Here is a 57,671-nt window from a genome sequence, read left to right as displayed (position 1 = left end):
CGAGCAGGTGGGCGAAGAACATCCACACCGGGTCGCGAGCGGCCCTGGGTCGAAAGAGACTGTCGATAGCGCCGATGACCACCAGATGATCGCGTGCCCGGCTGGCGGCCACATTGAGCAGGCGCGCTCCCTCGCTGCCGGTGTCGCCTTCGGTGAACCAGGGATGTAACGGTGACACGCCGCACCCGGTGTCCACCGTGTCGTACACGATGATGTCCCGTTCACCGCCCTGGAACCGGTGCACGGTCGAGGCCGCCCACTCCTCCAGATGCACCTCGGGCAGGAGTGCCTCCAGCAGCCGTGCCTGAGGTGCGAACGGGCTGATCATGGCGAGATCCTGCGTCTGACTGGTCGCGCCGCCGACCAGGGCGGCCGCCAGCTGGGCGTGCATCAGGTTGTACCGCGAGAAGATGCCCTGCCTGCGCGCGGTGCGGGCTCTCATCGTCGAGGTGTCGATGACCACGAGCTGGGTGCTCGCCCACGGTGCCCGGCTTCTGACCGCCCTGTTCGCCACGCTTTTCGCTGTGCTGAGCGGGCTCTCCGGGTAGAAGGCTCCGCTGACGACGTAGCCGATGCGCTGCCGCATGCGGTACTGCTCGGTGAGGGCGGCCAGGCGGACGGGCGGGCGCCCCTCGGTCACCGCGCTCGCGACGCCCGCCTTCTCGAACGGGCTGCGCTTGAGCCACTCATGGACGGCGGGGGTCTCCGCCACGGCGACCGGCGGAAGCTGGCGGAAGTCCCCGGCTATGACGGTGTGCCCGCACCCGGCGCCGGCGACTAGCATCGCCAGGGCGGCACTGGTCATGCTCGCCTCGTCGAGGACGACCACGTCGAAGGTGATCTCCTTGAGTGTTTCGAGGACGACCTGGTGGGCGGTGGCGGCCACGACCGTGGCCTCCCGGCAGATCTGCCGCCGGACCGCGCGCAGTTGCCTGTCCAGCTCGTGCATGACGGCCTGCAGTTCGGCGATCTCGGTCTCGGTGCGGAGCCGCGTGGTCTCCTCCGCTGTCGTCAGCTGCCCATTGCGTCGTTTCAGCGCGTCCAGCGTCTTGCGAAGTTCCCGCAGTCGCCCGCCCACCTCCACACGGTGCCTCGCGAGCGGGGCACCGCGATCGGCCGCGATCTCGTCGACGAGGATGTGGCCGTCCGGCCGATCGGCCAGCGACGGGTCGGCGGGCTGGCCGACCCGCACCAGGTCGCCTTGCGCGAGATCCGGCATGCGCCTCAACAGCGACGTGATGGCGACATCGAGCGCCGCGTTCGTCGGTGCGGCGAGCAGCACGCGGTTCCCGCGTTCACACATCTTCGCGACCAGGGCGGAGACAGTCGTCGTTTTACCGGTTCCCGGCGGCCCCCACAACCAGGTGACAGCCGGCGCCAGTGCGAGCGCGACGGCGTTTCGCTGTCCGGCATTCAGCCCTTTCAGCTCGCGTGCGGGGAGCTTCACACGGGCGGCGGACACGGGGGGCCGTTCCGGGGTCACGACCGCCATGGCGGCGACGGCATCGAAACCCGGCCCGCCGTGGGCCAGTTCGTCAAGCCGTTCGGTCTGGGCGGCCAGCAGCCAGGACAAGTCCAGGCGCAACGTCGCCTCCCGTGCGGCGAGGGCGTCCGGAGGCATCGAGAGGGTGACGACATTGCTGAACACCGAGACCACCTCGACCTGGAACGACACGTCCTTGACGATCAAAGTGGCCTGTGTTCCCTCAGCCACGCCCAGCTCGCCTTGGGCCTCGAATCGCATCAGCTTCCGGCGGCTCGTCGCCTTCCCCGCCTCGGCCCCTGCGGTCAGCGGCACGTCGGTCTGAGTCCGGCGGCTTGTCACCGCCTTGAGCTCGTCACGGAGCGCGCGGGCCGCGCCCGCCGCGACCTCCGGCCAGCCCGCAGGTACGGGTCCTACCGGAGGCGTCGCTTCGACGGTGGCGAGCCCGAGCGGCGCCGCGATTCGCCGGACCTCCGCAGCTGCGCGTTCCTCCACGGGCGTCTGCGCGCTGCTCGGCTTCCTCCCCTCCGACACGTGCCGGTGCGGCACGTGTCTGTGCGGCTCGTCATCGACAGCGCCGTCAGCGGTGGGCGGAGCCCAGCCCCGGGGCACCCACATGTCCTCCCGCAAATCCGCCAGCCCGTGCGTGGCGCACGTCTCCCAGAGATGTCCCGGTTCGACCCAGCGCAGCCCGGCCTGGTGCACCGCCTCCAGCAGCGCGTCCTGTGGAACCGGCCCGGCCGACAGCGCCCTCTGAACGAGCGGGACGAGCCGCGACTTGTGACGCCCTGCCATCGGGCTCCCATCAATCGGAGGATCGGCCATCGCCGATCGGGGCGGACTGGATCTGGGCCGAGGGCCGTACGCGGCGGTCCTGGTCAGCGGGCATCGGCCCGATATGGCCCACTCTGTGCGAGTGCCCGTCATTAGATCAACTGTGTATCGAGAACACAAGAGCTTTGAGGGATGGACAATGTTCGTTGGTGTGGCGTAGATTCCACCGGGTGATCGGTGGGGAGGTCCTGGATCGTTCCCGGGTACCCGCCGGCACGCGTGGTTGCGCGCTTCACCGTGTCCGGTCTAGCGCAACGTGATCGATACCGGCAAGGGTCAGCGGCGAGGGACGTATGGCGACGAGTGTGACGTCGGAGAGACCGGCCATCGGAGAGCTGGTCGCGGTGCGCGGCCAGCGCTGGGTGGTCGGCGAGGTCGAGTCCGGCGAGAGCAGCACCCTGGTGACCCTGCAGAGCGTCGAGGACGGCCGGTACGGCGACACGCTGGAGGTCGTCTGGGAGATCGAGCCCGGCCGCCGCGTGCTGCCGAGCGGCTCGCTGCCCGACGTCACCCCGGACGGGTTCGACTCGCCCGAGCGGCTGGCCGCGTTCCTCGACGCCATCCGCTGGTCGGCCGTCACCAGCGCCGACGTCAAGACGCTGCAGGCGCCGTACCGCTCCGGGGTGGCCATCGAGGACTACCAGCTGGAGCCGGTCTCCCGCGCCCTCGACGCGCCTCGCGTCAACCTGCTGCTCGCCGACGACGTGGGTCTCGGCAAGACCATCGAGGCCGGGCTCGTCGCCCAGGAGTTGTTGCTGCGCCACCGCGCCCGCACCGTCATGATCGTGTGCCCGGCGGGCCTCACGCTCAAGTGGAAGGACGAGATGGCCGAGAAGTTCGGCCTCGACTTCACGATCATCGACACCGAGCGCTGCGCCCAGGTCCGCCGTACGCACGGCAGCGCGGCCAACCCGTTCACGGTCTATCCCCTGAGCATCGTGAGCCTGCCTTGGCTGCGCGGGCAGAAGGCGCAGCGGCTGCTCGACGAGGTGCTCGACCCGAGCGCGATGGAGCGCCGCTTCGACCTGCTCATCCTCGACGAGGCCCACCACGTGGCGCCCGCCGCGCCCAAGCAGGTGTACGCGGTGGACTCCCAGCAGACCAAGCTCATCCGCCGCCTCGCCCCGCACTTCACGCACCGGCTGTTCCTGTCGGCGACGCCGCACAACGGCTATCAGGCGTCGTTCACCGCGCTGCTGGAGATCCTCGACGACCAGCGGTTCGCCCGCGGCGTCGACCCCGACCAGGCCGCCGTCAAGGAGACGGTGATCCGCCGGCTCAAGCGTCACATTGTCAACGCCGACGGCACCAAGCGGTTCGTCGATCGGGAGGCGAGCGCGATCCCGGTCGTCTACCCGCCGGACGAGCGCGAGGTGCACGACCTGCTCAAGCAGTTCGCGCAGGTGCGCCGGGCCAGGCTCAACAAGAACGTCAAGGGCCGCAAGGCCGCCGACCTGGTCACGCTGCTGCTCAAGAAGCGCCTGTTCTCCAGCCCCGCCGCCTTCGCCCACACCCTCGACGTCTACCTCGCCGGCGTACGCGAACCCGTCGAGGTCCGGCAGGACGATGACGACTTCGAGGAGTGGATGGACGACTTCTGGGAGGAGACCGCCACCCTCGACGACGAGCCGCTCGCCGAGGCCGAGGACGACGCGCTGTCCCTCGCCGCGCCGATGCAGGGCGTCGCGGGCGACGAGGAGATCGAGCTGCTCAAGCGGATGCGCGCCTGGGCCCGCGACTACGAGTCCTCGCCGGACACAAAGGCACGCGAGCTGATCAATTACCTGCGCGCGGTCTGCCATCCGGGAGACACGTGGGAGAACGAGCGGGTCGTGGTCTTCACCGAATATCGCGACACCCAGAAGTGGCTGGTCGACCTGCTGCGCCAGGAGGACCTCGGCGACGACCACCTCGCCGTGCTGCATGGTGGCATGTCCGCCGACGAGCGTGAGCAGCTGCGGGTGGCGTTCCAGAAGGACCCGAGCGAGCATCCCGTACGCATCCTGGTCGCCACCGACGCCGCCAGCGAGGGCATCGACCTGCAGAACCACTGCCACCGGCTGGTGAACTACGACATCCCGTTCAACCCCAACAAGCTGGAGCAGCGTATCGGCCGCGTCGACCGCTGGGGCCAGAAGCGCACGCCGGACATCCGCCACTTCGTCGGCACCGGCTGGGACAAGGCCGTCGACTCGTACGAGGCCGACCTGGAGTTCCTGTCGCGAGTGGCCAACAAGGTCGCGCAGATGGAGGAGGACCTCGGCTCGGTCAACGCGGTGCTCGCGCGGGCCGTGCAGCGGCGCATGCTGGGCGACATCCCCGACTACGACGTCGAACAGGCGGGTAATTCCGCGGGTGCCGTCCCGGCCGAGACGAACGTCCGCGACCAGGTACGCAAGCTGCGCGCCAACCTGGACGAGACGGTCGCCGAGCTGGGCATCACTCCGGCGAACGTCAAGCGGGTCGTCGACACGGCCCTGGAGCTGGCCCGGCAGCAGCCGCTCACGCCGCATCTCGACGAGAAGCACCTCACCGAGGGCCTGTACGGCGTGCCGCCGCTCACCGGTTCGTGGGAACGCGCGGGCGCCGGGCTGCTGGCCAAGACGACGCGCAAGGACGAGACGCCGCGCCAGCGGCCGGTGACCTTCGACGCCGAGGCCACCTTCGATCCCGAGGGCCGGGTGCGTGACGACGTCGTGCTCGCCCACCTCGGGCATCCGCTGGTCGCCATGTCCACCCGGCTGCTGCGCGCCGCCGTGTCCAACGCCGAGATCGGCCTGCATCGTGTTACGGCCGTGGTCAGTGACGATCCCGTGCTGGAGACCACCCTGGCCGGGGCGTTCTCCCGGTTCGTGCTGGTCGGCGGGGACGGCGTGCGGCTGCACGAGGAGGTCCTGTTCGCGGGCGGCTGGATGCCTTCGGACACCGGCCGGTTCCGCCGGCTGGAGAACCTGACAGTGCTCGGTGGCATCCTCGACCGCGCCCTCACGCAGGGAACCCCCGCCTCCGCCCCCGTACGGCACCGTCTGGCCGAGGCGTGGCCGCGTGTCGCCGGCCCGCTGCTGCAGTCGATCGACTGGCGCACCGAGCAGAAGCAGGACCAGCTCGAACGCAAGCTCGCCCAGCGGATGGAGGCAGAGCAGGCGCGCGTCACCGCCAACCTGGAGCGGTTCGAGGCCACCCTGCGGGCCAAGCTCGCCGAGGGTGACCAGGGCGACGCGCTGTTCAGCCGGGCCGAGGCGGCGGCCACCAAGGAAGAGCGCGACCAATACCGCAGAGACCGCAGATCCTGGGAGGAACGCCTGGCCGGGCTCGGTCGCGAACATGACCGGGAACTGAAGGCGATCGCGGCGCGCTACCGCGACCCCCGGCCGCACCGGTTCCCGGTGGCCGTAGTCTTCGTCGTGCCGAGGCGGGAGGCCGTTCGATGAGCAGGTTGACTAAGGACGTCGACCACCAGGGGTGGCTCGCGCTGGTCGAGGTGAGCGGCCCGTTCCTCAGCCTTCCGGTGCTGCGCGCCACCTGGCCGGCGCTCGACGCGGTCGACAAGCAGCAGCGGGACAAGCTCCGCCTCGCTCACACCGCCTGGCAGCAGGGCGGCGACCGCCGCGCCTGGATCGAGCACGTCCTGCGAGGTCTGCTGCGCTGGGACGACGCCGTCCACATCGGCGGGCTCGACCACCTGGCCGTCGACGTGCCCGAGCACGACACCACGATCACGCCGGCGTTCGCGCTGGCCGTGCCGGGCCACCAGCCCAAGCCCGACACCGTACGGCTGCTCGGCACGATCACCAGCGGGCATCCGACGGCCCGCATGAAGCACGCCAAGTGGGCGGCCACCCCCGCCGACCGGATGGCGCAGCTGTGCCGTCACCACGGCGTGGAGCTGGGCCTGGTTACCGACGGCCGCTGGTGGACGCTGGTCTGGGCGCCGCGCGGCGGCGTGACGACGACGGCGACGTTTGACGCGATCCCGTGGCCGGAGGCGGCCGAACGCGACGTGCTGCGTGCGTTCGTCTCGCTGCTCGGCTTCGGCCGGTTCTTCTCGTTCCCGGATTCGCAGCGCCTGCCCGCGCTGCTCAAGGCCAGCCTGGACAGCCAGGAGGACATCACCGAGGCCCTCGGCGTCCAGGTGCGCCAGGCCGTCGAACTGCTCGTTGCCGCCATCGGCCGGGCCGGCGTGCCCGACGACGTCACTGCCCATGAGGTCTACCGCGGCGCGGTCTCGATCATGATGCGCGTCGTCTTCCTGCTGTTCGCCGAGGAGCGCGGCCTGCTGCCGTCCGACAACAAGGTGTACGCCACGGCGTACTCGGCCGGGCGCCTGTGCGCCGAGCTGGAGCAGCGTGCGATCGAGGGCAGCGAGGAAGAGCTGGAAAACAGCCATGCCGCCTGGCACCGCCTCCTCGCACTGTTCCGCGCCGTGCACAGCGGAGTTGAGCACCCGCGCCTGACCATGCACGCCCACGACGGGTCGCTGTTCGACCCAGACGCGCACGCCTGGATGCCGCTGACGATCGACGACCGCACGGTCATGCACATGCTTCGCGCCGTGCAGTACGTCGAGGTCGGCAGTGGCAAGAACCGCGAGCGGCGCACGCTCAGCTTCCGCATGCTCGACGTCGAGCAGATCGGCTACGTGTACGAGGGCCTGCTGTCCTTCGACGGCTTCCGCGCGGCGGATGTGGTCGTCGGTCTGGTCGGCAAGCCCGGCCGCGAGGAGGAGGTCGAGCTCCACGACCTGGAGGCGCTGGCCCGGAACGCTTCCGGCGACCTCGCTGAGAAGCTGGCGGAGAAGTACAAGGACTCGGGAATCGGCAGCCCGGCCGCGCTACGCAAGCGGCTCGCCCCGCTGGACGAGGCCGGTGAGCTGGAGGCCACCCGGCGACTGTTGGCCGTCACCGCCGGCGACGCCGACCTCGCGCGGCGGCTGCTGCCGTACGCCGGGCTGCTGCGCGACGACCTGCGCGGCCTGCCCGTGGTCATCCTGCCCGGCGCGCTGTACGTCACCGAGTCGGCGCTTCGCAAGAACACCGGCACGCACTACACGCCGAAGTTCCTGGCCGAGGACGTGGTCAAGAACGCCCTGGAGCCGCTGGTCTACTCGCCGGGACCGCTGCAGACGGCCGACCGCTCGCAGTGGAAGCTGCGGAGCTCTGCCGAGATCATCGGTGGCGACGGCCACCGTGGCCTGAAGATCGCCGACATTGCCATGGGCTCGGCCGCGTTCCTCGTCGCCGCCGCGCGCTACCTGGGGGAGCGGCTGGTCGAGGCGTGGTCGCAGGAGGGCCGCGAGGAGGCGGCCGCCTACCTGGAGACCGCCGAGGACCGTACAGCCGACGCCGATGCCGATCCGGTCGTCATCGAGGCCCGGCGACAGGTCATCGAGCACTGCCTGTATGGCGTGGACATCAACCCGATGGCCGTCGAGATGGCCAAGCTGTCGCTGTGGCTGGTGTCGATGGACTCCTCCCGGCCGTTCACCTTCGTGGACGACCGCCTCGTGGCCGGCGACGCGCTGCTCGGCATCACGTCGCTGGAGCAGCTGGAATACATGCACCTCGTGCCGTCGCGCGGGCGCAAGCTGTTCAGTGACTCGGCGCTCGACTTCACGAAGGATGTGCAGCGCATGGTGCGCGGCACCGCCGAGAAGCGCCGGCGCCTCGTCGACATCTCAGTGGAGGAGAACGGGATCGACGCGCTGAACAAGAAGCGCAGCATCCTGTTCGAGATCGACAGCGAGACCCGCCAGCACCGGCTTTTTGCCGACCTGCTGGTCGGGGCGTCGCTGCGGTACGCCGTTGAGCATGGCAAGATCAGCGACCCCACGGCGGCCCCGGAGGTCGGCAAGCTCCGCGGCTTCGACCGTGCGTCGCTGCACGCGGCGCAGCTCGCGAGCAGCGTCGTGAACGGCACGCCCGGCAGCATGCCCAAGGCCGAGGAAGCTCGGAAGGAGTGGCTTGCCACCGACCAGGTCCCCGGCACCTTCAACCGCCGTCCCGTCCACTGGCCGCTCGTCTTCCCCGAGGTCTTCGAAGAGAAGCCCGGCAGCGGTGCCGCCGAGCCCGGCGACCTCCCGATCCGCTCGGGTACGGCCGGCCCGGGTTTCGACGCCATCATCGGCAACCCGCCCTTCTTAGGGGGCCAGAAGATCACCGGTTCTTCCGGTGAGGCATATCGGGAACATTTGATAGGTGCTCTTGGTCGCGGAGCGCGGGGCAGTGCTGACCTTGTTGCCTACTTTGTACTTCGGGCGCACGACCTACTGGGCGAATATGGTCAAACCGGCCTGATCGCGACGAACACCCTCGCTCAAGGCGACACGCGTGAAGTCGGCCTTGACCAGCTCCTGGCCGAGGGAGTGACGATCCGTCTGGCCGTCAAGAGTAAACCCTGGCCATCCAAGTCGGCTGTGCTCGAATACTGCGCTATCTGGACGAGTTGGGCCGCGCCTGCAGAGGAGGGCCAGAGAGTCCTTGATGGCCAAACTGTGCAGGCTATTACAGCCTCCCTGGATTCGGAGTCGCGAGTTGGAGGGAACCCGTACCGGCTCGCTGCAAGCCGTGGTATCGCCTTCAAGGGCACCGAGGTAACCGCTATTGACGGATTCACAATGACGCCCGAGCGGGCACTGGCGCTTATAGAAAAGAATCCGAGGAACGCCCTGATCCTTTTCAAGTTCATTAACGGGGAGGACCTGAATTCTCGACCCGACTGCTCTGGGCGCCGATGGATTATCAACTTTCATGATTGGGAGGAGATTCAGGCTAAGCAATATGAGGAACCCTACGATCAGATCCTGCGGCTGGTGAAGCCTGCTCTTGCGAGCAACAACAATCCGCAGCTTCGTGAGTTCTGGTGGCGCTATAAGCGGCCAGCTCCTGCCTTGCAGGCAGCTATTGCAGGACTGGAGCGAGTAATAGCGATCACGCTGGTGAGCAGGGTCGTGATGCCGGTGATGGTCCCGACTGGGCAGGTCTTCTCTCACAAGTTAGGCGTGTTCGCAACGGATGACAGCGCACTGCTCGCTCTGCTGTCGAGCGCGCCCCACTACTGGTGGACGGTCAGACGAAGCTCCACGATGAAGGCGGATATCAACTACTCACTTTCGGATGTCTTCGAGACGCTGCCGTTGCCGGAGCTGACGCAGGAGATGCGGGAGCTGGGCGATCGGCTCGACACGTACCGGCGGGAGCTCATGCTCGCCCGGCAGGCCGGCCTCACCGCGACGTACAACCTGGTCAACCACCCGGCGTGCCAGGACGAGGACATCGTCGAACTGCGCCGCATCCATCGAGACATCGACGCGGCGGTCTGCCGGGCCTACGGCTGGGACGACATGCTCGACAACCTCGACCACGGCTTCCACGCGGTCGGCGGCCGGGAGACCCGCTACACGGTCGGCCCGACCGCGCAGCGTGAGTTCGTGGACCGCCTGCTCGAACTCAACCACGAGCGCTATGCCGAAGAAGTCGCCAAGGGCCTTCACGACAAGAAGAAGTCCGCCAAGCCCAAGCCTTCCAAGCCCGCTCGTACTCCCAAGCAATCGGATAGCACTCCGCCAGCCTTGTTTTGAAGGAGTGCGTGAGTGCTCCAAACAGCCGAACCATACCTCTAAGGATTCGCCAGGAACGACGATGACCGTATGAGCCTCGTAAGTAGCCGGAGAGATGCGGCATTTTTACGCTGAGGCGCTGTGGGGTTAGCGACCCGTCACTTGTCGACACGCGGTCTTGCGGCGCCGAGCTAGCTGTCCAGCGACCTCGAATTCGGCTGTAAGGTCCGGTTCTATTCCTGCTGAGACTTCACGCTGCTTGCCGCCGAGCGGGCGAGAGATGCAAGAGCGTTAACGATCAGGTCACAAAGCGCCAAGCGGGTAAGCCGATTCTGCGGATGAGCTGTCAAATAGGTCGGAATAAAACAGTAATCCCGGAGTCGAACCATGACCTATCAGCAGGGGCCGTACGGTAACTATCCCTCTCAGCCTGGCTACCCCGTGCAGCCCGGCTACCCCGTCATCCCGCCGCCGCCCAAGACCAATGGATTGGCCGTTGCCAGCCTCGTTCTCGGTCTCACCGGTTTCATCACGTGTGGCTTCACCAGCCTCCTCGCCGTGGTTTTCGGTCATGTCGCGGTGAGGCAGATCCGCCGTGACCACACCGACGGTCGGGGCATGGCGATCGGTGGTCTCGTCCTCGGCTGGATCCTCACCAGTCTGTGGATCATTTATTGGGCGTTGGTCTTCGCCGGCGTCATCGCGGGCATCGCCGGAATCGGCACCCAGTCCGCAGATCAGTCCGCCAGGCGCAGTGACCTCACAATCGGACAACGTGCCGCCGGTGACCACGAGGTGACCTTCGAAGCCGAAGGCGTCGGCGGCGCCAGTTCGGCCGGCAATGTCACCTACAACGTCGGATTCGACATCGAGCAGGAGACCGGGGTGTCCTTGCCGTATTCCAAGACCGTCCAGGCGCCCGAGGACACGTTGACCATGTCGTTGTGGGTGCAGAACGCCGACACCGCAGGTGCCGTGAAATGCCGTATCAAGGTGGACGGGAAGACCGTCCGGGAGGCGAAGTCCAACGGACCGTACGGCGTCTGCCGAGTTGAGACGGGCTCTCTCGGCCAGTGACCGTGTGTGGGGCAGGATCGTTCCTGCCCTGCCTCACCTTGACGCCACAAGAGGAGCGACGGATGACCAGTTCTCCCGAGGTGATGACTACAAGAGGTAGCGACCGTTACCACGCCAGCGAGGAATGCCCCATGTTCTTGGCGGGTCGGCGCGGCAGTGAAAGCCAGGGCAACCACCTGCATGACGTTCTGCGGATGCCCGAAGCGGAAGCCCGGACCCGCGGCTGGACGCCCTGCACTGGCTGCGTCAGCAGTGGACAGGCGTGAATCTCCGGTCTGGATAGCAACGTCCGGTGTCATAAGCGAGCCGCCTTGCCGAATGTCGCGGTGCCGCCCAGCGTGGTGACACAACCTGTGTCGGTTCCTCATGGCACGGTGCGCGAAGCTATCGCCACCGTTGCTCACGGTGGTACGACTGTGTAAACGCTGCGAGAGAGGCGGGATACGACCGAACATGGCCTTCGGTGATGCTGGTGGAGGCAAGTCCGGACGCCGACGATCGAGGCGGTGGAATGAACGATCGAGAGCTGGGCCAGCGGGTCGCGTACTGGCGGCGGCGGCGCGGCCTCACGCAGCAGATCCTCGCCGATCGCATGGGCCGCTCGGTCAGCTGGCTGCGCAAGGTGGAGTCCGGTGTCCGGAGCGCTGACCGGCTTTCCGTCCTGGACTCGCTCTGCGAGGCGCTGAACGTCGACCTCCAGACTTTCATCGGCGAGGAACCCGTTCGAAGCGGGACCCTGTGCATCGACGAGGCCCAGGTCGAGCACATTCGGGATGCGCTGGAGCGCTGTCCCCTCGATGTGGGGCCGGGCGATCTCGTGCGCCTTCGCCGCCAGGTCGCCTACGCGTGGAGCGCCTTCGAGGTGGCGGACTACGACGTCATCAGTCAAGTACTCCCGGAGACGCTGGAGAACGCGCAGAGCACTCATGCCGCCCTCGGGACGGAGGAGACGGCCAAGCTCCTCGCCGAGGTTTACCAGATCACCGCCAGCACCCTGCGGAAGCTCGGGGAGCACTCGCTGTCCTGGCTCGCAGGAGACAGGAGCATGGCGGCGGCCCGTCAGATTGGGAACCTGTCGCTGCTGGCCGCCGCCGGATTCCGGATCGCCAACGCGCTGCTGTCTATGGGGCGAGCGGAGCCGGCATTGGGCATGCTCACGGGCTTGGCCAATCGGCTCAGCGTCGAGTCAGATGCTGAGGAGCGGCGCGCCATGTATGGCCACCTGCTACTACAGGGGGCAATGGCCGCCGCATCACTGGGCAGGCACTCTGTGGTGCGTGACCTGATTGGTGAGGCGCGAGACGCGGCACGGTTTGTGGACACGGGCAGCAACCATCACTGGGTCGCTTTCGGCCCGGCCAACGTCACCGCCCACGAAGTCGCCGCTCTGGTCGTGCTGGGTGAGGGTGGCCTGGCCGTGGAAGCGGCGACGGCGACCGATGCAGGCGCGCTCGTGCGGATGCGCCGTGAGCGCCGCGCTGCGTTCCTCGTGGATGTAGCGCGCGGATATAGCCAGTGGGGTCGCCGAGAGGATGCTGTCCGCACACTCTTGGAAGCTGAGCATGTGGCCTCTCCGGAAGTGCGCTGCCGTCCCCTCGCTCAGATGGCTATCGCCGATCTTCTACGCCGTACCCGAGGACCAGCACCCTCGGACCTCGTACGGCTCGCCGCTCGTGCCGGAGTACGGGCATGAGCCAGGGTGTGCTCTACGTGGTTGCCTGCGGAGCACCTCCGGCACGCGAAGCGAGCAAGCTGATTCTGGCGGCCCAGAGAAGGGGCTGGGAGGCGTGCCTCCTGGCGACCCCTGCGGGGCGACGATTCGTAGACACCGAGGCGCTGGAGCGCCTGACCGGGCATCCGGTGCGCAGCGAGTACAAGAATCCCGGCGAGCCGGATGTGCTCCCTCCGCCCGACGCGATCATCGTGGCGCCGGCCACGGTGAACACCATCAGCAAGTGGGCCCTGGCCGTGTGCGACACGCTCGCGCTCGGCGTTCTGGTCGAAGCCATCGGCAAGCGGCTTCCAATCGTCGCGTTGCCCTTCACGAACCGGGCACACGCCGCTCACCCCGCCTTTCGGGAGCACATCGACAAGCTCCGGTCCTGGGGAGTCGAGGTGCTCTTTGGCCCGGACGTCTACACGCTGCACGAGCCGGGCACGGGTAGTCGCTACCTGCACCTCTTCCCCTGGGAACGAGCCCTGGACCGCCTCGACCGTCGATAGCTGGTCCTGCCCTCTCGGACAAGTTTCCTCGCGGCCGATTCGTCACCCCAATGGCATGATCGCGATGTGCCCACCATGCAGAAAACTCCGGCGGCCAGGAGATACGTCTTCTTCGACGTTGACGGCACTCTGATCGACCCCCGGAGAACCAGCGGCGAGTCTGGGCGGCGTGGGCTATGCGGTTCGGCTTGGATCCCGAGGAGGTCTACCGCGTCGCGCTGCGGACGCGCCCGATGGAGACCTTCGCCACCGTCGCGCCGGACCGGGATGCGCACACCTGCCTGGCCGCGCTGCACGAACTGGAGGACGAGGACCTGCGCTCCGGCGTCTACACGGCTTCGATGGAGCATCGGGGCTGTTGTACGGCCTGCCGTCGGGCTCGTGGGCGCTGGTGACGTCGAACTACGCTCATCGAATTCGTGGGCGCTTCGCCCGCACACGGTTGCCCATACCCGCATTGATCGCGGACGCGGCGGCGGCGGTCGAGCAGGGCAAGCCGTCCCCGCCCCCTATCTGCTGGCCGCAGAGTGGGTCGGCGCCGCACCTGCACAGTGCCTTGTCGTAGAGGACGCCTTCCGGTGACAGGCCGGACTCCGGGCCGGGATGACCGCGTGGAACGTCAACGTGCCGGTCGCGGTCGATGGCGCGCACCGGCTTTTCAGGAACCTAGAGGATGCGGTCGACGACATCCTGGCCTTCGTCTCCGGCGGCTGACGTAAGCCTCGGCGGCCTACGTCCTTAGGAGACCCCGAACTGCGCGGTGACTGTTCTTCAGAGCGTCACACCTGACACACTCTGTGTCACTGTCCGCTCGCACTGTGTACCAGTCTTGGGATCGTCTAAGCCGGTCATGCAGGTAGGAGCGCCAGAACCACTGCCTGTATGAAACGGACCCGTCGGCGGTGCCCTACATCGCCGACGGGTCCTTGATCAGGATGGTGGTCCTGACCCATGACACACGATAGGGCTGTTGCCGCTGCCCGTCCGGTGTTCGCTGGATGGCGGATCTTGCGGAGCGACGCCGGGCGGTTGTGGGCGACGCGCGAGCGGCCGTTCCCCTCGGCCGTGGAGGAGGCGGGCGCGCACCGGACGGTCGACGCCGACGACCTGGTGGAGCTGTGCCAGGCGATCGCGGCGCAGGAGGGTATCGCCGAGGGGACGGTTCGGTGACCGCGCCCGTTGCGATGCTCGACGTCACCACCGAAGAAGAGGACGACGACGAGGACTGTCCGGGCGTGTCGCCTCACCCGGCCGTGCCGCGTCCCGGCCGTACGAAGCTGTGGTGGATCGAGGAGAGCCTCGGGCGCGGCCGGGTCGTCGCCCACACCTGCGCCTGCCAGATGACCTCGTACGAACTGGTCCCCTGCGGCGGCGTCTACCGATTCTGCCGCCGGGCCCTCGCTCGTCATGACGTGCCGTCGGTGTCCTGGACGGCTCGGTGGTGGCGGCGCGAGGAGGCGTACGAGTGGGTGGCGCCGCCTGCTGTCCGGCCAGGCCCGATGAAGCTCCCCGCCGATCACGTGAAGAGCGGGGTCGGCGGGGTCCGGGCGGCCTGCCGTACACCTGAGAGGGGGTTTGGCGGCAGGCCGCCCGCTGCATAGGAACCCGCCCAACACGAGGCGGGGACGGATCGACAAAGGAAGAGGACGAGATGACCGACCTGTACGAGCGCGACCTGGCCGGGGCGCGCTTCCGCCGGCTGTGCGGCGGCAATCAGCAGGAACAGGAGCAGGAGACCTGCGTGGAGATCGCCCCGATCCCGGGCGCGGCGGACGCTTTCGTCCTGCATGACAGCAAGAACCCGAACGCCGGGACGCGTCGCTTCACCGGAGATGAGCTCCGCGCCGCCGGTATGACCGCCATCCTGTAGCCGCCTCGTCGAGGCCGGGTGCGGCCCCTGCCCGGTGATAGCAGGCAGGGACCGCACCCCACTGTAACGACCACGTCCGAGGGGCCTGATGCATCTGCACTGCTACTCCTGGACGGGAGCCGGCGACGACCGGCGCAACGAGGCCGAACGCCGCCCGCCCCCGCCGTCCGGTGACCTCGGCCCGTTCCTGGCTTCCCCGCTGCCGCCCATGCGTACGTGCGACTGGCTGCTCAAGCCCCGCAATCGCATCGACGTCTCGCCTGGATCGGTGGGGGAGGCGTTGGAGTGGCTGACCACGCGCTACCGCGTGGCCGAGCCGCAGTTCCTACGGCCGGACGACGAGGCACGCATCGGACTCGGCCTGCGCCTGGAGAGCGCGGGGGAGTCCCTGGTCACCGGAGTCGACGTGCAGTGGGGGATGTGGCTGCACGGCGGCCGGTTCGTCACCTGTGCCGTCGTCTGCTGCTCCCCGAACCGGGACGCCGATTACCGCTGTCCCGTCAGTTGAGCCGCCCGCCTGCCGGAAGCCCCCGTGACGGCAGGCGGGTCCTACGCCGCTCAATTTGGCACAGGAATAATCGCGGGTTAATTAGGAGAGGAAACCTGTGTATTTCCGCGATCGGAACGTACGATGGGCCGGTTGGTTGACATCATGGAGCGCGACGCGTGGACCGGGCTGTCTGGAGGATTACATGGCGCTTCGCCTGAGGGGCATCATCTCGATTTCCCTGCTCGCCGGACTGTCGCTGTCCGCATGCACCGAACCTGCCCCCAAGCTCCCTACGGCAGCCCAAGTCGAACCGACTCTCAAGAGCCACGTCGACCTGACCATCAAGAATGCCATCGGCAAGAATGTGAAGGTGACCGACCCTGGTGGGAAGGACATTCCCTGCGGAAACGGTAGGTACAAGCGCACCTACGCGGTCAAAGCCAGGAGTCTCTGGAACTCGGACTCCGACATGCTTACGACGGCTCTGATCGGCGCGCTTGATTATGTCGCAAAATATAAACTCACAGGCGCCCGCGAGGATCTGACCAAGCAGGAGGCTGTGAGTCCGGAGTATCACACAAAAATCATTCTTTCTTCCCCGAGCAAGGGACAGATGGTGGTGCGAGGCGAGACGGAATGCCTGCCGACAAACCGATGATCGTGATCATTCGTAGGGCAAGGAGCTTCTTTCCTCCGCCCTGCGCCTGGCGCCATCGAAGTCGATCTTGAGTTGCATCTGGGCCGCGCCGACCTTCGTTCTATCAGTTCCGCCGGAGCCGTTGGCGATGAGCCAGTTGTCGAAGTTCTGTAGGGCTTCCTTGTTCTTCGCTATCTCGTTGAAGGGCAGCAGCTTGCCGTCGCTACCCGTAATGGGCGGATGGGAGAATCGGGGGTCGGTAGGAGGGGCCTAGGCCTTGAAACCGTTCGACATCAACGTGGTCGCCAGCCAACTTTCGCGAGCCAGCGAAGCGGCACGGTCCCTCTCTTCCAGTGCGCCTACCCGGGTCTTGTCGGGAGTGAGCATCGGTTCCAGGCCCATCGGTGTGAAGGTGGAGATGCCCAGCCATAGGATCTGGCCCGAATGAGGAATCTCAATCCCACCCACGCCGAGGGCCAGGCCGGCGAGGAACAGCTCGTTCTTGATCCGCTGCTGGTCTTCCGCGTCGAGTGCGGCCTGGCTTTTCCGCTCCGCCGTGAACTGCATCCCAGAGACATAGCCGAGCGCCTGCATCGCTCGTTCCAAGTTGTCAATGTACCCGCTACCGCGGTCCTTCCGGGCGGCGGCATTGACAAGTCTGTCGGTGAGGTTGCCCATGCCCTCTTCGAAAGGCTTGATGTGCTCGGGGGAGTCGGCGAACGTTTTGACGAAGGCGTACGTGTCCTTCGGGCTCAGCCTGAAGGCGGGCTTCAGGCCGGGGATGATGGTCTTCACCGGCCCGAACGCGCTGGGCTGGGTGCGGTTGGCATCGCCGAGGTTGGCGCCCTCGGTGAGCTCCGTGGCGTACGCCCCGGCGATCTCGGCCAGGTGGACGCGAGTCGGTTCCTGGATGTCGAGCTTGGGCAGCTCGCGCATGAGCTGGAAGGCCACCTGCGCGGCCTCGGCGGAGTGTGCGCCGTCCTTCTCGTCGTACGCTCCGGATGCGGCGGCAAGCATGCGCCCGAAGGCGTCCGCCCGCGAGTCTTCCTTCATCTGCTCGTCCTGCTGCTTCGCGTAGGTTCCCCGCTCGACCCTCTTGTTGAGCGCGCTGAGTGCCTTCGGCAGCGAGCCGTACTCTTTTGTCGCAGTGGAGAGCGCTGTCCTGGCCGCCTTGGGGTTGTTGCCCAGGGCGTTGAGGAATCCCGCCAGGTCTGTCCCGCTGACCGTGCTCTTCTTGCCGAGCGCATGCATGCTCACCACTGCGGCGAGCCAGTCGGTGGGGAACTGGCCGGCCCGCAGCAGGTCGCCCAGTCGCCGTTCGCCGTGCTCCGCAACGGTCGCCTGGCCGTCGCGAAGTTCGGCGAATCCCACGTCCGCAGGCGGGTGCGGCCCGGCGGAGGACTTCGACATGGGCCGCAACCAGGCACCAGTCGCGGGAGGGGGCTTGCCCGTGACGAGTTCGTACCTGACCTCGGCGAAGCCCGGCACGTCGCCGCCCTCCCGGACCGCGGTGCCGAACGCCCGGCTCACCGTGTCGATCGCCTTTTCGGGGTGGTTCATCCCGGCTCTGAGCTTCTTGGCGAGCTCGAGGGTGCCCTTGGCTCCGAGAGCGGCGAAGAAGGCGGCGGCGAAGTCGGCGTCGTTCCGGTGCGCATTCAGTTCGGCGACCAGACGGGCGAGGGCGTCGTCGTTCGTCTTCCCGATCGGGAAGCCGTAGTCGCTCGCGGCCGTGCCGGCGAAGCGCTCGGCCAGCGCCTTGCCCTGACGTTGGGCCTCGGACGCAGTGAGCATGGCGCCCTCGTCCAACGGCACCAGTCCGGAGGTCAGGCCGGGCAGCCACCCCGGCACCTTCTCGGACGCGAGGATCGCGGCCTGGCGCCGCCGCAGCCGAGGCAGCTCCGTCTCAAGCCAGGCCAGGACCTCTCCGACCGGATTCAGGCCGGCAGTCGAGACGTTTACAGAGGTCAACATCCGCCGGATGACGTCCGTTTCCTGTCTGATGACGTCGTGGCCGCGCGCGAGGGAATTGATGAATTCCTTCATGCGACCCGGGTCGATGCCACTGAAATCCGGGGACAACGGCCCCGTTCCCGGGGATGTCGGTTCCGTCATCGATGCCCCCGTTCGCCCGTCATCCGCGCTAGGTCCTGTATTACCAGGTGACACAGGCTTGCTCCGGAGTTGCTCATGGCCTCCCGGCTGCACCTTGCGAACAACTCACAAAACCGAAGGGTAAAGCACTGCCGTTCCACTGGAAAGGGTGAGCACTGGTGGGGACCGACGTGCGACACGTCGGCCTGATCATTCTGCCGTCGAGATCGACCAGGCTCAGCCCCTGCCTCGGCGCCTCCAGGGCCTGGCGCAGATCTGGGCACCTGAGCGGCCAGGACATCCAGTTTTCTCAACCGCGGATGTGTCCATCACCCCATGCATGTGCTAGGGTCTATCCAGTTGCAGTTGCGGTACCCATGAAACTTGTGTGCGCCTGGCGGGATGTGACCTTCAGGCGCATTTTGTTTTTCCGGCCATCTCCGGAGGGGCCTCATCCGGCGACGCGGAATCCGTGCAGTGCGGATTTCGGTTCGGTCCCTGTTAAAGGAGATTCAACATGGCTGTCGGAACCGTGAAGTGGTTCAACGCGGAAAAGGGCTTCGGCTTCATCGAGCAGGAGGGTGGCGGCCCCGACGTCTTCGCCCACTACTCGAACATCGCCGCTCGGGGGTTCCGCGAGCTGCACGAGGGCCAGAAGGTGTCGTTCGACATCACCCAGGGCCAGAAGGGTCCCCAGGCCGAGAACATCGTTCTCGTCTGACCCAGGTCCGCATCGTGAATCGGGGTCCGCGCTCGACGAGCGCGGGCCCCGACTCATGTCCGGGCAGACGCTCCGTCGTGCCGCACCTCGTCGATCCTGCCAGCGCCGCTGCCCGGTCTGGGCAGGTGAGCTTCTGGCGAGGGCGGATGAAGATTCAGATCCTGGCCGCGAGGGAGGGCGCCGGCGCGTGGACCCCCGCCGGCGTGTCGCCGACGGAGCCGTACTCGCGCGACGCGCTTCCCCTGCGGCGTATCAGCCTCAGAGTTTGTGCAGCTTCTTGTATGGGGTCAGGATTCGTTCCTGCTGGGATCGGAAGTCGACGATCACAGCCACCCCATCCTCTACTTCCACGACCACGCCGAGACCGTACCGATCGTGGGTGACCTGGTCGTTCACACTGAACTGCTCGACAGGCGGGGCGGGAGGCGGAGGCTTGAAGGGACTGGTGGGCAGGTGACGGCGGGACGCGCCGCTGGCTGGCTTCATCCCCTCCAGTATGTGCTGCTCGCCGAGCCGCTCACAACCAACCCGTGGCCTTGACGCTGTCTTCGTCCCGTGTAACGGTCTGCTTCGGTGGCCTGTGGTGGCGCGAGGAGACTCACCGCAGGTGCCGGCGAAGCGATCCAAACTTGCCTCCGGCCCCCGGGGAAGCCTCTGAAAACATTCGCCCTTCGCGGACGGCTGTGGTCGGCATGCGCTCGCTGCTCACGCTCGCACGAGCGGCGGGCGGAACGGGAGATCGGCCGCCACTCAGGGCCGCCAGGCGTCCTGGTAGTCGGTGTGCCAGTTGTAGGCGGCGGCCTCCAGCCTTAGCAGGTGCTCCGCCTGGGCGTGCTCTTCGATCGCCAGGTAGAGCTCGTCGACGAGCACGGACTCCAGGAAATCCACGCGGTCCCGCTTCGCGGTCAGGTCCCGCTCCGCCTTGCGCCGGTCGGGCCCGCCTTCGTGCGCGGCCGTATGCAGGTGGTCCAGGTCCTCGTCGATGCGGGCACGCAGGAACGGGATCAAGTCCTCGGACAGGACCTCTCCCACACGCGTACGGGACCGGCGTGCCTCGGCCACGATCTCGCGGTAGCGGGAGGCGAGCGTCGGCTCGTCAGTGCTCGTGCGTTCCAGCCATGGAAATCGCCGCCGGAGCGTTTCCTCGTCGTGTGGCTCATCGTGGCCGGCGGCCAGAGCGTCCCCGAGGAGTTCCGCCGCGAGCAGGGGGCGGTTGCGGACCAGCTCCAGGAGCGTCCCCCGATTGATCGTTGTCATGGCCAGGAGATTACATGGAGTAATCACACGAGGGCCAATGGTGTCCAGCGGCGCCCGGGGTTGATGTCTTGCCCTCGGTAGAAGGTGTCTCAACCGGAGAGTGAGGCAACCTTACGATCCGGGCACGCGTCATTCAGTTGCTTATCAAGAGCAACTAACGTTGCGTCAAAGGTCAGGCGAGGAAGGACACCCCCCACGTGTTCGATCGGCAGGAGAAGCTGTTCGCTGCGGGAGCCGACCAGGGTGACCTGTTCGGCTCGGGAGACGAGGCCGAGGAGGGAGGCGCCGGTAGACAGGCGCGCCATCCGCTCGACGCGCCGCAGGACTTCCCGCCGGTCACGCCGTTCGAAGTCAGGGGCGAGTTCCAGAAGCTGGTCGAACGAGACCTGCTCGGGCCGTACGACGGCGACTTCGAGGAGCTTCCGCCGAAGGCGATAGGCCCGCGCGAGCGCTACCTGGTCGGCATGCTCGGCCCGAAGCCGTCGCCGAAGCGGGTCGCGGAGGGCGCCGACGAGCTGCCCGACACCGAGATCGGCGCGGAGGGCGACGGGGCCGAGGGCGAACTGCCGGACGTCCTCACCCCGCAGAACCTCGGCCGTCTGTGGGCGTCGTCCATGGGCATGTCGTTCGCCGTCGCGGCCGACCTCGACGCGCTCGCGGTGACCGCCCGCTGGGGCCAGTACGTCAAGGTCGAGACTCAGATCGAAGGCCCAAACGGCAAGCCGCGGACCGAACGGATCTGGGGACGCCGGCCGGTCGAGCACCGCATGACGATCCGGCTCGACCAGGACACGCAGAAGATCCCCCTGACTATGGAACGTGCCGATGGGCCCGGCGTCCTGCTCGCGGTGGCCGTACGGCCGCGTCCCGACCGCCGGCGGGTCGTCGAGCTGACGCTGGTCAACCAGCAGATCGAGCCGGACAGCAGCGCCGACTCCGCGTGGCTGTTCCAGGCCGAGCTCGTCGCCGCCGCCCCGACCGGTGGGCCCCCGGACGTCTTCCTCCCGATCGACGACCCTCTCGACGGCGGCCGGGAGGACACCGGCCAGGAGGACCTGGAGGACAAGCACCTGCGGCTGCTGTACCGCAACGAGCGCAGGTACGCGGTCGGCCGCAACGTCGCCGTCCACGCGACCGTGTCTTCCGGCGAGCGGCGGGCGACGGAGCTGCGCACCACCTGGCTGCCGTACTACGACGTGCCCGCGACGGTCGCCCCTGTCGGGAAGGGCACACCCCTCGCCGACGTGGAGCTGTCGATGGACGCCCTCGCGGACGCCTCGCCCGAGGCGCTCGCCGCCGGGCTGACGCCGCTGGCGGACGGCTACTCGGCATGGTTGGACGACCAGGAGCGGCAGATCCCCGGGCTGCCCGAGCCGCTGCGCGAGGCCGCCGAGGTCGCCGTGCAGAGGTCGCGCCGGTCCGCCCACCGCATCCGGGCCGGGATCGCGCTGCTCACCCAGGACACCTCGGAGTTCCACGAGCAGGCCCTCGCGGCGTTCAGGTTCGCCAACGAGGCGATGGCCCTGCAGCGGCGCCGTACGGCGGTGGCCAAGCTCCGCGACGAGCAGGGGCTGAGCTATGAGCAGGCCATGGCCGAAGTGGACGCGCAGGGCGCGAAGGCGGCGTCGTGGCGGCCGTTCCAGCTCGCGTTCATGCTGCTCAACCTGCCCTCGCTGACCGACCCCGCGCACCCGGAGCGGGCCGCCGACCACAAGGCCACGGTCGACCTGCTGTTCTTCCCGACCGGTGGCGGCAAGACCGAGGCCTACCTCGGCCTCACGGCGTACACGTTCGCGATCCGGCGGCTGCAGAAGGTCGTCGGGTCCGGAACCGAGGCGCGCAGCGGTCTGGACGGCGTGGCGGTGCTGATGCGCTACACGCTGCGGCTGCTCACCGCCCAGCAGTTCCAGCGGGCCGCCGCACTGGTGTGCGCCTGCGAAGTGCTGCGGCGCGACGACCCCGGGACGTGGGGCGAGGAGCCGTTCCGCATCGGGTTGTGGGTGGGGAGCGCGGTCTCCCCGAACTGGTTCGGCGACGCCAGGGACCAGATCCAGGAGGCCAGGGAAGCCCCCGACAGCCGCAAGACGAACGTCCTGCAGACGCTGTCGTGCCCGTGGTGCGGCGAGAAGCTGGTCGCGGGCGTCAACCTCGACCTCGACGAGGATCGTCGGCGGGTGCTGCTCTACTGCGGGCGCGGCAGCGAGGGCGACGCCGAGCCGTGCCCGTTCTCCCGCCTCGGGGAGGACCGCATGCTGCGCGCCCTGCCCGCCGTCACCAGTGAGGACGAGGCGTACGCGCGGCGCGAGGGGCTGCCGATCCTCACCGTGGACGAGGAGATCTACCGGCTGACGCCGAGCCTGGTCATCGCGACCGTCGACAAGCTGGCGCAGCTGCCGTGGCGCGGCTTCGCCGGGCACCTGTTCGGCCGGGTGAGCCGGCGTTGCCCCCGGCACGGCTACCGGCACGACGACATGGACGACCAGATCGGCTGCGGTGGCAGGCACAACGCCAAGGGCCGGCTGCCCAAGGTCGAGAGCCGCCCGGTCATCCGGCTCCGGCCGCCGGACCTGATCATCCAGGACGAGCTGCACCTCATCTCGGGCGCGCTCGGCACCGTGGTCGGCCTGTTCGAGGCGGCCGTGGACGAGCTGTGCACGTGGTCCGTGGGCGGCGCGCCCACCGGACCGAAGATCATCGCGTCGACCGCGACGACCAAGCGGGCCGACCGGCAGGTGCTCGGCATCTTCGGCCGCGAGCTCGCCGTGTTCCCGCCTCAGGTCATCGACGTCGCCGACACGTTCTTCTCCCGGCAGGTCCCGGTCACGCAGGAGGCCCCGGGGCGTCGCTACCTCGGCGTGTGCGCGCACGGCGTGCGCCTCAAATCCGCCGAGATCCGGCTCGCCGAGATCCTGCTGCTGGCCGGGCAGACGCTCTTCGACCGGTACGGCGAGCCCGCCGATCCGTACATGACCCTGGTCGGCTATTTCAATGCCACCCGAGAGCTGGCGGGCATGCGGCGCTACCTGGACGACGACGTCACGACCAGGATCCGCATGCACGGCAAGCGCAAGAAGCTGTCCAACCGGCTGCTGAGCCGTGGGGACCTGCTGAACATCGTCGAGCTGACCTCTCGCATCTCCTCGGGAGACATCAGCGAGGTGCTCAAGCAACTGGAGATCGGGTTCGACCCCGAACTCGACAGCTCGCGGCGGATTCTGGAGCACCGGCACGAGATCGCGGAGCTGATGAAGGAGAAGGACCCGGCGAAACGGAAGCAGGGGCACCCGCTCGCCGAGCGCTACCACACGCTGCGCAGCTCCCGGCGGACGGCACGGCCGCCGGTCGACGTCGTGCTCGCCACGTCGATGCTCCAGGTCGGCGTCGACGTGTCCCGGTTCGGGCTCATGGTGATGACCGGTCAGCCGAAGAACACCGCCGAGTACATCCAGGCGTCCTCCCGTGTCGGCCGCGACGCCGCGCGCCCGGGCCTGGTGATCACGCTCTACAACTGGTCTCGGCCGCGCGACCTGGCGCATTACGAGGACTTCGAGCACTACCACTCCACCTTCTACCGTCAGGTGGAGGCCCTGTCGGTCACGCCGTACACGGCGCGGGCGCTCGACCGCGGCACGACCGCGGCGTTCGTCGCGGCCGTGCGCAACGTCGAGGAGGCGCACTCGCGCAACCGCGACGCGGAGGACGTGGATCTCAACGGTGGTGTCGTGACCCGCATCGCGGGCCGGATCGTCGCGAGAGCGGAGGTCGTGGGCGGCCCGCGTGCGCGGCAGGCCATGGACGAACGCCTCAAGATGCTCATCGACCTGTGGAACACGGCCAAGAACGGCCCCGCACGGCTCGGCTACGAGCGGAAGAAGGGCCACGCGAAGGAGATCGTGGACGGCCTCCTGTATCGGGCGGGCAACGGCCGCTGGGAGGCCCGTACGGTCGGCAACTCGATGCGGGAGACGGAGAACGAGATCAACCTGCTCCTGCCGGGGAACGACGAGATCTTCCTCGGGCCGGTGAACGCGCCGGAGTGGGGCTTCCTGGGGAGTGCCGGGGACGGCGACGACGAGCCGGTGGGCGACGAGATGGGCGTGTCCGCCCTCGACGGAAAGGGCAAGTGATGGCGGCGTACTCCTCTTACCGGCGCAGGGTCGGTGCGGTACGGCCCAGCCATCTGATGTTCACCTCGGGAGTGGGCTCGCTCGTCGACCTGCCGAACTTCTCGGTGCTCGTGAAGGGCCTCGACGACTGGCAGTACAAGGCCCCCGAAGACCCGGAGAACAACCCCGCGCTCATCACCGAGCCCCGGCTGCTGTCGGCCGTACAGTCGCTGCTCAGCAAGACCGTGCGCGAGCTTCGTCCCGCGCCCTGGCTGCCGGGCACCGACACCAACCCGAACGGCGAGGCGGCCAGGACCGGTGTGCCGGTCGTGCCATTCCCCGGGTGGATGCGGTGCACGGCGTGCAACCTGCTGGCGCGCGTCGACTCCCGGGCGTTCGGCTTCGAGAACGACAAGCCGAACAAGCCACACGAGGCGCGGTTCTTCCACGAGTGCGGCAAGGGCAGCAAGAAGCGCCTGGTCGTCGGCGCTCGGTTCGTCCTGGCCTGCACGGACGGGCACCTGGACGACTTCCCCTACCTCGAGTTCGTCCACGAGGGCGGCGTCTGTGAGAAGGCGGCCAAGCCGAACCTCCTGATGGAGGACCGGGGCGGCAACATCGGCGCGAACGTCCGCATCGTCTGCCAGCGCTGCGGCGCGGAGCGCAACATCCGGCAGGCGATGGGCAAGCGCGGCCGGGACCAGCTGCCCCGCTGCCGGGGGCGCCACCCTCACCTCGGCACGTTCTCGCCTTGCCAGGAGCAGCCGTACGTGCTCGTCGTCGGCGCGTCCAACCAGTGGTTCGCGCAGACCCTGTCGGCCCTCGCGGTGCCGAAGGCGGGGGTGAGCGAGCTGGACGCCCAGGTGGCGAAGTTCTGGGCCAACCTTCAGCACGTCAAGGGCCCCGAGATGCTGCCGTTCATGCGGTCGATGCCGCCGCTGTCGTTCGAGTTCGAGAAGTGGGGCGACGAGGAGCTGTGGGCGGCCATCGAACGGCGCCGTGGCGAGGAGGCGGCCGGGCAGGACCAGGGTCCCGAGAACTACCCCGACCTGCTCACCCCGGAGTGGGAGATCTTCTCCAGCCCTGTGCTGCCGCCGCCGAGTGACGACTTCACCGCCTACCGCGACCAGGACGAGCCCGTCCCGCCGCTGCTCAAGGGCTTCTACTCGGACGTCGTCCAGGTCGAGCGGCTGCGCGAGGTGCGGGCCATGATCGGCTTCACCCGGCTCGACGCTCCCGACCCCGAGGACCCGACGCTGGTCAAGCGGGTGCCGCTCTCCCGTTCCAAGCCGACCTGGGTGCCGGCGAGCGAGGTCAGGGGTGAAGGCGTCTTCCTGCGGCTGCCCGAGGACCTGCTGTCCCGGTGGGAGAGGCAGGTGGAGAAGTCCGAGGCCCTGCGGCTGCACAAGGAGGCGTACGGCCGCTTCCGGGAGTACCGCTACTCGGCCCGGACCGGCCAGCCCTTCGACGAGTCGACCAGGTATGACTACTGGCCCCTGCCGCGCTACTACGTCCTGCACACGCTGTCGCACCTGCTGATCCGTACGATCGCGCTCGAATGCGGCTACAACTCCGCCAGCCTGGCCGAGCGAATCTACGCGGGAACGTCGGAGGATGACAGGCGCTCCGGGATCCTGATTTACACGGCCGTGCCGGACGCCGAGGGCACGCTCGGCGGCCTGGTGTCGCTGGCCCAGCCCGACGAACTGGTCCGGCTGACCAAGCGGGCGCTCACCGGGGCGATGAGCTGCTCGTCCGACCCGCTGTGCGCGGAGCGACTGCCGCACGCGCCGGAGGACTTCCTGCACGGCGCCGCCTGCCATGTGTGCCTGTTCGTCTCCGAGACCACGTGCGAGCGCGGCAACCGGTTCCTCGACCGACGGTTCGTCGTGCCGATCGACGACCCCGCCCTGGCGATCTATCCCGAATTACCGTGACGAGCGCCTTCGATAAGGCGGCGGCCGACGCGGTGGAGCGCATCGGGCCGGTGCATCTGCGGACCTTGGCCGACCGGATCGCCGAGGGCGGTCCGGCGGCCGGAATCGTGGACGCGGTGCCGCTGCCGGACTTTCCCGACGCAGCCCGCCGGGTGCTGGCCGCCCTGGCGTCCGTACGGATGTCCGCGGGGGAGGCCGCCGTCTACCTGCGCGGAGTGGCGGCGGGATACGAGCGGCACCGGGCCACGACCACGGTGGAGTCGGTGTGGACCGGGCCGGCCACGCATGCCGTACCGGTCCGCTCCACCGCGCAGGTGCTGGTCGACCTAGTGGACGAGGCGTCGTACGAGCTGGTCCTCATGACGTACTCGGCCGCGCCGTACGAGCCGCTGCTCAAAGCCCTGGCCAAGGCGGTCGGGCGCGGTGTGACGGTGATGGTGGTGGTCGAGACGCTGCAGGGCGCGGGCTCCGCGCTGAACGGCCCGGAGCCCGCGCACGCGTTCAACGGCGTCGAGGGCGTGCAGGTGTGGCACTGGCCGGTGGACGAACGCACGGAGCCGGGTGCGAGGATGCACGCCAAGCTCGCCGTGGCCGACCAGCGGGTGCTGCTCGTGTCGAGCGCAAACCTGACCCAGTCAGGGGTCACGAGGAACATCGAAGCGGGCCTGCTGGTGCGCGGCGGCACGGCCCCGCAGCGGGCCGCCCAGCACGTGGCCCGTCTGCGCGCCCGGGGCATCCTCCGCCGCCTGCGCTGATGCGAAGTGCCCGCGGCGGCCGGCTCCGGCGAGGCGGCGGCGCCCGGCGACGGATCCCGGACCGCGTCATTCGGCCGTGAGAGCGACGTACTCCGCGGTGAACCCATAATTCATGTCGCCTGCCTTCACTGTGAAGTGGGACATATCGCCGATCACCTCGTGGGGGACGCCCTCGAAGTCGCTCCCTGCCCGGGCGCCGAAATCCCCGGCCTGTTCGATCCGCAGCCCTCGGACCATCCCGAATTCGAGCGACACGCGCCTTGGCGGAGCGTCCACCAGGGGCGCCGGGCGCGACCCGGACGTGCGGGATGGGGACTGTGCGACATGGGTGCGGGCCGATACGTTTTCGGCAGGACTGGGTCCACGGGTGCGCAAAGGCCCACAGGTACGCAAAGGCGAGGGTGCGGTGGCGAGGGGAATGATCATCGGCGGCCGGTACGAACTGGACCCGAACTCGCGCCGCAAAGGCGGGATGGGGGAGGTCTGGTTCGGCTACGACAAGCGGCTCGACCGGCCGATCGCGATCAAGTTCATCCGGGTGGACCGCCAACCCGACGGGAAGCCCGACGACGAGCTGACCAAGCGCTTCGTCCGTGAGTCCCGCATCACCGCGCGGCTGGAGCATCCCGGGGTGCCCGCGGTCTACGACTGCGGCACCGACGGCGACGACCTGTACCTCGTCATGCAGCTCATCAAGGGCGTTTCGCTGACCGACCTGATCGCCGAGGTGGAGGAACTGCCCGTGGGCTGGGCCGCGGCGATCGCCGCTCAGGTGTGCTCGGTGCTGGCCGTCGCCCACGCGAACTCGCTGGTGCACCGTGACCTCAAGCCCGCCAACCTCATGCTGTGCCCCGACGGGACGGTCAAGGTGCTCGACTTCGGGGTGGCCGCCGCGCTGTCCCCGTCGGCGACCAAGCTGACCGCGACCGGCGTCGTCATCGGCACGGCGGAGTACATGGCGCCCGAGCAGACGATGAGCGGCACCACGAGCCCGCAGACCGACCTCTACTCGCTCGGCGTGATCCTCCACGAACTGCTGACCGGCGAGAACCAATTCGCGGGTGGGACCCCGCTCGCCTGCATGCGCAAGCATGTGGACGAGCCGCCGCGGCCGGTGCGCGAGCTGCGGCCGGACGTCCCCGAGGGCATCGAACGGCTGATCCTCTGGCTGCTCGCCAAGCGGCCCGATGACCGTCCGTCCGATGCCACCCTGGTCTATGAGCGGCTCGTGCCGTTCTGCCGTGATTTGCCGCCCCTGCCGGGCTTCGTGGACGGCACCGCCGCGCATCCGGTGCGGATGTACGCGGCCGTCGTCGGGCGGGTGGCGGCGACGGGCTCGAAGACGCCGGCGGTGGAGACGCCCAGATCCGCATCGCCTGCCCTTCGCGGGGAGGACGTCCGGCGCGTACGGAAGGACGCCGGCGCGCTCAAGGCCGAGTCCCGCTTCCGGCAGGCGGCCGAACTGCTGGCAGAGGCCGTCCGGTCCATGGGGCCCGCGGACGACGAGGCGCTGGAACTCCGGATCGAGTTGGCCGACGTGCTGTTCCTTGGCGGGGACTACCGGCGTGCCGCGTCCGAGTTCCAGAGGCTGGCCGCCGACCTGGCCTCTCGCAGGGGTGAGGACGACCACCTCGTTCTGCGGTTCCGCCTGATGGAGGCGAACTGTCACGCCGCACTGGGCGACACGACGCTCGCGCTCGATCAGATGCGGCGGCTGCTGACGGACGAGGAGCGGTTCGGGGTCGACGAGGACCGGATCCTGGAGCTGCGACGCCGGATCGGGCTGCTGGAGCTCGGCGCCGGCGACCGTACCCGGGCGGGCCGCACGTTGCGCGACCTGCTGCCGGATCTGGAACGCCGGTACGGCTCGGGGCACCCGAACGTCAGCAGGGTCAGGGAGCTGCTCGACGGCCTCACCGCAGCTCGCTGACCCTGGATCGTTACCTGACCGCCTGAAAGTCGGGCGAGTGCGTGCCTACAGTGAAGTCGGGAAGATCGTCAAGGATTCAACAAGGGACGGACTGTTGGCCACGCTCTCTGTGCTCCTGTACCAGATCGACAACGGCACCGTGCTTCTCCCCGAGTTCCAGCGCGGATACGTGTGGAACCGGGACCAGGTCCGCGGGCTCATGCGCTCGCTCTACAAGGGATATCCGGTCGGTGGTCTGCTGCTGTGGGAGACCGAGCCCGAGATGGCCTCCGTCCGCGGTGGAAGCGCCGACGGCGGCGTACGGCTCCTGCTGCTCGACGGCCAGCAGCGGATAACGTCGCTGTACGGGATCATGCGTGGCAAGCCCCCGGCCTTCTTCGACGGCGACTCGTCGGCCTTCACCGGCCTGCGGTTCAACGTCGAGGATGAGACGTTCGAGTTCTACGGCCCGGCGAAGATGCGCGACGATCCGCGCTGGGTGGACGTCACCCGGCTGTTCGTCGAGGGACTGGAGCCGTTCATCGGCGCGTTCGCGCAGTACCCGGACAAGCTCGCCATCTACATCGCACGCCTGAACAAGCTGAAGAACCTGGAGAACCGGGAGTTCCACGAGGAGAAGATCACCGGTCCCGACAAGAACGTCGATGTCGTCGTCGACATCTTCAACCGGGTCAACTCCGGAGGAACCGCACTGTCCAAGGGTGACCTCGCGCTGGCCAAGATCTGCGCGCAGTGGGCGCCCGCCCGGCAGGTCATGCGTGACCACCTGAACCAGTGGCACGAGAAGGGCTTCGACTTCTCGCTCGACTGGCTGCTGCGCAACATCACCGCCGTCGCCACCGGCCGTGCCGTCTTCACCGCGCTCGACACCGTGACGGACACGGAGTTCGAGACCGCCCTGGTCAAGTCGGTCGGGTATGTGAACACGCTGCTCGGCGCGGTGTCCGGGCGGCTGGGGCTCGACCACGACCAGGTCCTGATGGGCCGATACGCGATCCCCGTCGTCTCCCGCCTGCTCCACCTCACCCCGGGCGGCACCTTCCTCGACAGCGCCCACCGCGACAGGGTGCTGTTCTGGTACGTGCACGCGGCGCTGTGGGGGCGCTTCGCCGGCTCCACCGAGACGATCCTCGCGCAGGACTACGACACCGTGGAACGTTCCGGAATCGACGGCCTCATCGCGTCCCTCGAACGGTGGCGCGGCGGCAACCTGGAGGTCCGGCCGCACGACTTCGAGGGCTCGACCCGGGGATCGCGGTTCTACCCGCTGCTCTACATGCTCACCCGGGTGCACGGCGCCCGCGACTTCGGTAGCGGACTGGAGCTGCACGCCGAGATGCTCGGCAAGCTGACCTCACTGCAGGTGCACCACATCTTCCCGAAGGCGCTGCTGTACAAGGCGGGCTACGACCGCGTCCACGTCAACGCCGTCGCCAACTTCTGCTTCCTGACCCAGAACACCAACCTGGCGATCGGCAAGCGGGCGCCGGAGGACTACTTCGCCGAGGCCGAGGAGAAGCACCCCGGCGTCCTCGCCTCGCAGTGGATCCCGATGGACCCCGACCTCTGGCGGGTGGACCGCTATCTCGACTTCCTCGAAGCCCGGCGCGAGCTGCTGGCCCGGGCAGCCCAGTCGTTCCTGACCGGGCTGGGCAAGGGGGCCGTCCCGCTCGCCGCCGGGGAGCTGCGTCCCGTGGCTGTCATGGCCGACGAGCAGGACGACGTACGGGCCGCGCAGATCAAGGCGATGGTCGATGAGCTGGTGCGACTGGGGTACGCCGAACCCACCCTGGACAGCGAGATCGCCGACCCCGGGAGCGGCCGTGCGCTGGCGATGGCCGAGGCGTTCTGGCCCGCGGGGTTGCAGCCGGGCCAGGGCAAGCCGGTCGTGCTCGAGCTGGACCCCGAGGTGGCGGACCTCCCGAGGCTCGAAGAGCTGGGATACGAGGTCTTCACGTCGGTCGACGCGCTGCTCGGCTACGCGGCGCGGCGCAACGAGACGGCGGCGGGGGACGAGCAGACCCAGCAGGAGCCCATCGAGTTGCCCGCCCCGGTCAGCGAACCCGTGCACGCGGAGTTCGACGCGGCGATGCGGGCTATCTACGACAGGGCGCGCAGTGAGGCCAACTACCACGCCTCCTACTTCCTGAGCATGCTGGCCGAGCACGGCAGCCTGGCGACCGCCCGCAAGCTGCTGCGCTCGCCCGCCGTGTCGGACGGGTTTGCGGCCCTGTGGGAGCGTGGCCGGCTCGACCTCACGGTCGAGGCCCTGGTCGTGCAGCAGCGGTTCGCGAAGCTGTTCACGCCCGAAGAGGTCGAGATCGCCCGGCATCGCCTCGGACAGTTCGGCTGGAACGCCGCGGTCGCATGACCCACTAGCGTTGTGGATCGTGAAGGAGCCCTCGTCGTACCTGCTGATTCTCGGTGACCGCCAGGCCATCGCCTGGGTGCTGCGCGAGCAGCGGATGGCCTTCCCGCCGACCGTACGGTCCGAGATCACGCAGGTGCGACCGGGCGACGAGCTGCTGATCTACACGACCCGCGGCGCCTATCGGAATCCGACGCGAGACAGGGGCCGGATCATCGGGCGTGCCGTGGTGACGACCGAGGTCCGACGCCTCGACCAGCCGGTGCACATCGCCGGGCGGGACTATCCGACCGGATGCGATCTACGGATCGACCGGCTGGCGCCGTGGGGGAGCGGCGTCGAGCTACAGCCGCTCGTCGCGCGGCTTGACGTGTTCCCCAACCCGGCGGCGTGGAGCATCATGCTGCGCCGGGCGCTGCTCCGGCTCCCGGCGGACGACGCCGTGCTCCTGCGGGATCTGCTGGCACCGCTGACGGGGAGTCGTGACGCCAACCTGTCCGGTTACCTCGCCCAGGATCGTCCGCCTGTTTCGCAGTCCTTCCGTCGCATCACAGAGTGACTCCCGGGGAATTGTCGATTATCGCCATCGGTAGACGCGCTGTTTTCCCGCCGTATCTCGACTCGGAGCATGATCGCGCTCGTGGGCGCAGCGGCGGTGGCGCTTGTTCCGGCCACCTCCGCCGCCGCCCGCCTGGTGAAGGACAAGACCCTCACGGAGAACCCCCCTGTACAAGGCCGGGGCGCTGCCCACCACCGCGTGCCCGGAAAAGCCCATCAAGAAGCTCGACCCGAAATCGGCGAGTGGTTACCTCAACGGCGTCCGCACCGTGGGACGACCTGCTCTTCTACATGCGTGACTGGGCGGGCAAGAACACCGGGAGCAGGAAATCGCTCACCTACTGGGCCGGTCAGGGCTTCGCGACCGGCGACCCCGGCGCCTGCAACACGTGGACCGCGCCGTCCGCCAAGGTGGCCTCAGACCCTGAATATGGCCCGATTGACGGCCAGTATGCATCCCCCCGACGACAAGGACCTCTGCATGAAGAATCCGGCCCGGATCGCCGTGACCGCGCTGACGCTCGCCGCCTCGCTCGCCGCCGTCGTTCCCGCCTCGGCGGCGTCCGACCGGCCGCTCAGCCGTACGCAACTCAAGAAGCTGCTGGTCACGACCGAGGACCTCGGCAAGGGATGGGGTGCGACGGCCACCGACCTCAAGCCGTTCGACCTGGCCGGGCTGGAGGTGGACGACGCCGCCTGCCTGACCGCCGCGCGGGCGTTCGACGCCGTGTTCGACCGAACGGGGCAGAGTGTCCTCATCTTGGGGCGGGTGTCCGGAGGCGAGCGCCTGTACACCGGCGACGCCGCCGCGCTCAAGAAGATGACCTCCGCCGCCGAGCGGGTCGCCTCGGCCTGCGACGGCGCGGGCGACAGACGCAACATGGTGAAGATCGGCAAGCGCGCGCCGGGCAGGCTGGGCCAGGCGGCCTACGCCTTCGAGGTCCAGGACTCGAACCCGATCTACGCAGGGCAGGACGCCAAGCTCTTCCACTTCGACTATGTGGTGATCCGGTACCGTTCGGCTGTCGCCGTCGTCCAGGGGATCAGCGGCCGCGCGAGCCACTGGAAGGACACCCTGAAGCTGGCCAAGAAGGCCGCCGCGAAGCTCGTCTCGGCCTACCCCAGGCACGCCTGAACGTCGGGCCGGGGAGGGAAGGGCCTCCCCGGCCGGACGTCATCTCATGGGGTCACCGGTCTGGTCGCCGCAGAGGTGGCGGTGGCCTTCGCGTAGGCCTTCGCCGACACGGTCACCCGTACGGCGACACGGGCGCCGCGGTCGTGGCCCGTGAGGTGATAGGTCCGCCCCGTGGCGCCTCTGACCGGGACGCCGTCGCGCAGCCACTGGTAGGTGACCTTCTCGGGCGACGGCGTCCACGTGCCGGGTGACGCCTTCAACGTGCGGCCGATCTTAGGGGTCCCGCTCACGGCCGGCGGCTCGGCCGAGGTGAACGTCCCCGGCGCGACCGGCGCGGTGGCCGCCGACCGTGCCGACGTGGCCGTGAAGTACGGGTCGTCGACGGTCACCTCGACGAGCACGCTCTTGCCGAGGTCCGCGACACCCGGCCGGTACGTGGACTCGGTGGCCCCGGAGACGGCCGTGCCATCGACATACCACTGGTAGGTGAAGCCCGCCACCTGCCGTGACCAGGTGCCGGAGGAGGCGGTGAGCTCGCCGCCGACCTTGGCGGACCCGCTGATCACCGGCGGCGTGGTGGTGACCACCGGCGACCGCTGCGCGTCGTGCAGGTCGACCTCGGCGGCGCGGACGAAGACCTGGCGGTGGGCGTACCAGAGTTGGTAGTAGCGGTCTTGTCCCTTGAGGTCGGTGCGGTCGCCGGGGGCTGATCCGTTGTATGTGGTCGCGCGGTAGTAGTCGGTGACGACGTCGTCGTCGCTGACGGCGTAGGTCTGTCCGACCGGGACCTTGTATTCCAGCGGCGACAGGGCCTGGACGGGGATGTTCGTGCCGGTGTAGGCGGGTGCCTCGGGGTAGGCGCGGCCGTAGACGGCGGCGGGGGTGGTCGCTCCGGTCTTCACGGTGACCGTCTTCGCCTGGGTGCGGACCACGACGGGCCGGTCGGCGGGGTTGTGCAGCCAGGCGAGGGAGCCGGCCCACCATGTGCCGAGCCAGTTGCCCTGCACCTGGGCGATGACGAGTTTGTGGCCGGAGACGACGCGGGCGCTGATGTCGCTGACGTATGTCGTGCCCGCGGCGGAGCCGGGTTTCCAGCCGGGGTCGGCGGCGAGCGGCGCGGTCTCGGACGGCGACTGGTAGAGGGGAAGGAAGTTGGTGCCCGCTCCGGGAACGCAGTCGGGGGAGTGCGGGGAGGCGGCGGCGCAGCCGGTCAGCGGCTGGGGGTTGTCCTGGTAACCGGTTCGCACCTCCACGACGTCGCCGGGCGCGACGTCGATCGTTGCCGTCCGGCCGTCCCCGATGGGGGTGCCGAGCAGGTCGAAGTAGTGGTCCCAGTCCCAGTAGGGGCCCGGGTCCCAGTGCATGCCTTGGGTGGCGCCGAGGACGGTTCCGGGTACTTGGTCGTGGCCGATGATGTGCGCCCGGTCGAGGGGGATGCCGTACTTCTGTGCGAGGTGTTTCACCAGGGCGGCGGAGGTCTGGTACATGGATTCGGTGAACCAGGTGGCGGTTCCGGCGAAGCCTTCGTGTTCGATGCCGATGGCGTGCATGTTGACGTACCAGTTGCCGGCGTGCCAGCCGACGTCCTTGGCGTCGAGGTGCTGGGCGATGTGGCCGTCGGAGGAGCGGATGGTGTAGTTCCAGGCCAGATAGGTCGGGTCCTGAGCGGACTCTACCGATGGTCCGTAGTAGCCCTCGGTGTCGTGGATGACGATGTAGTCGAGCTTCGGCCCGCCCGGCCCGGTCCGGTCGGCGATGTCGTGGTTGCCGTAGTCAGTCGTGTTGTCCGGCTCGGTGGCTGAGCCCTTTGCGTACGGTGCCTCCAGCCACTCGCAGTCGAGACCGGAGGGGCAGTCGACGCCGGTGTCGGCGGCGAGGCGCGCGGCAGGCAGGGCGACCGAGTCGTCGGCGGCGAGGGTGACCCGCTGGCCGTCGGTGGTGACGCGGCTCTCGCCGGTGCGGAGGGTCTGGTAGACCTGCCGGACGAAGTCCTGCTTCGCGCCGAACCGGGCCACCGCGTCGCGCCAGGAGCTCAGGTCGTCGCCGCCGTCGTGGTAGGACGCCAGCAGCGCCGCGCCACCGCAGATGTTGGCGTTCGGCTCCCGGCGCAGCGCGTCGGCCGTCAGACCGGTCAACTCGGCCGCCGCCGCGACCTGGCTCTTGGCACCGGTCGCTCGTCCCTTGTCCGCGCCGTCCCATGCTTCGGGCGCCCGGTCGCCGAGGTCGAACACGCCGTAGCCGCCGTCGGAGCTCGGCCTGCCCTGGTGGTCGTCCCAACGAGACAGCATGTACGCCACGGCCTTCAGCAGCGATTCCGGCACACCCGTCGCCTTGGCCGCCTCGCCGAAGGCGGCCTCGCGGGTGGGCGCCGACACCGTCGCGGCGCAGGAGACCCGCGGGCCGGCCGTGGAGGTGGAGGCCAGGACGGACGGTGCCGCGGGAAGCAGCGCCGCCGCCGCGGTGACCGCGACGACGATGCCACGATGTGGAGTTCTCAACGTTGTGCGACCCCTTCTCGAATGCCTGTGGGGGGATCAGGCCGGGGCAATCACACCTCCGTGTGCGTTCGTACGCCAGAGCGCCACGCAAATCTCGTCGAGATCGTAACTTTTCGCCAGACAGACAGAGTCAGATGAAAATCCTCGCCCGGAGCGCGCCTCCGCCAGATCTTGAGGTCGATGAGAGGAGCGTTAACATTCCGGCAATACGTCACTGACGCTGCGAGCGTGGCGGCGTCTTACGGCGGGCCGAGCCGTACGACCAGGGCCTGGCCCCGGCGCGGGCCGGGGCCTCGGGCGAGGTCGAGTTGTTCCCACGGGTCATCACCGGGGAACGGCAGCCCGTCGGAGGCCGGTGTAGCCTCAGGTGCCGAATCATCCCGCCGAGGTGTCCTCGCCGTAGTCTTGATCCACAGTTTCGTGGTGATGAACAGGTCTTCGCGCGGGATGCCGCTCGCGGCGATGGCTCGGCCCACGGCTCGCTCGTTCTGATCAGCGCCGTCGGGCCGCCGGCTGCAAGGCGGGGTTGACGAAGCTGCTGTCGGCCGGGTTGATGACCGTGCCGGGGGTGACGATCTCGTCGATGCGGTTCAGGACCACCGGGGGCAGGACCACGTCGGCCGCGGGCAGCTGCGACTCCAGGTGATCGAGCGTGCGCGGACCGATGATGACGGAGGTGACCGCGGGGTGGTTGAGCGCGAAGGCGATGGCCATCTCGATCAGCGTCATCCCGGCGTCCTCGGCCATGTGGGCGAGGGCGTCGGTCGCATCGAGCTTGCGCTGGTTGACCGGCAGGGACACGTCGAAGCGGTCGGCCAGCCGCTGCCGGGCCGGGGACGGGGTGGGTGTGTCGGCGTCCTTGCGCCGGCGTCCCGACAGCCAGCCGCCGCCGACCTGGAAGGCGGACGTGGCCAGCGCCATGGACAGGGCGCGGCCGGGTCCGGCGATGCGGACCACCTCGCCGACCAGGATCGGGTTGGTCGAGATGCCGGCGGCGCCCAGCAGCACCACCAGGATCACGGCCATCGCGCTGTTGGTCGCCCACAGGGTGATGGCGGCCAGCACAGCGGCCGTGACGGCGGTGGCGGGGATCAGCGTGGCGTAGGGCTGGCCGTCGCCGAGGCGTCCGCCGAAGGAGATGCCGGCCAGGGCGCCGACGCCGTAGCCGAGCATCGCCAGCGGCACCACCGCCGTCGCTAGCCCGGCCCGCTCGGTCAACAGCGGGGCGACGTAGCTGTAGGCAGCCATCATGCCGCCCTGCACGAGTGCGATGGCCAGGTAGACCAGCCACAGGCGGGGGTGCTTCAGCGCGCCGAGCTCACCGCGCAGGGAGCTGTCCCCGTCACCGCTGTCGGCAGGCATCTGGCGAGCGATCACGGGCGGCAAAGACGATCAGCGCGGCGATCATGGCCGAGCGGCGCGGCAGGCGCAAGGTCGCCAAGGACATCGCGGGCGCGCCGACCATCATGCCGACCGCGAAGACGGTGATCAGCAGCCCGGCGCTGGACACGCTCACATCGAGGGCGGCGGCGATCTCCGGAAGCAGCCCGGCGACGATCAGCTCACAGGTGCCCATGATGAAAGCGACACCGCCCAGCAGCCACACCACCCCGAACCCCCGCGCTGGCCACGCACATCCTGGAGGTCAGCACGCTGACCGCGGCCCTGCTGGCCACCGCCTTCGCCACCTGGATGATCTGGACGCTGGTCGACCGGACACTGCGCCCGATGGAAGCGATCCGCGCGAGAATGTCGGAGATCAGCGTCAGCGACCTGAGCTTGCGGGTGCCGGAACCGGCCTGCGACGACGAGATCGGGCAGCTGGCGCGCACGGCCAACCAGACCCTGTCACGGCTGGAGAAGACAGTGGAGCAGCAGCGGCACTTCGCCTCCATCGTCTCCCATGAACTCAAAACCCCGGTGACCGGCCTTCAGACCCAGTTCGAAGAAGCGGTGCTGTATCCAGACGACGTGGATCAGCGGAAGGTAATCCAAGCGGGGCTTGCGGCGACAGAGCGACTCCGAGCCCTGATCGACGATGTCTTGATCTTCGCCCGGATCCGTACGGCCGCTCCCGAACCTCCCGAGCCGGTCGACCTCGGCGCGCTGGTGCATGAAGTATTGATCACCACGACGCGGCCCGTGCCGGTGGGCCGGCGGGTGAAGGGCGAGGTGACGGTCCTGGGCAACCGTCTCCAACTCGCCGGAGTTCTGAACAACCTGGTCGTCAACGCCCAGCGGCATGCCGCAACCGGCGTCGAGGTCAGCGCCGAGTGCAAGGATGGCCAGGCGGTGGTCACGGTGAGCGATGACGGAGACGGCATCGCCCCAAAGGACCGCGAGCGGGTCTTCCAGCCCTTCGTTCGGCTGAAGGACGGGCAGCGCAAGGACCCCACCGGTAGCGGGCTTGGCCTCGCCATCTCCCGCGCGATCGCTGCCGCCCACCACGGGACACTGGAGATCGACGACAGTCCGCGGGGCGCACGCTTCGTCCTCCGACTGCCGCTGCTCCAGCCTGGCACCACAGACCGTCAGGCGTGACTGCGCCACTCAGGGCAGGCCGTCCCCAGGTGCGGGGGCGGGTTCGACGCCGGTCGAGTACGGCAGGTCGTATATCCGGGCGTCGTCGTGGCTGACGGGCCGATCCAGGTCGACCATGTCCGTCGGGGACTGCGCGACGTCCTGGTTCGGTGATATGCGGAGCACGGCGACAACCGGGCGGTCCTCGGCTTCGAGGAGCCGGGGCCGGAGCATCTGCCGCTGTGTCGGGTCGGTCCAGCCGCGCTGCCGGGCTTCCTCGGCGTCGAGCACGTTCGGTGAGCAGCGGCAGGCGAGCGAGGGCCGGGGTGATCGCCGGCCTGAGGCGTGACGGCGAACCGGGCCAGGGCGGCTGAGGCGGATAAGTAAGTCAAGCCTTACTTGCGTGGAAATCCTGCCGCATAGTGGAGGACCGAGTCGAGAGGATGGCTGCTGTTGCCGCAGTTCAATGAGGGTGCCGCAGGGCAGGTTGAGGTGGAGCAGGCCCACGTGGCCGCCATGTACGGGCTGCTCGATGAGCGAGTGGCGGATGTACGGGCCCAGCTGGCGGACGTGCTGAGGTCGTCGCCCGGCAGCGCCGGCGAGGCGTACGCGCGCGATGTCGCCGCAGAGCGTCTGGCGCGGCAGCTTCGCCGGCTCGAGGAGGCCGAGGAGGGGCTGGCGTTCGGCCGGATCGACGGCGCGGACGGAACCGTCCTGCACATCGGACGGCTCGGCCTGCACGTGGACGACCGGGACCTGCCGCTGCTCGTCGACTGGCGAGCGGAAGCGGCGCGGCCCTTCTACGCGGCGACGGCCGTCCACCCGATGGGGCTGCGGCGGCGCCGTCACCTGCGGGTCGAGGGCCGTGCGGTCCGCGCGGTGAGCGACGAACTGCTGGACGGATCCGCACCTGCGGTCGGCGACATAGCCGGCGACGATCCGTTGACGGAGGCGCTGGAGGCGCAGCGCACGGGGCGGATGCGTGCGGCGGTGGCGACGCTGCAAGCGGAGCAGGACGCAATCGTCCGGTCCCCCCATCGGGGGGTGACGGTGGTGCAGGGCGGCCCCGGCACGGGCAAGACCGTCGTCGCGCTGCACCGGGCGGCCTATGTCCTCTACGCGTTTCCGCGCGCCGCCGAGCGTGGCGTCCTGGTGCTCGGGCCGAACGCGCGGTTTCTCGACTACGTCTCCCAGGTGCTCCCCTCGCTGGGGGAGAACGACGTGGTCCTGGCGACGTGCGGTGAGCTGGCCGGGGTGGTGCCCGCAGCCGTGGAGCCGTCCGATGTCGCGCGGCTCAAGGGGAGTTCCGCGCTGGCCGAGGCGCTGGCGGGCCTGGTGCGCTCCCGGCAGGCACCGCCGGACGGCGGGTTCGCGGTGCGTGTGGGGCAGGAGTGGGTCCGTCTGAGGAGCGCGGATGTCGCGGCGGCGAGGGAGGCCGCGGTGACGAGCGACCTGGCGCACAACCGCGCGCGAGAGGTGTTCAAGGAGCACCTGATCGGCGCGGTCACGGGCGCGCTGGAGCGCGGCGCCGTCGAGGTCCTCGAGAACATCGACGCAGAGATCGCTGAGAGCACAGGACTGGACCTCGATGCCGCGGCCGAGGCCGACCTGCGGGCTCTCGGCTTCGATGGCGGCGCGCCGGCCGCGGACCCTGCCGAGGTGTTCGATGCAGCCGCCCTCCGTGCGAACCTCATGGGCGACGCCCACGTCGACCGTGCGGTGGAGTCCCTCTGGCCGCGGCTGACGCCCGAAGCGGTCGTACGGGCCTTGCTGACGGACGCGCACACGATGGCCACGCATCTGCCGTCGCTGACCAGTGACGAACGTTCCCGGTTGCTGCGTTCTCCGGACGCCCCGTGGACCGATGCCGACGTACCGCTGTTGGACGAGGCGGCGAACCTGGTGGACGGGCCGCCGGAGCGGACGTTCGGGCACGTCGTCGTGGACGAGGCCCAAGAGCTGACCGCCATGCAGTGGCGAATGGTGATGCGCCGGTGTCCGGCCAGGTCGATGACGCTGGTGGGCGACTTCGCCCAGGCGGGCCCCGCGACGGCAGCGAGCGACTGGTCGCAGGCACTGGGCCCGCATCTTGGCAGCCGGTTCGCTCTGCACACCCTGACCGTCAGTTACCGCACGACCCAGGAGATCCTGGCGACCACCCACGACCTGCTCGCGCGGATCGCCCCCGGTCAGACGCCAAGCCGGTCGATCCGCCATGGCGACCCTCCCCGCAGGCTCACCGCAGGTCCGCAGACACTCGCCACCACCGTGGCCGAGGAACTCCGGGCTCAGGCCGCAGCGCACCCGGGCGAACTGCTGGCCGTGATCTGCGCGGATGCCCGGGTCAAGGACATGGCATCCGCTGGCATCGCACAGTGGGCGCGCCTCGTGCCGGCTTCCGAGGCCCGTGGCCTGGAGTTCGACGCAAGCGTCGTCGTCGGCCCGGAGGAGATCGCCGCGGCCCGCCCCAGCGGCGAGCGTGACCTGTATGTCGCCCTCACGCGTGCCACCAAGAGGCTGTATACGATCGCCATCCACCCCGCGCCACAGCATGCCTCATAACACCCCACTGATGGGCAGTCGCGACGTTCGCCGTCGCCAACGCCCCTGATCGACACCCAGGCCCGGATCGGGTTCGCTCCGGCGGTGGGCGGCGGGCTGGTCGCCGCGATCGACGGGATGCGATTCGTGGTGCCGGTCCCGTCAGTCTGCACTCGCCCCGACGCAACAGTTCGCGCATGTCCGAGCCGCCACGCGCCGACCCACGACACCGATTGTCGTAAGCCGGCGCGTGGTCTTCACCGGCTACCGATGGACGGCGAAAGACGATGGCCGGCAGGCTCGCTGCTACAGGTCGAGCTGCAGTGTGATCATCTTGCGGGTCGGCAGGTAGCCGAGCGCGTCATTGATGGCGCGCATGTGGCGGTTGCTGTCGGCGGTGTCGGTCAGCAGACCTTCCAGGTCCGGGTAGCGCTCGCGCGCCTGCCGGATGGCCTCGGCTTTCATCCAGCGGGCCAGGCCGTGCCCGCGATGTTCGGGAAGCACGCCGGTGCCATAGTGCTGGGCATCGCCCTTGCCGTCTGCCGGGACGACCAACTCGGTGAATCCCGCGATGGAATGGTCTGACTCGGCGATGGCGGCGACGGTGTGGAGGTGGTCGCCGCGCTTCTCGATTGCCAGCGCAGCGTCTCGTACGCGGTCGACGTCCCAGCTCACGGTGCCGTAGTCGGTGTCGTCCATGGGCATGTCGTCCATGGCGCGGCGGGACACCGCGAACGTCTCGGCCAACGCACCGGGCACGACGCCGTCCCACGCGACCAGCCGGTAGCCGGGATGCGGGCTGTGCACGATCTTCCTGAGATCGTCGAGGTTTGTCTGCGCCAGCGGCAACCGGGCATAGGTCAGGGTCAGGACCTTGCGGAAGCCACGCGCTGACAGGAAGACCTCTCCCGGCGAACCGGGCTCTGTGTGCGCGATGACGCAGCGCCGGCCCTCTTCGCGGACTGCGGCCAGCGCGGCGGTCAGCAGGAGAGAACCGACGCCACTACGCTGCTCGGCCGGGTGGACGTGGAGATCGAGCTCGGCCAGGTGATCCTGGCCCGTTTTGGTGAACAGGCGAAGGAAAGCCGATCCGGCGGGAACGCCGGCCGGCAGGCTGGCGAGCCAGGCAAGGCGCCGGCTGGACGGCGTGGGCTGTGGGTCAATCAAAGGGATGATGCGAATCGACACGATGTCTCCGGCTTGAGGAGGTTGATCAGAGCAGAGCTGCGGCTTCGCTGCTGAACGGTCCTGCGCATCTGCTGCACACCTCCTTGGAGAACGGCCTCGACATCGGACGTGATCAAGACTGTAGCGGCCCGCCGGGTCGCTCACCACTCCGACCCGGTACAGAGGGGCGATGGGCTGGTCGCCGTCGCCACCTCGACGGTCTCGCCCACTCAGGCTGCGGCATCCCCGTGAGGCCTGGACGCCAAAGCGAGGATGTGGGGGACTGCCTCGCGGAGATTGACGAAGTGGCGATGCACCCCCTCCACCGCGACAGCGGCGTTCACGCCCCACACCGTCATCCCGGCCCGCAGCCCGGACTGCACCCCGGACGGGGCGTCCTCGACGACCAGGCACTCTCCCGGCTCGGCACCCAGCCGCGCGGCGGCCCGCAGATAAGGGACGGGAGAGGGCTTGCCCTCCTCGACAGCGACCGCGTCCACGATCACGCCCGGCACCGGCAAGCCCGTCCGCAGGAATCGGCCGCGCACCCGGTGCTCGTAGTTCGAGGTCACCAGCGCCCACGTCCCCGGCGGCAGGCCATGCAGCAGCTCCGACGCGCCGTCGAAGGCCGCATAGCTGCCGGACCGGACATCCTCGTCCTCCAGTTCGTGCAGCACGGCCAGGCATTCACGCGGATCGCGGTCCGGAGCGACTTGGGCGAACGTCTCCATCGGCCGCGTCCGCAGAGCCAGCCGGTAGACCTCGTCCGCATCCAGCCCGTACCGCTCCGCCCAAGTACCCCAGACCCGGCGCTGGTTGCTCAACGCGTCGATCAACGTGCCGTCGACATCGAACAGGACGTACTTCATGCGGCCCGGCCGCGCAGGTGCACTGGTCACGCCTCGATCATGACAGTCGGCGAGCGGGCAATCGTTCGAGCGGTTGCGGGGTGTGCCGGAGGGATTCCCGCCGGTCGGGCAGCGGTACGTCCTGGACCAACTGCCGGAGGTTCCGGCCGGCTGTTTTGGAAGGTCACCTCAAGTCGCAGCACAGCCCGGAAGTGACGCCCTGGCCGCCCCGCCTCAGACGGCGGGGCGGCGCCTGCGTCTCCCGAGAGCGTCTCAGGGGAGCGGGACCGCGCTCGACTCGCGGACGACGAGGTGGCAGGGCAGGGCATGCAGGCCGGGGGAGGGGGAGCCGTTGATGGCGGCCAGGAGCATCTCGGCCGCGGAGCGGCCCAGCCCTTCGAGGTTCATGTCGACGCTCGTCAGCGGCGGCTGGCAGCCCTCGGTCATGACGTCCCAGTTGTCGAAACCGACGAGGGCGACGTCCTGGGGGACCCGGCGGCCCGCGGCGCGCAGCGCGTCGCACACGCCCCGGGCGATCTGGTCGCTGCCGCAGAAGACCGCGTCGAACTCCGTCCGCCCGGCCAGCAGGATGGCCACGGCCTGGCGTCCCCACGCCTCGCTCCAGCCGCCGAACAGCGGCGGCGCGGCCGGTTCGAGCCCCTCCTCCGCCAGTCGCTCCAGCGCCGCCGCCGCGCGGACCCGGGCGGAGTTGTGATGCTCGGGCCCGGTGACGTGCGCGATCCGGGTGCGGCCGACGGCCAGCAGGTGCTCGACCGCCTTGCGGGCGCCGCCCGCCTCATCCGGGACCACCGAGCAGTCACCGGGGTCGGCCGAGCTGATGAAGGCGTACACCACCGGCACGGGCAGGTCCGCGGCGATGGGCGCGCGTGCCTCGGTCCGCCGGCCGGTCACGATGATCCCGTCGACCCGGCGGCTGAGGAGCGTCCTGACGTAGTACTGCTCGCGGATCGGGTCGTCCCGCCCGTCGCAGAGGAAGACCGACATCTCCCCGGCGCCCAGCGCGTCCTCCGCGCCGATCAGGACGGGGATGCTGAACCGGCCGATGGTGTCCGTCGTGATCATCCCGACCGTGTAGGTGCGGCCCGAGTGCAGGCTGCGGGCACCGGCGTTCGCCTCGAAGCTGAGCTGTCGTGCGGCCTCCCGGACGCGCATGCGGGTCTCCTCCCGCAGCGATCCGCGTCCGTTGAGCGCTTTGGAGGCCGTGCCCACCGACACCCCGGCCAGTGCCGCGACGTCGGCGATCGTGGCGTGACGCTCCAGTTTTCCCACGTTTCCTCCACTTTCCGATGGCGTTGCCTGCATCCACTGTATCGCCGGACGGTTGCGGCGCCGGTGCTCCCCGGTAACACAGGGGAAACCTGCTATTGACGCCCCAGGAGGGCGTTGATAGCTTTCCGGCAACCGTTTTCCTAATTTTCCTTCTGAAGGACGTCCCGGCGGAATCTCGCACGGTCCCGCGTCACGACACGAGAGATCAGGAATGACCCAGCAGAAGCTGTCAGACACCGTCCCGGCCGCGCCCGGCCTCCAGGAGGTGGCCGGCCCCGTAGCCCCGACCCCCGCGGCCCTGTCCGCGCTGCGGCCGCTCGGCCTCGGCCAGGCCCGGTTACGGGCGGAGGGCCTGCTCGGGCAGTGGCGGCGACGCAACGCCGAGGACACGCTGCCGCACTGCGTGGACAACCTCCACGGCAGCGGCAACATCGGCAACCTCCGCGCCGCCGCGGGGGAGTCCGAGGACGAGTTCGCCGGCATGTGGTTCGCCGACTCCGACGTCCACAAGACGCTGGAGGCGGCGGCGTGGCAGCTCGCGACCTCGCCCGAGGACGACGGCCTGCGGTCGTTCGTGGACGACACGACCGCGCTGCTCGCCCGCGCCCAGCAGGCGGACGGCTACCTCAACTCCTACTTCACCGTCGTCGCGCCGCAGGAGCGGTGGGCCAAGCCCGACTGGAGCCACGAGCTGTACTGCGCGGGCCACCTTTTCCAGGCGGCGGTGGCCGCGGCCCGCACCGGAGTGAGCCCCGACCTGCTGTCCGTCGCCCGGCGGTTCGCCGACCTGCTGGTCGAACGGTTCGGCCCGGACGGAGTGGAGGAGGTCTGCGGGCACCCCGAGGTCGAGACCGCTCTCGCCGAGCTGTACCGGCTGACCGGTCACCGGCCCTACCTGGACCTCGCCCAGCGCTTCCTCGACCTGCGCGGGCGCGGCCTGCTCGGCCACGGCCGGTTCGGTCCCCGCTACTACCAGGACCACCAGCCCGTACGCGAGGTGCGGGAGGTCACCGGGCACGCCGTGCGCCAGTTGTACCTGCTGGCCGGGATGGTGGACGTGGCCGTGGAGACCGGCGACCTGGCGCTGCTCGACGCGGCGGAGCGGCTGTGGGCCGACGCCTTCCGCTCGCGGACCTATGTCACCGGCGCCCACGGCTCGCGCCACCGGGAGGAGGCGTACGGCGACCCGTACGAGCTGCCGTCCGACCGGGCCTACGGCGAGACGTGCGCGGCGATCGCGAGCTTCCAGTGGAACTGGCGGCTGCTGCTGGCGACCGGCCGGGCCCGCTACGCCGACGAGATGGAGCGGGTGCTGTACAACGCGGTCGCCGCCGCCGTGTCGTCCGACGGCAGGCACTTCTTCTACTCCAACCCCCTGCACCTGCGTACGGGGCACGCGAGCTCGGGCGAGGAGGCGGCGTCGCGCCGGCTGCCCTGGTACTCGTGCGCCTGCTGCCCGCCGAACATCGCCCGGCTCATGGCCTCATTGCCGGGCTACCTGGCGACGGCCGACGACGGCGGCCTGCAGATCCACCTGTACGGCGACGCCTCCCTCACCGCCCCCGGGGGGCGCCGCGTGGAGATGCGCACGGCCTACCCCTGGCGGGGCCGCGTCGAACTGGAGGTCGCCGAAGCCGGAGGGGACGGTCAGGCGTGGACGCTCGCGCTGCGCGTGCCGGCCTGGTGCGACACCTACACGGTGAGCGTCGGCGGCGAACCGGTGCGGGTGCCCGCGCGGGACGGCTACGTGCGGCTCACCCGCGTCTGGACGCCGGGCACGACCGTGGTCCTCGACCTCGACATGCCCGTCCGGCAGGTGACCGCCCATCCGCGGGTCGACGCGGTGCGCGGATGCGTCGCCCTGACGCGCGGCCCGCTCGTGTACTGCCTGGAGCAGGTCGACCTGCCGCCCGGCACGGTCCTGGAGGACGTGCGGCTGGATCCTGCCGCTCCGGTCACACCGGGTCACCGGGAGGACCTGCCGGACATCCCGGTCATTATCACCGCCGGTGGGCTGGTCGCCCACGCCGGCGACTCGCTGTACACCGCCGGAGCCAGGCGGGAGCGGACGGACACGCCGCTCACGCTCACGGCGGTGCCGTACTTCCTGTGGGGCAACCGGAGCGAGGGCCCGATGCGGGTCTGGATCCCGGTCGCCGCCGCCGGATGACCGGGGCGGGCCGGACCCGTAGGGGTTCGGCCCGCCCGCATGGGGACCGTCCACGGCGTCCGCCGGCTCGGGGAGGGACGGTCCCGCTCCACCTCCTGCTCTCCCCCCACCTGAGCCAGAAAGAGCGAGGTAGTTCATGCGCAGACCCCGAAGCGCGGCCCTGCTGTCCGCGCTGGCCGTGTCACTGACCACGGCGCTCGCCCCACTGAGCCCCGCCGAGGCGGCGGGCGCCACCCTCACGGTGAACGTCGCCCAGCCCTTCCGGCCCGTCACCCACGTCGCCGCCGGCGGCCTGTACGGCCTGGCGGAAAACAGCCGCCCGGCCGACTCCACGCTGCTGCCGCTGAAGCTCAACTCGCTGACGCAGCCCGCCCCCGGCGTGGGGCAGAAGCCCAACGGTCAGCCCCCCGGAGGCGACTCGCTGCTCGTGGCCCCGCAGGCCACCCGGGTCGGGGCCGGGGAGTTCATCCGGATGCCGGACATCTACCCGGACTTTCCGTACAAGTGGGTGAGCTGGAACGACTGGCTGGCCAAGGTGAACACGATGGTCGGCGCCCGCCTCAACGCGACCACGGTGACCAACGTCATCGGCTGGGAGCTGTGGAACGAGCCGGACTGGACGTGGAACACCTCCGCCGCCGGGTCCTTCAACGACGGCTGGACGCGCACCTACCGCGCCGTGCGGGCACTGGACACCACGACGCCGATCGTCGGCCCGAGCACCTCCTACTACAGCCGCTCCTGGTTGTCGTCCTTCCTGAGCAGCGCCAAGGCCGCGGGCGCGCTGCCCGACATCATCTGCTGGCACGAGTTGGGCGACCCCACCGCCATCGCCGCGCACATCGCCGACTACCGCGCCCTGGAAAGCTCGCTCGGCATCAGTCCCCGGCGCATCGCGATCAACGAGTACGCCGCGACGAGCGAGGTGGACGTCCCCGGCCGGATCGCCAGCTACGTGGCCAAGTTCGAGCGCGGCGGCGTCGAGATGGCGCACCGGGCGTTCTGGTACGAATACGGCACCATGAACGGGCTTGTCGTCAACAACAGCCAGCCCACCGGCACCTGGTGGCTGTACAAGTGGTACGGCGACATGGCCGGCCGCATGGTGACCACCATCCCGGCCAGCCAGACCGGGCTGGACGGCTTCGCCTCCTACGACTCCACGCGCAAGATCGTCAACGTGGTCTTCGGCAACGAGTCGGGCACCAACACGGTCCGCGTCACGGGCATCGGCGCGCTGGGCTCCTCGGTCCGGGTGACCCTGCAGTCGACCCCCGCGAACGGCCGGTTCACCGCCGTGACCGCGCCCACGACCATCTCCACGAGCACGTACGCCGTGAGCAACGGGGAGATCAGCGTGTCGGTGCCGAACATGTCGGCGACGAGCGCCTACAACCTGGTGGTCCAGCCGGTCGGCGGCGTGCCGTCCTACCAGCAGCGTTACGAGGCGGAGAACGCGTCCGTCTTCCGCGCCCAGCGGCTGACGAGCTCCAGCGCGTCCGAGGGCGGCTACGTCGGGCGCATCGACAACAACACGAGCACGCACGGCACGGACAGCTACGTCGACTTCGTGGTGAACGTGCCCACGGCCCGGACGTACACGATGACCATCGGCTACGCCAACGCCACCGGGGCCACCGCCACGCAGGGGCTGGCGTACAACGGCGGCGCCTGGACGACGGTCAGCTATCCGCCCACGGCCGCCTGGGGCCAGTTCGGCGCCACGGTCAGCACGAGCGTGAACCTGCAGGCGGGCTACAACGTGATCCGCCTGGCCAAGGGGTCCCCCTACTTCGCCGGCGGCACCGGCTACGCCGAGCTGGACTACATCCAGCTCACCTGAGCCGCGCCGGTTCCAATGAAAGGAAACAACGACATGGATAGCCTCGACAGGGGCCGGCGCGCCGCCGGTCTGGGCCTGGTGGTCCTCGCCATCGCGGGCGGCCTCACCGCGTGCTCCGGCTCGTCAGGCGGCGACGGCGGTGGCGCCTCGGCGGGCGCGGGCCAGGCCGCCGGGGGCGGGACCTACACGATCTGGGACCCCTACCCGCAGTTCGACGACTCGTCCGAGTGGGTGAAGCTGCTCACGCAGTGCGGGACGCAGGCCGGGGTGACCGTCAAGCGGACCGGCTACGACACCACCGACCTGACGAACAAGGCGCTGCTGGCGGCGCAGCAGGGCAACTCGCCGGACGTGCTGATCGTGGACAACCCGGTGGTCTCGACGCTGGCCGAGGCCGGCGTGCTGACGACGACCGAGGAGAACAAACTCGACGTCTCGTCGATCGCGCCGAACCTGCTCGCGGCGGGCCAGCTCGGCGGCAAGACGTACGGAGTGCCGATCGGGGCCAACACGCTCGCCCTGTACTACAACAAGGAGGTCCTGAAGAAGGCCGGGGTGGACGCGGCCGGCATCAAGGACTGGGCGTCGCTGACCGCGGCGCTGGAGAAGGTGAAGGCGGCGGGCAAGAAGGGCATCACGTTCTCCGCCATCGGCACCGAGGAGGGCAGCTTCCAGTTCCTGCCCTGGTTCTGGGGCTCCGGCGCGAACCTCACGAAGCTCGACTCCCCGGAGGGCGTGGCGGCGCTGTCGCTCTGGACCGACTGGGTGAAGAAGGGCTACGCGCCCACCTCGGTCATCAACAACACCCAGACCACGAGCTGGCAGGAGTTCGCGACCGGTGACTTCGCGTTCGGCGAGAACGGCACCTGGCAGCTCGCCAACGCCAAGAAGACCGGCTTCGACTACGGCATCATCCCGATCCCCGGCAAGGACGGCGGCACCGCCCCCGCCCCGACCGGCGGCGAGTTCGTCACCATCCCCGTGCAGAAGGACGCCGCCCGCTACGTCGCGTCGCAGAAGCTGGTGACGTGCCTGGCGAGCACCGGCAACTCCTACACCACCGACACCACGCTGTCGTACATCGCGCCGACCGAGGAGGTGCAGACCAAGCAGGTCGAGCAGAACGCCGAACTGAAGGTGTGGGTGGAGGCGGTCAAGGCGGCCAAGGGCCGCACCAGCGACAACCTCGGCACGAAATACCCGAAGATCTCCGAGCCCATGTGGAAGGCGATGCAGGCCGCGCTGAGCGGGTCGCAGCCGCCGCAGGAGGCGCTGGCGGCCGCCCAGGCGACGGCGGCGAGCGCCGTCCAGTAGCGTCGCGCAGGCCCGGGGACGTCAGTCTCCGGGCCCGCTTCCGGTTGTCCGACGGGTCGAAGGAAAGCATGAAACACGCAACACAGACGCCGGCCCCGCCGACGGGGGAGCGCCGGCGTGAAGGGGCCCCGGCGCCACGAGCCGCGGGCGCCCGCCGCGCGCCCGCACGGCGATCGGGACAGTGGGCGGCATGGGCGTTCCTCGCGCCGGTGGTGGTCTACCTGCTCGCGTTCTACGTCTATCCGCTGTACCGGAACGTCGACCTCAGCCTGCGCAACTACACGGTGCGGTCGTTCGTGCAGGGGGACGCGCCGTTCACGGGGCTCGCCAACTACGCGAAGGTCGTCCGCGACGCCACGTTCGGGCCCGCGCTGTGGCACACGGTGGTGTTCACGGTGGTGTCGCTGGCCTTCCAGTTCTCCATCGGGCTGGCACTGGCCGTGTTCTTCAGCCGGAACTTCCGGCTGTCGGCGACGCTGCGCGCGCTGTTCCTGGTGCCGTGGCTGCTGCCGCTGATCGTGTCGTCCTCGACGTGGTCGTGGATGCTCAACAGCGAGTCGGGCGTGGTCAACGCGGTGCTCGCGACGGTGGGGATCGACCCGGTGAACTGGCTGACGTCCCCGGACTGGTCGCTGTGGTCGGTGACCATCGCCAACATCTGGATCGGGATCCCGTTCAACCTGGTCGTGCTCTACAGCGGCCTGCAGGCGATCCCGGCCCACATCCACGAGGCGGCGGCCCTGGACGGCGCGGGCGGCTGGCAGCGGTTCTGGCGGGTGACCTTCCCGCTGCTGCGGCCGGTCTCGGCGATCACGCTGCTGCTCGGACTGGTCTACACGCTGAAGGTGTTCGACATCATCTGGATCATGACCAAGGGCGGGCCGAGCGACGCGTCCACGACGCTGGCCACGTGGTCGTACCGGCTCGGCTTCGGCAACCTGCTGCCCTCCTTCGGGCCCGGCGCGGCGGTCGGCAACCTGCTGATCGTGATCGCGCTGGTCTTCGGCCTCGTCTATATCCGCGCGCAGCGAAGGCAGGGAGCGGCATGAGGGCGACCCGGCGCACTTGGTGGCGGACCGGCCTGGGCGTGGTCTTCACCGCGTTCATGCTGTTCCCCGTCTACTGGATGATCAACGTGTCCTTCACCCGCGACCAGGACATGCGCAAGTCGCCGCCGTACTGGTTCCCCGTGCACGGGACGCTGGAGGGTTACCGCGCGGTGCTGGAGCAGCAGGGGCCCTACCTCGCCACCAGCCTCGTGGTGGGGCTGGGCACCGTGGCCCTCACCCTGGTGATCGCGGCGCCCGCGGCGTACTCGCTGGCCAAGCTGCGCCCGCGCGGCGGCGGCGTGCTGAGCTTCGTGCTGCTGATCGCGCAGATGATCCCCGGCGTGATCATGGCGATGGGGTTCTACGCGATCTACCTGAGCACGGGGGTGCTGAACACCGTGCCGGGGCTGATCGTGGCCGACTCCACGCTGGCGGTGCCGTTCGCGGTGCTGATCTTCACCGCGTTCATGTCCGGCATTCCAGAGGAGCTGATGCAGGCGGCCCGGGTGGACGGCGCGGGCGCGGTGCGCACGTTCTGGTCGGTCGTGCTGCCGGTCAGCCGCAACTCGATCATCACGGTGTCGCTGTTCGCGTTCCTGTGGGCGTGGTCGGACTTCGTCTTCGCCAGCACGCTTGACCAGGGCGGCGGCCACCAGCCGATCACGCTCGGCATCTACCACTACATCGGCAACAACAACCAGCAGTGGAACGCCATCATGGCGACCGCGGTCGTCGCCTCGATCCCGGCGACCGTGCTCCTCGTCATCGCCCAGCGCTACGTCGCCGCCGGGGTCACCGCCGGCGCGGTGAAGGACTGACCACTAAGGCGGCGGGAAGCCGCCCCCGTGGACCGGGGGCGGCTTCGATCACGCCGGGACCCGGGAAGAAGCCGGGGACGACCCTGACTCAGTAGACGTGGGCCCAGTCGGCGCTGTCCCAGCGGAGCTTGTCGATGCCTGCTCAAGGCTACTGCCCACCGACCTCCGCGGGCCGCGGCTGCGGCTCGGCGATCGGCTCCGCGATGCCTGCGCGCCGCCCGGGTGGGTGCCGGTGCGTGAAAGATCAGTGCCGGTAGTGTTATCGGTATCACGCGGTCGCGTCAATATCGGAGGCCGACGGAGCGGGGCGGGCGTGAAGATTTCACGACCACGGTTCTTTGACGTGCGGCGACAGTGGCGAGGCCGGGGCGGGTCTTGACAGGGGGAGAGGGACAACCTACACCGTTGTGTTACCGATAACGCACACTGTCGTTTCCCGGAAGTAACCCACTCCGAGAGCTCGCGGCGGCCCGTCCGACCGGCCGGCTCCGCCGTGTCTCGCCCGTTTCCCATCCCGTCCCGCCCCGCATCCCGTTCCGTATCCCGGCCCTTCTACCCGCGCATCTCCCCGCCGCGTTCTCCGACATCAGCGGCTCCCACCCCCCGAGGAGAAGAGACATGCACGAGGCACCCGTCGAGTCATCCACGCACCTGGCCGCCCATACGGCGGCCCGGCGCCGTCGCCCGCCCACAGTCGCCGCCGTCCTCACGGCGATCGTCACCGCCCTCGCCTGGCTGGTGGCGTCACCCGCGTCACCGGCGTCGGCGGCCACCGCGCCGCTGGTCAGCGCCACCTCGGGGCGGTGCCTGGACGTGAAGGGCAACGTCGACACGTTGGGCACGATCCTGGACATCTGGGACTGCAACGGCCAGGCCAACCAGGCGTTCGAGTTCACCTCGGCCGGCGAGCTGCGGACGCTGAACGGCACGCGGTGCGTGGACGCCTACAACAACCAGACCTCGCCCGGCACGCAGGTCGTCATCTGGTCCTGCAACGGGCAGAACAACCAGAAGTGGCGGCAGAACTCCGACGGCTCCATCACCGGAGTCCAGTCGGGGCTGTGCCTGGACGTCGACCACGCCGGCACGGCCAACGGCACCGCGGTCATCCTGTGGACCTGCAACGGTCAGAGCAACCAGAAGTGGAGCACCACGACCGGCGGCGGCGACACGCTCGTCGTCGACGCGAGCAGCGTCGTGCGGCCGGTCACCCGCGTCGGCTCGGGCACCCTCTACGGACTGGCGGACGCGAACACCCCGCCAGTTTCGATCATGCAGCCGCTGAAGCTGCACCAGCTCCGGCAGCCGCCGCCGCTGCACGAGCACCGGCCGAACGGCTCTCCGGTCCCGATCGGGGACACGCTGAACGTCTGGCGGAACGCCGCCGCCATCGGCGCAGTGATCACGGTCGACATGGCCGACAGCTTCGACGGCTTCCCGTACAACTGGACCAACTGGAACGACTGGTACAGCAGGATCGACAAGATGATCGCCGCGGCCAAGTCGGCGGGTGTGACGAACATCGACGCCTGGGAGCCGTGGAACGAGCCGGACTGGACCTGGCCTTCCGCGTCGGGCGTCTCCTTCAACGACGGGTGGGTGCGCACCTACCAGCGGATCCGGCAGAGCGAACCGAACACGGCCATCATGGGCCCCAGCTACTCATACTGGGACGTCAACCGGATGCGGTCCTTCCTGACCAACGCCAAGGCGACGAACACGGTGCCGCAGGTCGTGTCGTGGCACGAGCTGGGCGGTTGGCGGCAGGTCACCGCCAACGTCCAGGCCTATCGCAATCTGGAGCGTGAGCTCGGGATATCTCCGCGACCCATCTCGATCAACGAGTACGCTTCGACCAGCGAGATCGACGTCCCCAGCAGTGCGAACCACTATGTGGCACAGTTCGAGCGCGCGGGCGTGCGCGACGCCGAGCGCGCGTTCTGGTACGAGGCCGGCACACTCAACGGCCTGCTGTACAACGGGCAGCCGACGGCGTCGTACTGGATGTACAAGTGGTACGGCGACCAGACCGGCAACATCGTCAAGGTGACCCCGACCACGTCCAACGACGGTGTGGCCGCCTACGACGCGGGCAGCAGGACCTTGAGCGTCGTCTTCGGCGGACAGTCGGGGAACAGCTCGATCCGCGTGGACGGCATCGGCGGGCTGGGCTCCTCGGTCACCGCCACTCTGGAGTCCGTGCCCGGCTCGGGACGCACGACGAACGTTTCCGGGCCGACCAGGGTGTGGTCGAACGCCTACACCGTCACGAACGGCAGCGTCACCATCCCCATCGCGAACCAGAACGCCTCCGGCGCCTACCGCCTGGTTCTCACCCCGCGCTGATCGCGGCGCCGAACCCCCTGGCCGCGGTCGCGTACCGCGGCCAGGGGCGGGCGCGCCGACGGGGACGCGCCGATTCGCCGCTGAGGAGAATCGGCGCGTCACTCCCGCACGAGGTGGACCAGTGCGCTGGCGTAGTCGCCGGGGGCGAGGTCCGGGAACAGGCCGTGAGTGAGCAGGACCGCGCCGTGGTGGACGCGCCCGGTGGCCTCGTCGTAGTAGCGCGCCGCCGGGTCGAGGGCGCGCAGCGGGATGCCCGGTTCGGGGTGACCGAAGCGGCGGGAGCGGCGGAAGACGAGCACCGCGGCCTCGCCGCCGTCGGGTGCGAGGTACTGCACGGCCGACAGCTCGCCGTCCGGCGGCAGCAGACGGTACTGCCGGCCGTGCTGGACGAGCGGGCGGATCCGCTTGTAGGCGGCGACCAGTTCGGCGGCCCGCTCCAGCTCGGCCTCGCTCCACTCGGTGAGAGCGCCGCCGATGGCGAGCACCCCGGCCATGGCGACGTGGAAGCGGAAGTCGAGCGGGATCTCCCGCCCGGTGTACGGGTTGGGGCTGTCGGTGACCCAGGCGCCCATGACGCGGGCCGGGTAGAGCTGGGAGAAGCCGTGCTGGATCTCCAGCCGGTCGAGGGCGTCGGTGTTGTCGGAGGTCCACACCTGGTCCGTACGCCGCAGGATGCCGAGGTCCACTCGGCCCCCGCCGCTGCTGCACGACTCGATCCGCACGTGGGGGTGGGCGGCGCGCAACCGGTCGAGCACCGCGTACAGGGTGTGGACGTGGCCGAACCACAGCCGCTCGTCCGGGCCTGCTTCGGTGAAGGGACGGTTCATGTCCCACTTCAGGAAGTCGACGGCGTTCTTGGCGAGCAGCTCGTCCAGCGTCCGGTAGAGCCAATCGGCGACCTCCGGCCTGCTCAGGTCGAGCACGAGCTGGTTGCGGTGCTCGGTGCGGGCGCGGTGCGGCCGGTGGATCACCCAGTCGGGGTGCGCGCGGTAGAGGTCGCTGTCGGGGTTGACCATCTCCGGCTCCACCCACAGCCCGAACCGCATGCCCAGCTCGTGGACCCGCTCGATCAGCGGCCCGAGCCCGTCGGGGAAGCGCCTCGGGTTGGGGCGCCAGTCGCCGAGTCCGGCGGCGTCGTGGGTGCGGGCGCCGAACCAGCCGTCGTCGACCACGAACAGCTCGACGCCCATCCGCGCGGCCTTCTCGGCCAGCCGGACCTGGCCGTCGAGGGAGACGTCGAAGCCGGTGGCCTCCCAGGAGTTGTACAGCACGGGCCGCGTCTCGCCGGCGTGCGGCAGTACGTGCCGCAGCTGGTGGTCGTGCCAGGCGCGGCTGGCGGCGCCGAAGCCGCCTTCGGTGTACAGGCCCGCGCACACGGGGGTGACCAGCTCCTCACCGGTCCCCAGCTCCCAGGTCACCGGGTCGTGCCCGAACCCGGCCGACAGCGTCACCCGTTCCGTCGGCAGCCGCTGCGCGGTGAGCCGCCAGCTCCCGCTCCATGCCAGCGCGCAGGAGTAGACCGCGCCGTGCTCCTCGCCGGCCGTGCCGTCGTCGACCATCGCCCAGGGGTTGGCCTGGTGGCTGGTGACGCCTCTGCGGCTGGTCAGGACGGTCTCGCCGTACGGCAGCTCCGTCCGGTGCAGGCGGGTCTCGGCGCCCCACCGGCCGCGTACGGAGCTGAGCCGGTAGCCGCGGAGGCGGGGGAGCACCCAGGTGGCGGAGTCGGCCCGTACGACGGTGACGGGCTCTCCCTCGTTCCGCAGGACCAGATGCCGCTCGATGACGTCGCCGTCCTCGTGGATCCGGTAGTGGCACTCGACGGCCAGCGGGTAGTGACCGTCGGCGTACGCCAGTACCAGCTCCCGATCGGTACGGCGCTGCCCGGTGAAGACGAGTTCGAGGTCGCGGGTGCCGTCGGCGAAGCGCACCTGCAGGCCCGCCTGCCCGTAGCGAAGGCCGCCGGCGGCTGTCAGGTCCAGCGTGCCCTCGGCGGTGTCCTCCACCGGCCGGAACGGCGGTTGCGGCAGCAGCAGCAGCGAGGCCGCCTGCTCAGGCGTGAGCCGTGGTCCCCAGTGCAGCACGCGCGGCAGGCCGGTGTCGCCGAGATGCAGGACGTAGGACGAGGACGGCCCGGACAGCACCCACAGGCGGCGTTCGGAGTCGTGGCGGATCATCTCAGCCTTTCGATGACGTCGTCGCGAGCGGACCGACGCAGGCAGGACGGCACGCGGGCGACGGGACGGACAGGCGTGCTGCACGCCTGACTCCTCCGCCCGCGCCGGACGGAGGAGTATCGGGAACGGGGAGGTCAGGTCGGCGCGGGGCCGCTGCTCTCGCGCACGATGAGCTCCGGCTCGCTCCACGCCGGCACTGGAGGGGCCGACCGCGGCTCCAGCCTGCTGTACAGCAGGCCGAAGCAGGCGCGGCCGAGCCCCTCGAAGTCGAGCCGTACGGTGGTGAGCGAGGGATTGAGGTAGGCCGAGGGCGGGGAGTCGTCGAAGCCGACCACACTGAGGTCGCCGGGGATGTCCCGCCCGGCCTCACGCGCGGCCCGCATGACCCCGAGCGCGAGGTCGTCGTTGCCGCACAGGACGGCCGTCACCGAGCGGTCCGCCAGCAGGGAGCGCACCGCGAGATAGCCCGAGCGCGGGGTCCATCCGCCGTGCAGCGGCTCGGGCACCGGGCGGCCGGCCGAGCGCAGCGCGTCCTGCCAGCCCTGGGTGCGCTGCGGCAGCACGCTCGTGGTGGAGGGGATGGCCACGTAGTGGACCGTCCGGTGCCCGAGGCCGAGCAGGTAGCGGGTCGCGTGGGCGGCGGCCGCCCTGTCGTCGAGCCAGGCCTGCCAGGGGTTGCCGTCCTGTGTGCCCTCCGCGGCGCCGCCGGCGGCATCATCAGGGCGGCGCTCCACGGCCGCCGCCACCGGGACGTCCGGCGGCAGCGCCCGAAGGGCGCGCACGCCCGCCTCGTCGAAGGCGATCACCATGACCGCCTCGCCCGGCCGGTTGAGCCGCAGGGCGATGTCCGTCTGGTCGGAGTCACGCTCCAGCACGCTTATCCCCACGGAGAAGCCGGCCGTCCTGGCCGCCTCCTCCATGCCCCGCAGTGTGGCGGCCGCGCCGTACAGGGCGGTGTCGGAGGTGAGCACGGTGACCGAGCGCACCGGGCCGCCGGCCAGCGCTTGCGCCAGCCGGTTCGGCCGGTAGCCGAGCTCGGCGATGACCTGCAGGACCTTGGCCCGGGTCGACTCGCTGACCCGGGCTTTGCCGTTGATGACACGGGAGACGGTCTGCTGGGAGACACCGGCGACCCGGGCGACGTCCCAGATGCTCGCGGACCGGCCGCGTGGAGCGTCCTCGGCTGGCATGTGACCGGTAACTCCCATGGATGAGAGCCTACTTGATGGCGGCGTTCGCCTCGTCGTTCATTTTCTTCGCCGCGTCCTGCGGAGGGCCTTGCCGCCGCGCATCCGCCGGTTCAGCGCCAGCGCCAGCAGCAGCGCCGGCACGATCTGCGCCGGGACGTTGAGCAGCACGTAGCAGACCGCGTTGAGCACGGCCTGGTGTCTCCGCATGCCATTTGGTTCCGGAGGGCTGAGGTGATGGAGGGAAGGGTTACCGATAACATCCAAGTCGTCAAGTGTTCACCCCGCAGGAATCGCCGGGGATGGCGAGGCCGGCCCGGTGGCCGGGGCTGTGGATGCCACCTCAGGGTCGAAGGACGCGCCGTCCACCGCGATCCGGCCGTCGTGGGACTTCCTCAGGGGAACGACTTCGGTGATCGCCGTGCCTTGAGGATCGCTCTCCGCGTCTTCGCCGGGCATCGCCCGTCGCGCTGGAGTCGGGATCCGCCGACCGGTTGATGCGGGCGTACGACCTGCGGGCCTTCCGCCGGCCTGGCCGGACAGCGCCGGCACCTCTCCGCGTTTTCAGTCGGTCGACTAACTGTGACTCGACAAAGGGCTCGTAAGCCGTTATGGTCCTTCTCAGTCAGCCGACTAACTCATACATGGGAGCAATGATGATCGTGGTAACGGGTGCCACCGGAAACGTCGGACGCCAGCTGGTCGAGCTGCTGACCGCAGCGGGTGAGCGAGTGACCGCCGTCTCCAGGCGGACCGCCGAACTGCCCAAGGGGGTACGGCACGTGCGAGCCGACCTGGACGACCCCGCCGGGCTGAAGGACGCCTTCGGCGGTGCGGAGGTGCTGTTCCTGCTGGTGGCCGGTCAGGACCCGCAGGCGC

Annotated in this window: 43 protein-coding genes (2 of these 43 only partly in view); 28 read left to right on the top strand and 15 right to left on the bottom strand. The window is 69.3% G+C overall.

Features of this window, described 5'->3' with window-relative positions; all coding sequences use genetic code 11:
• Nucleotides 1-2,278 carry the 5' portion of a DEAD/DEAH box helicase gene (locus IL992_RS22330; RefSeq protein WP_193205292.1) on the bottom strand. It extends 617 nt beyond the left edge of the window, so only the first 2,278 of its 2,895 coding nucleotides appear in the window; it begins with the start codon at nt 2,276-2,278; the stop codon falls past the left edge of the window.
• Between the two features lie 344 nt (nt 2,279-2,622).
• On the opposite strand from IL992_RS22330, the gene drmD reads away from it, so the two are divergent.
• The 11 genes from drmD to IL992_RS22275 all read left to right on the top strand — a co-directional run bounded on the left by drmD (nt 2,623) and on the right by IL992_RS22275 (nt 16,190).
• A complete protein-coding gene (drmD, locus tag IL992_RS22325; protein WP_319018728.1) occupies nt 2,623-5,748 on the top strand; it encodes a DISARM system SNF2-like helicase DrmD in 3,126 nt (1,041 codons plus the stop codon).
• Nucleotides 5,745-9,893, top strand: coding sequence for an Eco57I restriction-modification methylase domain-containing protein (locus IL992_RS22320; RefSeq protein ID WP_193205290.1), 4,149 nt, complete (start codon nt 5,745-5,747; stop codon nt 9,891-9,893). The genes drmD and IL992_RS22320 overlap by 4 nt, the downstream gene beginning before the upstream one ends.
• Nucleotides 9,894-10,259: 366 nt before the next feature.
• On the top strand, nt 10,260-10,949 hold the full coding sequence (locus IL992_RS22315) for a DUF4190 domain-containing protein (RefSeq protein ID WP_193205289.1): 690 nt from the start codon (nt 10,260-10,262) through the stop codon (nt 10,947-10,949).
• Between the two features lie 511 nt (nt 10,950-11,460).
• Nucleotides 11,461-12,642 (top strand): helix-turn-helix domain-containing protein, encoded by a 1,182-nt coding sequence (locus IL992_RS22310; protein ID WP_193205288.1) that lies wholly within the window; start codon nt 11,461-11,463, stop codon nt 12,640-12,642.
• Complete coding sequence (locus tag IL992_RS22305) at nt 12,639-13,172, top strand: flavoprotein (RefSeq protein ID WP_193205287.1); 534 nt, start codon at nt 12,639-12,641, stop codon at nt 13,170-13,172. Before IL992_RS22310 ends, IL992_RS22305 begins: the two co-directional genes overlap by 4 nt.
• Nucleotides 13,173-13,348: 176 nt before the next feature.
• The gene (locus IL992_RS46405) at nt 13,349-13,567 is read left to right on the top strand and encodes a hypothetical protein (RefSeq protein ID WP_226873523.1); all 219 of its coding nucleotides are present in this window, start codon (nt 13,349-13,351) and stop codon (nt 13,565-13,567) included.
• A 613-nt stretch (nt 13,568-14,180) separates the two neighbouring features.
• Complete coding sequence (locus tag IL992_RS22295; RefSeq protein WP_226873522.1) at nt 14,181-14,342, top strand: hypothetical protein; 162 nt, start codon at nt 14,181-14,183, stop codon at nt 14,340-14,342.
• Nucleotides 14,339-14,773 (top strand): hypothetical protein, encoded by a 435-nt coding sequence (locus tag IL992_RS22290; RefSeq protein WP_193205285.1) that lies wholly within the window; start codon nt 14,339-14,341, stop codon nt 14,771-14,773. Before IL992_RS22295 ends, IL992_RS22290 begins: the two co-directional genes overlap by 4 nt.
• A 50-nt stretch (nt 14,774-14,823) precedes the next feature.
• A complete protein-coding gene (locus IL992_RS22285) occupies nt 14,824-15,042 on the top strand; it encodes a DUF397 domain-containing protein (protein ID WP_193205284.1) in 219 nt (72 codons plus the stop codon).
• A gap of 88 nt (nt 15,043-15,130) precedes the next feature.
• The gene (locus tag IL992_RS22280; protein ID WP_193205283.1) at nt 15,131-15,550 is read left to right on the top strand and encodes a hypothetical protein; all 420 of its coding nucleotides are present in this window, start codon (nt 15,131-15,133) and stop codon (nt 15,548-15,550) included.
• A 184-nt stretch (nt 15,551-15,734) separates the two neighbouring features.
• Complete coding sequence (locus tag IL992_RS22275) at nt 15,735-16,190, top strand: hypothetical protein (protein ID WP_193205282.1); 456 nt, start codon at nt 15,735-15,737, stop codon at nt 16,188-16,190.
• Nucleotides 16,191-16,439: 249 nt separating this feature from the next.
• Here IL992_RS22275 and IL992_RS22270 read toward each other — a convergent pair whose 3' ends face one another.
• On the bottom strand, nt 16,440-18,212 hold the full coding sequence (locus IL992_RS22270; protein WP_193205281.1) for a DUF6571 family protein: 1,773 nt from the start codon (nt 18,210-18,212) through the stop codon (nt 16,440-16,442).
• 565 nt (nt 18,213-18,777) lie between these two features.
• On the opposite strand from IL992_RS22270, the gene IL992_RS22265 reads away from it, so the two are divergent.
• Nucleotides 18,778-18,981 (top strand): cold-shock protein, encoded by a 204-nt coding sequence (locus tag IL992_RS22265; protein ID WP_193205280.1) that lies wholly within the window; start codon nt 18,778-18,780, stop codon nt 18,979-18,981.
• Between the two features lie 258 nt (nt 18,982-19,239).
• Here the strand turns inward: IL992_RS22265 and IL992_RS22260 are convergent, their stop codons facing one another.
• Both IL992_RS22260 and IL992_RS22255 read right to left on the bottom strand, forming a co-directional pair.
• Nucleotides 19,240-19,467, bottom strand: a complete 228-nt coding sequence (locus IL992_RS22260; RefSeq protein ID WP_193205279.1) for a hypothetical protein — start codon at nt 19,465-19,467, stop codon at nt 19,240-19,242.
• 264 nt (nt 19,468-19,731) lie between these two features.
• Nucleotides 19,732-20,238, bottom strand: a complete 507-nt coding sequence (locus IL992_RS22255; RefSeq protein ID WP_193205278.1) for a hypothetical protein — start codon at nt 20,236-20,238, stop codon at nt 19,732-19,734.
• Between the two features lie 197 nt (nt 20,239-20,435).
• On the opposite strand from IL992_RS22255, the gene drmA reads away from it, so the two are divergent.
• From drmA to drmC, 3 genes are read left to right on the top strand one after another with little or no spacing between them, the layout of a single operon-like run.
• On the top strand, nt 20,436-24,365 hold the full coding sequence (drmA, locus tag IL992_RS22250; RefSeq protein ID WP_193205277.1) for a DISARM system helicase DrmA: 3,930 nt from the start codon (nt 20,436-20,438) through the stop codon (nt 24,363-24,365).
• On the top strand, nt 24,365-26,281 hold the full coding sequence (gene drmB / locus IL992_RS22245; protein WP_193205276.1) for a DUF1998 domain-containing protein: 1,917 nt from the start codon (nt 24,365-24,367) through the stop codon (nt 26,279-26,281). The genes drmA and drmB overlap by 1 nt, the downstream gene beginning before the upstream one ends.
• Complete coding sequence (gene drmC / locus IL992_RS22240) at nt 26,278-27,036, top strand: DISARM system phospholipase D-like protein DrmC (protein ID WP_319018727.1); 759 nt, start codon at nt 26,278-26,280, stop codon at nt 27,034-27,036. Before drmB ends, drmC begins: the two co-directional genes overlap by 4 nt.
• A 66-nt stretch (nt 27,037-27,102) precedes the next feature.
• Here drmC and IL992_RS22235 read toward each other — a convergent pair whose 3' ends face one another.
• Nucleotides 27,103-27,291 (bottom strand): hypothetical protein, encoded by a 189-nt coding sequence (locus IL992_RS22235; protein ID WP_193205275.1) that lies wholly within the window; start codon nt 27,289-27,291, stop codon nt 27,103-27,105.
• Between the two features lie 151 nt (nt 27,292-27,442).
• Here IL992_RS22235 and IL992_RS22230 point away from each other — a divergent pair, with 151 nt between their 5' ends.
• From IL992_RS22230 to IL992_RS22215, 4 genes are all read left to right on the top strand, one after another.
• On the top strand, nt 27,443-28,966 hold the full coding sequence (locus tag IL992_RS22230) for a serine/threonine-protein kinase (RefSeq protein ID WP_319018726.1): 1,524 nt from the start codon (nt 27,443-27,445) through the stop codon (nt 28,964-28,966).
• A 94-nt stretch (nt 28,967-29,060) separates the two neighbouring features.
• Nucleotides 29,061-31,337, top strand: coding sequence for a GmrSD restriction endonuclease domain-containing protein (locus IL992_RS22225; RefSeq protein ID WP_193205274.1), 2,277 nt, complete (start codon nt 29,061-29,063; stop codon nt 31,335-31,337).
• A 19-nt stretch (nt 31,338-31,356) separates the two neighbouring features.
• Entirely contained in the window at nt 31,357-31,893 is a 537-nt protein-coding gene (locus tag IL992_RS22220) for a hypothetical protein (RefSeq protein ID WP_193205273.1), read from the top strand.
• A 480-nt stretch (nt 31,894-32,373) separates the two neighbouring features.
• The gene (locus tag IL992_RS22215; RefSeq protein ID WP_193205272.1) at nt 32,374-33,027 is read left to right on the top strand and encodes a hypothetical protein; all 654 of its coding nucleotides are present in this window, start codon (nt 32,374-32,376) and stop codon (nt 33,025-33,027) included.
• Nucleotides 33,028-33,071: 44 nt separating this feature from the next.
• On the opposite strand, the gene IL992_RS22210 is transcribed toward IL992_RS22215, so the two are convergent.
• From IL992_RS22210 to IL992_RS22200, 3 genes are all read right to left on the bottom strand, one after another.
• Nucleotides 33,072-35,525 (bottom strand): N-acetylmuramoyl-L-alanine amidase, encoded by a 2,454-nt coding sequence (locus tag IL992_RS22210; RefSeq protein WP_226873521.1) that lies wholly within the window; start codon nt 35,523-35,525, stop codon nt 33,072-33,074.
• Nucleotides 35,526-36,017: 492 nt separating this feature from the next.
• Complete coding sequence (locus IL992_RS46400; RefSeq protein WP_226873520.1) at nt 36,018-36,887, bottom strand: aldo/keto reductase; 870 nt, start codon at nt 36,885-36,887, stop codon at nt 36,018-36,020.
• A complete protein-coding gene (locus tag IL992_RS22200; protein WP_226873519.1) occupies nt 36,868-37,131 on the bottom strand; it encodes an MFS transporter in 264 nt (87 codons plus the stop codon). Before IL992_RS22200 ends, IL992_RS46400 begins: the two co-directional genes overlap by 20 nt.
• A gap of 86 nt (nt 37,132-37,217) precedes the next feature.
• On the opposite strand from IL992_RS22200, the gene IL992_RS22195 reads away from it, so the two are divergent.
• Nucleotides 37,218-38,066, top strand: coding sequence for a sensor histidine kinase (locus IL992_RS22195; RefSeq protein ID WP_193205270.1), 849 nt, complete (start codon nt 37,218-37,220; stop codon nt 38,064-38,066).
• A 9-nt stretch (nt 38,067-38,075) separates the two neighbouring features.
• On the opposite strand, the gene IL992_RS22190 is transcribed toward IL992_RS22195, so the two are convergent.
• A complete protein-coding gene (locus IL992_RS22190) occupies nt 38,076-38,336 on the bottom strand; it encodes a hypothetical protein (protein WP_193205269.1) in 261 nt (86 codons plus the stop codon).
• 162 nt (nt 38,337-38,498) lie between these two features.
• On the opposite strand from IL992_RS22190, the gene IL992_RS22185 reads away from it, so the two are divergent.
• Entirely contained in the window at nt 38,499-40,607 is a 2,109-nt protein-coding gene (locus IL992_RS22185) for a HelD family protein (RefSeq protein ID WP_226873518.1), read from the top strand.
• A gap of 285 nt (nt 40,608-40,892) precedes the next feature.
• Here IL992_RS22185 and IL992_RS22180 read toward each other — a convergent pair whose 3' ends face one another.
• The 3 genes from IL992_RS22180 to IL992_RS22170 form a co-directional block, all read right to left on the bottom strand.
• Nucleotides 40,893-41,774, bottom strand: a complete 882-nt coding sequence (locus IL992_RS22180) for a GNAT family N-acetyltransferase (protein WP_193205268.1) — start codon at nt 41,772-41,774, stop codon at nt 40,893-40,895.
• A 209-nt stretch (nt 41,775-41,983) separates the two neighbouring features.
• Nucleotides 41,984-42,652 carry an HAD family hydrolase gene (locus IL992_RS22175; protein ID WP_319018725.1) on the bottom strand — a complete coding sequence of 223 codons (669 nt, stop codon included), beginning with the start codon at nt 42,650-42,652 and terminating at the stop codon, nt 41,984-41,986.
• Nucleotides 42,653-42,874: 222 nt separating this feature from the next.
• Nucleotides 42,875-43,891 carry a LacI family DNA-binding transcriptional regulator gene (locus IL992_RS22170; protein ID WP_319018724.1) on the bottom strand — a complete coding sequence of 339 codons (1,017 nt, stop codon included), beginning with the start codon at nt 43,889-43,891 and terminating at the stop codon, nt 42,875-42,877.
• A gap of 211 nt (nt 43,892-44,102) precedes the next feature.
• Here IL992_RS22170 and IL992_RS22165 point away from each other — a divergent pair, with 211 nt between their 5' ends.
• From IL992_RS22165 to IL992_RS22140, 6 genes are all read left to right on the top strand, one after another.
• The gene (locus IL992_RS22165) at nt 44,103-46,061 is read left to right on the top strand and encodes a glycoside hydrolase family 127 protein (RefSeq protein ID WP_193205266.1); all 1,959 of its coding nucleotides are present in this window, start codon (nt 44,103-44,105) and stop codon (nt 46,059-46,061) included.
• A gap of 136 nt (nt 46,062-46,197) precedes the next feature.
• On the top strand, nt 46,198-47,904 hold the full coding sequence (locus IL992_RS22160) for a carbohydrate-binding protein (RefSeq protein ID WP_193205265.1): 1,707 nt from the start codon (nt 46,198-46,200) through the stop codon (nt 47,902-47,904).
• A 33-nt stretch (nt 47,905-47,937) separates the two neighbouring features.
• The gene (locus IL992_RS22155) at nt 47,938-49,218 is read left to right on the top strand and encodes a sugar ABC transporter substrate-binding protein (RefSeq protein WP_193205264.1); all 1,281 of its coding nucleotides are present in this window, start codon (nt 47,938-47,940) and stop codon (nt 49,216-49,218) included.
• A gap of 68 nt (nt 49,219-49,286) precedes the next feature.
• Nucleotides 49,287-50,267 (top strand): carbohydrate ABC transporter permease, encoded by a 981-nt coding sequence (locus tag IL992_RS22150; protein WP_193205263.1) that lies wholly within the window; start codon nt 49,287-49,289, stop codon nt 50,265-50,267.
• Nucleotides 50,264-51,085, top strand: coding sequence for a carbohydrate ABC transporter permease (locus IL992_RS22145; protein ID WP_193205262.1), 822 nt, complete (start codon nt 50,264-50,266; stop codon nt 51,083-51,085). Before IL992_RS22150 ends, IL992_RS22145 begins: the two co-directional genes overlap by 4 nt.
• Before the next feature lie 618 nt (nt 51,086-51,703).
• Nucleotides 51,704-53,431 (top strand): RICIN domain-containing protein, encoded by a 1,728-nt coding sequence (locus tag IL992_RS22140; RefSeq protein ID WP_193205261.1) that lies wholly within the window; start codon nt 51,704-51,706, stop codon nt 53,429-53,431.
• A gap of 98 nt (nt 53,432-53,529) precedes the next feature.
• Here IL992_RS22140 and IL992_RS22135 read toward each other — a convergent pair whose 3' ends face one another.
• From IL992_RS22135 to IL992_RS22125, 3 genes are all read right to left on the bottom strand, one after another.
• Nucleotides 53,530-55,605: an alpha-galactosidase gene (locus tag IL992_RS22135; RefSeq protein ID WP_193205260.1), complete on the bottom strand. Its 2,076-nt coding sequence runs from the start codon at nt 55,603-55,605 to the stop codon at nt 53,530-53,532.
• A 134-nt stretch (nt 55,606-55,739) separates the two neighbouring features.
• Nucleotides 55,740-56,795, bottom strand: coding sequence for a LacI family DNA-binding transcriptional regulator (locus IL992_RS22130; RefSeq protein WP_193205331.1), 1,056 nt, complete (start codon nt 56,793-56,795; stop codon nt 55,740-55,742).
• Nucleotides 56,796-56,852: 57 nt separating this feature from the next.
• A complete protein-coding gene (locus IL992_RS22125; protein ID WP_193205259.1) occupies nt 56,853-57,002 on the bottom strand; it encodes a hypothetical protein in 150 nt (49 codons plus the stop codon).
• A 443-nt stretch (nt 57,003-57,445) separates the two neighbouring features.
• Here IL992_RS22125 and IL992_RS22120 point away from each other — a divergent pair, with 443 nt between their 5' ends.
• Nucleotides 57,446-57,671: the 5' end (the start) of an NAD(P)H-binding protein gene (locus tag IL992_RS22120; RefSeq protein WP_319018723.1), read on the top strand. It continues 593 nt past the right edge of the window; 226 of the gene's 819 nt are visible here — the first part of the coding sequence; it begins with the start codon at nt 57,446-57,448; its stop codon lies beyond the right edge, outside the window.

The organism is Microbispora sitophila (assembly GCF_014892245.1).
Classification (GTDB): domain Bacteria; phylum Actinomycetota; class Actinomycetes; order Streptosporangiales; family Streptosporangiaceae; genus Microbispora; species Microbispora siamensis.
This window is presented reverse-complemented; position numbering and strand designations above follow the sequence as displayed.

Excerpts from the sequence above, each read along its gene's own strand:
- drmB (WP_193205276.1), top strand. The coding sequence starts at position 24,365 with ATGGCGGCGTACTCCTCTTACCGGCGCAGGGTCGGTGCGGTACGGCCC.
- IL992_RS22275 (WP_193205282.1), top strand. The coding sequence starts at position 15,735 with ATGGCGCTTCGCCTGAGGGGCATCATCTCGATTTCCCTGCTCGCCGGA.
- IL992_RS22125 (WP_193205259.1), bottom strand. The coding sequence starts at position 57,002 with ATGCGGAGACACCAGGCCGTGCTCAACGCGGTCTGCTACGTGCTGCTC.
- IL992_RS22260 (WP_193205279.1), bottom strand. The coding sequence starts at position 19,467 with ATGAAGCCAGCCAGCGGCGCGTCCCGCCGTCACCTGCCCACCAGTCCC.
- IL992_RS46405 (WP_226873523.1), top strand. The coding sequence starts at position 13,349 with ATGCGGTTCGGCTTGGATCCCGAGGAGGTCTACCGCGTCGCGCTGCGG.
- IL992_RS22265 (WP_193205280.1), top strand. The coding sequence starts at position 18,778 with ATGGCTGTCGGAACCGTGAAGTGGTTCAACGCGGAAAAGGGCTTCGGC.
- IL992_RS22270 (WP_193205281.1), bottom strand. The coding sequence starts at position 18,212 with ATGAAGGAATTCATCAATTCCCTCGCGCGCGGCCACGACGTCATCAGA.
- IL992_RS22315 (WP_193205289.1), top strand. The coding sequence starts at position 10,260 with ATGACCTATCAGCAGGGGCCGTACGGTAACTATCCCTCTCAGCCTGGC.
- IL992_RS22310 (WP_193205288.1), top strand. The coding sequence starts at position 11,461 with ATGAACGATCGAGAGCTGGGCCAGCGGGTCGCGTACTGGCGGCGGCGG.
- IL992_RS22255 (WP_193205278.1), bottom strand. The coding sequence starts at position 20,238 with ATGACAACGATCAATCGGGGGACGCTCCTGGAGCTGGTCCGCAACCGC.
- IL992_RS22215 (WP_193205272.1), top strand. The coding sequence starts at position 32,374 with ATGAAGAATCCGGCCCGGATCGCCGTGACCGCGCTGACGCTCGCCGCC.
- IL992_RS46400 (WP_226873520.1), bottom strand. The coding sequence starts at position 36,887 with ATGCCTGCCGACAGCGGTGACGGGGACAGCTCCCTGCGCGGTGAGCTC.
- IL992_RS22305 (WP_193205287.1), top strand. The coding sequence starts at position 12,639 with ATGAGCCAGGGTGTGCTCTACGTGGTTGCCTGCGGAGCACCTCCGGCA.
- IL992_RS22145 (WP_193205262.1), top strand. The coding sequence starts at position 50,264 with ATGAGGGCGACCCGGCGCACTTGGTGGCGGACCGGCCTGGGCGTGGTC.
- IL992_RS22320 (WP_193205290.1), top strand. The coding sequence starts at position 5,745 with ATGAGCAGGTTGACTAAGGACGTCGACCACCAGGGGTGGCTCGCGCTG.
- IL992_RS22285 (WP_193205284.1), top strand. The coding sequence starts at position 14,824 with ATGACCGACCTGTACGAGCGCGACCTGGCCGGGGCGCGCTTCCGCCGG.
- IL992_RS22160 (WP_193205265.1), top strand. The coding sequence starts at position 46,198 with ATGCGCAGACCCCGAAGCGCGGCCCTGCTGTCCGCGCTGGCCGTGTCA.
- IL992_RS22195 (WP_193205270.1), top strand. The coding sequence starts at position 37,218 with ATGATCTGGACGCTGGTCGACCGGACACTGCGCCCGATGGAAGCGATC.
- IL992_RS22165 (WP_193205266.1), top strand. The coding sequence starts at position 44,103 with ATGACCCAGCAGAAGCTGTCAGACACCGTCCCGGCCGCGCCCGGCCTC.
- IL992_RS22280 (WP_193205283.1), top strand. The coding sequence starts at position 15,131 with ATGCATCTGCACTGCTACTCCTGGACGGGAGCCGGCGACGACCGGCGC.
- IL992_RS22150 (WP_193205263.1), top strand. The coding sequence starts at position 49,287 with ATGAAACACGCAACACAGACGCCGGCCCCGCCGACGGGGGAGCGCCGG.
- IL992_RS22135 (WP_193205260.1), bottom strand. The coding sequence starts at position 55,605 with ATGATCCGCCACGACTCCGAACGCCGCCTGTGGGTGCTGTCCGGGCCG.
- IL992_RS22155 (WP_193205264.1), top strand. The coding sequence starts at position 47,938 with ATGGATAGCCTCGACAGGGGCCGGCGCGCCGCCGGTCTGGGCCTGGTG.
- IL992_RS22140 (WP_193205261.1), top strand. The coding sequence starts at position 51,704 with ATGCACGAGGCACCCGTCGAGTCATCCACGCACCTGGCCGCCCATACG.
- IL992_RS22130 (WP_193205331.1), bottom strand. The coding sequence starts at position 56,795 with ATGCCAGCCGAGGACGCTCCACGCGGCCGGTCCGCGAGCATCTGGGAC.